General features: G+C 70.7%; 34 protein-coding genes, 1 pseudogene and 1 riboswitch. Of the genes and pseudogenes, 22 read left to right on the forward strand and 13 right to left on the reverse strand.

Translation table 11 applies throughout. From position 1 onward, the window contains the following. Positions 1–231: 231 nt before the first annotated feature. Positions 232–906: an AAA family ATPase gene (locus tag STSP_RS02080; RefSeq protein WP_067271177.1), complete on the reverse strand. Its 675-nt coding sequence runs from the start codon at positions 904–906 to the stop codon at positions 232–234. Between the two features lie 168 nt (positions 907–1,074). Continuing rightward, positions 1,075–1,228, forward strand: a riboswitch (glycine riboswitch). Positions 1,229–1,404: 176 nt separating this feature from the next. Between STSP_RS02080 and gcvT the strand changes: the two genes are divergently transcribed. The 4 genes from gcvT (at position 1,405) to STSP_RS02100 (ending at position 5,840) form a co-directional block, all read left to right on the forward strand. Beyond that, positions 1,405–2,529 carry a glycine cleavage system aminomethyltransferase GcvT gene (gene gcvT, locus STSP_RS02085; protein WP_067271178.1) on the forward strand — a complete coding sequence of 375 codons (1,125 nt, stop codon included), beginning with the start codon at positions 1,405–1,407 and terminating at the stop codon, positions 2,527–2,529. A gap of 100 nt (positions 2,530–2,629) precedes the next feature. Beyond that, positions 2,630–3,007: a glycine cleavage system protein GcvH gene (gene gcvH, locus STSP_RS02090; RefSeq protein ID WP_067271180.1), complete on the forward strand. Its 378-nt coding sequence runs from the start codon at positions 2,630–2,632 to the stop codon at positions 3,005–3,007. A 69-nt stretch (positions 3,008–3,076) separates the two neighbouring features. Next, the gene (glyA, locus tag STSP_RS02095; RefSeq protein WP_067271234.1) at positions 3,077–4,339 is read left to right on the forward strand and encodes a serine hydroxymethyltransferase; all 1,263 of its coding nucleotides are present in this window, start codon (positions 3,077–3,079) and stop codon (positions 4,337–4,339) included. Between the two features lie 133 nt (positions 4,340–4,472). Then, a complete protein-coding gene (locus STSP_RS02100) occupies positions 4,473–5,840 on the forward strand; it encodes an L-serine ammonia-lyase (protein WP_067271182.1) in 1,368 nt (455 codons plus the stop codon). A 207-nt stretch (positions 5,841–6,047) separates the two neighbouring features. On the opposite strand, the gene STSP_RS02105 is transcribed toward STSP_RS02100, so the two are convergent. From STSP_RS02105 to STSP_RS02140, 8 genes and pseudogenes are all read right to left on the reverse strand, one after another. Then, positions 6,048–6,266, reverse strand: coding sequence for an EF-hand domain-containing protein (locus STSP_RS02105; RefSeq protein WP_067271183.1), 219 nt, complete (start codon positions 6,264–6,266; stop codon positions 6,048–6,050). 65 nt (positions 6,267–6,331) lie between these two features. After that, positions 6,332–7,058: pseudogene (locus STSP_RS02110) on the reverse strand (MerR family transcriptional regulator). Between the two features lie 58 nt (positions 7,059–7,116). Then, positions 7,117–8,343: a YncE family protein gene (locus STSP_RS02115; RefSeq protein WP_078066821.1), complete on the reverse strand. Its 1,227-nt coding sequence runs from the start codon at positions 8,341–8,343 to the stop codon at positions 7,117–7,119. Next, positions 8,343–9,140: a polysaccharide deacetylase family protein gene (locus tag STSP_RS02120; RefSeq protein ID WP_067271185.1), complete on the reverse strand. Its 798-nt coding sequence runs from the start codon at positions 9,138–9,140 to the stop codon at positions 8,343–8,345. The genes STSP_RS02115 and STSP_RS02120 overlap by 1 nt, the downstream gene beginning before the upstream one ends. Positions 9,141–9,547: 407 nt before the next feature. Further along, positions 9,548–10,120, reverse strand: coding sequence for an ATP-binding protein (locus tag STSP_RS02125; protein ID WP_232789494.1), 573 nt, complete (start codon positions 10,118–10,120; stop codon positions 9,548–9,550). A 291-nt stretch (positions 10,121–10,411) separates the two neighbouring features. Continuing rightward, positions 10,412–11,179, reverse strand: coding sequence for an enoyl-CoA hydratase/isomerase family protein (locus STSP_RS02130; protein WP_067271239.1), 768 nt, complete (start codon positions 11,177–11,179; stop codon positions 10,412–10,414). A 78-nt stretch (positions 11,180–11,257) separates the two neighbouring features. Next, a complete protein-coding gene (locus tag STSP_RS02135; protein WP_078066822.1) occupies positions 11,258–12,574 on the reverse strand; it encodes a L,D-transpeptidase in 1,317 nt (438 codons plus the stop codon). A gap of 180 nt (positions 12,575–12,754) precedes the next feature. Beyond that, the gene (locus STSP_RS02140; protein WP_078066823.1) at positions 12,755–13,969 is read right to left on the reverse strand and encodes a L,D-transpeptidase; all 1,215 of its coding nucleotides are present in this window, start codon (positions 13,967–13,969) and stop codon (positions 12,755–12,757) included. A gap of 301 nt (positions 13,970–14,270) precedes the next feature. Between STSP_RS02140 and glgX the strand changes: the two genes are divergently transcribed. The 6 genes from glgX to STSP_RS02170 all read left to right on the forward strand — a co-directional run bounded on the left by glgX (position 14,271) and on the right by STSP_RS02170 (position 25,792). Continuing rightward, positions 14,271–16,547, forward strand: coding sequence for a glycogen debranching protein GlgX (gene glgX, locus STSP_RS02145; RefSeq protein WP_067271190.1), 2,277 nt, complete (start codon positions 14,271–14,273; stop codon positions 16,545–16,547). 108 nt (positions 16,548–16,655) lie between these two features. Then, positions 16,656–18,683, forward strand: coding sequence for an ABC transporter ATP-binding protein (locus tag STSP_RS02150; RefSeq protein ID WP_078066824.1), 2,028 nt, complete (start codon positions 16,656–16,658; stop codon positions 18,681–18,683). A gap of 59 nt (positions 18,684–18,742) precedes the next feature. After that, positions 18,743–20,545, forward strand: coding sequence for an ABC transporter ATP-binding protein (locus tag STSP_RS02155; protein WP_232789495.1), 1,803 nt, complete (start codon positions 18,743–18,745; stop codon positions 20,543–20,545). A 69-nt stretch (positions 20,546–20,614) separates the two neighbouring features. Beyond that, entirely contained in the window at positions 20,615–22,375 is a 1,761-nt protein-coding gene (locus STSP_RS02160; RefSeq protein ID WP_067271196.1) for an ABC transporter transmembrane domain-containing protein, read from the forward strand. After that, positions 22,372–24,312: an ABC transporter ATP-binding protein gene (locus STSP_RS02165; RefSeq protein WP_232789493.1), complete on the forward strand. Its 1,941-nt coding sequence runs from the start codon at positions 22,372–22,374 to the stop codon at positions 24,310–24,312. Before STSP_RS02160 ends, STSP_RS02165 begins: the two co-directional genes overlap by 4 nt. Before the next feature lie 154 nt (positions 24,313–24,466). After that, positions 24,467–25,792 (forward strand): endonuclease/exonuclease/phosphatase family protein, encoded by a 1,326-nt coding sequence (locus STSP_RS02170; protein ID WP_078066825.1) that lies wholly within the window; start codon positions 24,467–24,469, stop codon positions 25,790–25,792. Between the two features lie 110 nt (positions 25,793–25,902). Here the strand turns inward: STSP_RS02170 and STSP_RS02175 are convergent, their stop codons facing one another. Continuing rightward, on the reverse strand, positions 25,903–26,904 hold the full coding sequence (locus STSP_RS02175) for a GNAT family N-acetyltransferase (RefSeq protein WP_067271199.1): 1,002 nt from the start codon (positions 26,902–26,904) through the stop codon (positions 25,903–25,905). 174 nt (positions 26,905–27,078) lie between these two features. Here STSP_RS02175 and STSP_RS02180 point away from each other — a divergent pair, with 174 nt between their 5' ends. Both STSP_RS02180 and STSP_RS02185 read left to right on the forward strand, forming a co-directional pair. After that, on the forward strand, positions 27,079–28,158 hold the full coding sequence (locus tag STSP_RS02180) for a protein phosphatase 2C domain-containing protein (RefSeq protein ID WP_067271201.1): 1,080 nt from the start codon (positions 27,079–27,081) through the stop codon (positions 28,156–28,158). 89 nt (positions 28,159–28,247) lie between these two features. Further along, a complete protein-coding gene (locus STSP_RS02185; RefSeq protein WP_067271203.1) occupies positions 28,248–28,745 on the forward strand; it encodes a DUF1990 family protein in 498 nt (165 codons plus the stop codon). Between the two features lie 20 nt (positions 28,746–28,765). Here STSP_RS02185 and STSP_RS02190 read toward each other — a convergent pair whose 3' ends face one another. Together STSP_RS02190 and STSP_RS02195 are read right to left on the reverse strand one after the other, a co-directional pair. Further along, positions 28,766–33,238, reverse strand: a complete 4,473-nt coding sequence (locus tag STSP_RS02190) for a glycoside hydrolase family 38 N-terminal domain-containing protein (protein ID WP_067271206.1) — start codon at positions 33,236–33,238, stop codon at positions 28,766–28,768. A 145-nt stretch (positions 33,239–33,383) separates the two neighbouring features. Next, positions 33,384–34,295, reverse strand: coding sequence for a BadF/BadG/BcrA/BcrD ATPase family protein (locus STSP_RS02195; RefSeq protein WP_067271249.1), 912 nt, complete (start codon positions 34,293–34,295; stop codon positions 33,384–33,386). Between the two features lie 338 nt (positions 34,296–34,633). On the opposite strand from STSP_RS02195, the gene STSP_RS02200 reads away from it, so the two are divergent. From STSP_RS02200 to STSP_RS02225, 6 genes are all read left to right on the forward strand, one after another. Then, a complete protein-coding gene (locus STSP_RS02200) occupies positions 34,634–35,863 on the forward strand; it encodes an ROK family protein (protein WP_078066826.1) in 1,230 nt (409 codons plus the stop codon). A gap of 482 nt (positions 35,864–36,345) precedes the next feature. Beyond that, positions 36,346–37,665, forward strand: a complete 1,320-nt coding sequence (locus STSP_RS02205) for an ABC transporter substrate-binding protein (RefSeq protein WP_067271208.1) — start codon at positions 36,346–36,348, stop codon at positions 37,663–37,665. 122 nt (positions 37,666–37,787) lie between these two features. Further along, the gene (locus tag STSP_RS02210) at positions 37,788–38,699 is read left to right on the forward strand and encodes a carbohydrate ABC transporter permease (protein ID WP_067271210.1); all 912 of its coding nucleotides are present in this window, start codon (positions 37,788–37,790) and stop codon (positions 38,697–38,699) included. Then, positions 38,696–39,598 (forward strand): carbohydrate ABC transporter permease, encoded by a 903-nt coding sequence (locus STSP_RS02215; RefSeq protein WP_067271213.1) that lies wholly within the window; start codon positions 38,696–38,698, stop codon positions 39,596–39,598. Before STSP_RS02210 ends, STSP_RS02215 begins: the two co-directional genes overlap by 4 nt. A gap of 2 nt (positions 39,599–39,600) precedes the next feature. Further along, positions 39,601–41,319 (forward strand): hypothetical protein, encoded by a 1,719-nt coding sequence (locus STSP_RS02220; protein WP_067271214.1) that lies wholly within the window; start codon positions 39,601–39,603, stop codon positions 41,317–41,319. A gap of 49 nt (positions 41,320–41,368) precedes the next feature. Then, the gene (locus tag STSP_RS02225; protein ID WP_067271217.1) at positions 41,369–43,318 is read left to right on the forward strand and encodes a hypothetical protein; all 1,950 of its coding nucleotides are present in this window, start codon (positions 41,369–41,371) and stop codon (positions 43,316–43,318) included. A 177-nt stretch (positions 43,319–43,495) separates the two neighbouring features. On the opposite strand, the gene glgP is transcribed toward STSP_RS02225, so the two are convergent. Further along, positions 43,496–46,129: an alpha-glucan family phosphorylase gene (gene glgP / locus STSP_RS02230; protein ID WP_067271219.1), complete on the reverse strand. Its 2,634-nt coding sequence runs from the start codon at positions 46,127–46,129 to the stop codon at positions 43,496–43,498. A gap of 419 nt (positions 46,130–46,548) precedes the next feature. On the opposite strand from glgP, the gene STSP_RS02235 reads away from it, so the two are divergent. From STSP_RS02235 to STSP_RS02250, 4 genes are all read left to right on the forward strand, one after another. After that, the gene (locus STSP_RS02235) at positions 46,549–47,754 is read left to right on the forward strand and encodes a S8 family peptidase (RefSeq protein WP_067271222.1); all 1,206 of its coding nucleotides are present in this window, start codon (positions 46,549–46,551) and stop codon (positions 47,752–47,754) included. A 423-nt stretch (positions 47,755–48,177) separates the two neighbouring features. Next, entirely contained in the window at positions 48,178–50,172 is a 1,995-nt protein-coding gene (locus STSP_RS02240; protein WP_067271224.1) for an alpha-1,4-glucan--maltose-1-phosphate maltosyltransferase, read from the forward strand. After that, positions 50,169–51,872 (forward strand): maltose alpha-D-glucosyltransferase, encoded by a 1,704-nt coding sequence (gene treS, locus STSP_RS02245; protein WP_067271226.1) that lies wholly within the window; start codon positions 50,169–50,171, stop codon positions 51,870–51,872. Before STSP_RS02240 ends, treS begins: the two co-directional genes overlap by 4 nt. 213 nt (positions 51,873–52,085) lie before the next feature. Then, the coding region (locus STSP_RS02250; protein WP_067271232.1) for a maltokinase N-terminal cap-like domain-containing protein at positions 52,086–53,468 on the forward strand (1,383 nt) is incomplete at its 3' end.

A 53,468-nucleotide genomic window follows, 5' to 3' on the forward strand; every position in this document is an offset into this window, starting at 1 on the left:
GCCCGCGTGCCGAAGGGGACGTGGCGGGATGTGCGCCCGCAGCGGCTGGCGCAACCGTAGGGCTCCCTTCAACGACGTACGGCTCGGCGCCAGACCGAGGACGTACATCCCGGCGCGGCCCCGACCCAGCCACCGGCAGGTGGCGCACCAGCCGACGGCCCGCAGACGCGCACGTCCCGAAAACCATCCCCCGGCAGAGGGCGCACCGGCCACCCGCCCACCCGCCGGGGGCTAGCGGTCGAAGTCCACCGCCCGCAGTACATCCGCCCCCGCCCGGTCCAGCAGTACCGCAGACGAGCAGCCGGGCGGCAGTTCGCCCTGCTCGACGGAGCGGATCAGCCGCGTCACCGCCCTGCGGTGCCGCGCGAACGCGTACCGGGAGACCCCGCGGCCGCGCTCCCGCTGCCCCGCCAGTGCCGTGTCCGGCGTGACGTCGAGCAGCAGCAGGTGCAGGGTGGCGCCGCGTCGCCGGGCCTCGCGCCCCAGCCACCTGCGGACCCAGGACTGCGTGCCGCAATCGTGGACGACGACGCTGGCGCCGGAGCGGAGCGTGCGGTGCAGCCCGGCGTAGTGCGCGAGGCGGACGAGGGGGCGGTAGACCGCGTAGGGAAGAAGGGGGGACACCCGGCCGTCCCAGCGGTCCCGGGTGTCCTGCGAGTCGACCCGCGCACCGGCCACGGCCCGCCGCATCAGCGTGGACTTCCCGCTGCCCGGCAGTCCGGACACGACGACGATGTCGCCTGCGGCGAAGGAGAGGCGGCGCGGGCCGTGGCCCGCCCGGTCCCGGAGGTCGCGTACGACGGCCTCGGGGAGGCGGCCACGGTTCTTCGCGACCGTGGCGGCGGGCTGCTCCGGCAGCGCCACCCCGGTCGTGGTCGCGTATGCGCTCGTCCTGTGCACCGTGATCGTCCTCCCCGTCAGGTCACATCACTCTGCCCTGACGAGTGTAAAGAGAGAGTAATGCGAGACAAGCTCATTACCGGCTCGTTGCTCCCGGAACAATCCTGTTGCTCCCCTGGGACACTGCCCCGGGAGGCGTGCAATGATGGGCCCGCCAACTGCATACCGGCCGCTTGAATCCGCGCGGGAGAGCCCTCAGCCGTCCAGGTCCTGCCAGGCCCTGGTAGGACCTAGTAGGTCCTGGAAGATCCAGACAGGTCCTGGCTGGGGCGCCGAAGGAGCAAGTCCCTCCCTTGAATCTCTCAGGCCCCGATACCGCGCGGGCGAGGCACATCTGAAAAGCGAGTCGTCATAGCCGGGCAGTCCTGTTCCTGCCCAGCCGGAGGCGACTCCACCCACGGTGCAAGCCGCGGGCCCCGGGCTCGTGGCGAACCTCTCAGGTTCCGATGACAGATGGGGAGGATCGACTCGACCTCGCCCGTCATGCCCTGGGAGCACCCCCCTATGAGCAATGCCCTTCGCAAGACCGCCCTCGATGCGCTCCACCGCACGCTCGGCGCGACCATGACCGACTTCGCGGGCTGGGACATGCCCCTGCGGTACGGCAGCGAGCGTGACGAGCACAACGCCGTACGCACCAGGGCCGGCCTCTTCGACCTGTCGCACATGGGTGAGATCACCGTCACCGGACCGGACGCCGCGAACCTGCTGGACTACGCGCTGGTCGGCGACATCGGCGCCGTCGCGGTCGGCCGCGCCCGCTACACCATGATCTGCCGGGAGGACGGCGGCATCCTCGACGACCTGATCGTGTACCGGCTCGCCGAGCAGGAGTACATGATCGTCGCGAACGCCTCCAACGCGCAGGTGGTGCTGGACGCCGTCACCGAGCGCGCGGCCGGTTTCGACGCGGCCGTACGCGACGACCGTGACGCGTACGCACTGATCGCCGTCCAGGGCCCCGAGTCCCCCGGCATCCTGAAGTCGCTGACCGACGCCGACCTGGACGGCCTGAAGTACTACGCCGGTCTGCCCGGCACCGTCGCCGGTGTCCCCGCACTGATCGCCCGTACCGGCTACACCGGCGAGGACGGCTTCGAGCTCTTCGTGGCGCCCGAGCACGCCGAGAAGCTGTGGCAGGCGCTCACCGAGGCGGGCGCCCCGGCCGGTCTCGTCCCGTGCGGGCTGTCGTGCCGCGACACGCTCCGCCTGGAGGCGGGCATGCCGCTGTACGGGCATGAGCTGTCCACCTCACTGACCCCGTTCGACGCCGGCCTGGGACGAGTGGTCAAGTTTGACAAGACCTCCAACGACGGTGACTTCGTCGGGCGTGCCGCCCTGCTCGAAGCCGCCGAGCGGGCCGAGAAGAACCCGCCGCGCAAGCTCGTCGGGCTGATCGCCGAGGGCCGCCGCGTGCCGCGGGCCGGGTACGCGGTCGTCGCCGAGGGCACGGTGATCGGCGAGGTCACCTCGGGCGCCCCGTCGCCCACGCTCGGCAAGCCCATCGCGATCGCATACGTCGACCCGGCCCACGCCGCGCCGGGCACGCCGGGTGTCGGTGTCGACATCCGGGGCAGCCACGAGCCGTACGAGGTCGTGGCGCTGCCGTTCTACAAGCGCCAGAAGTGACACAGTGCCCGGCGGCCCTCAGGGGCTCGTCCGGGACCGCGTCGGATCGCAAACACCACCGGTTCACCACCACTCCCCCGCGTACAGGAGAATTCAGGTCATGAGCAACCCCCAGCAGCTGCGCTACAGCAAAGAGCACGAGTGGGTGTCGGCCGCCGAGGACGGCGTCGCGACGGTCGGCATCACCGAGTACGCGGCGAACGCGCTCGGCGACGTCGTCTACGCCCAGCTCCCGGAGGTCGGCGACACGGTGACCGCGGGCGAGACCTGCGGCGAGCTGGAGTCGACCAAGTCGGTCAGCGATCTGTACGCGCCCGTCTCCGGTGAGGTCACCGAGATCAACGAGGACGTCGTCAACGACCCGTCGCTGGTGAACTCCGCCCCCTTCGAGGGCGGCTGGCTGTTCAAGGTACGCGTCACGGAGGAGCCGGCCGAGCTGCTCTCCGCCGACGAGTACGCCGCCTTCTCCGGTAACTGAACCCGGCACTCCAACCGGTACCTCAACCCGGTGACCGACCGTATGACCGCCGCACCGAACGGGACCTCGATGTCGCTTCTCAACTCCTCCCTCCACGAGCTCGACCCGGACGTCGCCGCCGCCGTCGACGCCGAGCTCCACCGCCAGCAGTCCACGCTCGAGATGATCGCCTCGGAGAACTTCGCTCCGGTGGCCGTCATGGAGGCGCAGGGCTCGGTGCTGACCAACAAGTACGCCGAGGGCTACCCCGGCCGGCGCTACTACGGCGGCTGCGAGCACGTGGACGTCGTCGAGCAGATCGCCATCGACCGGATCAAGGCGCTGTTCGGTGCGGAGGCCGCGAACGTGCAGCCGCACTCGGGTGCACAGGCGAACGCGGCGGCGATGTTCGCGCTGCTCAAGCCGGGCGACACGATCATGGGTCTGAACCTGGCGCACGGCGGGCACCTGACCCACGGCATGAAGATCAACTTCTCCGGCAAGCTCTACAACGTGGTCGCCTACCACGTGGACGACACCGGCGTCGTGGACATGGCCGAGGTCGAGCGGCTGGCCAAGGAGTCGAAGCCGAAGCTGATCGTGGCGGGCTGGTCGGCGTACCCGCGGCAGCTGGACTTCGCCGCGTTCCGCCGGATCGCGGACGAGGTCGGCGCGTACCTGATGGTGGACATGGCGCACTTCGCCGGGCTGGTCGCGGCCGGGCTGCACCCCAACCCGGTGCCGCACGCCCACGTCGTGACCACGACCACCCACAAGACGCTGGGCGGCCCGCGCGGCGGTGTGATCCTGTCCACGCAGGAGCTCGCCAAGAAGATCAACTCGGCGGTCTTCCCCGGCCAGCAGGGGGGCCCGCTGGAGCACGTCATCGCGGCGAAGGCGGTTTCCTTCAAGGTGGCGGCGAGCGACGAGTTCAAGGAGCGCCAGCAGCGCACCCTCGAGGGCTCGAAGATCATCGCCGAGCGCCTGGTCCAGCCCGATGTCACCGAGGCCGGCGTCTCCGTCCTGTCCGGCGGTACGGACGTCCACCTGGTCCTGGTCGACCTGCGCCACTCCGAGCTGGACGGCCAGCAGGCCGAGGACCGTCTCCACGAGGTCGGCATCACGGTCAACCGGAACGCCGTTCCGAACGACCCGCGCCCGCCGATGGTGACCTCCGGCCTGCGGATCGGCACCCCGGCCCTGGCCACGCGCGGTTTCCAGGCCGAGGACTTCCGCGAGGTCGCGGACGTCATCGCGGAGGCGCTCAAGCCTTCGTACGACGCCGAAGCCCTCAAGGCCCGGGTCGCCGCCCTCACCGCCAAGTACCCGCTCTACCCCGCCCTCGGCAAGTAGCCACCTCGGCACACAGCCAGGGGCCCACGGGGCACCGCGCACACTGAAACAGACCGGAGTCCGGCAACGGACCGCACCAGCGCGCGGTGCCCCGCCCCATGTTCTCTCGCAGCAGTACCCCAAGGAGTTCCCCGTGGCCATCTCGGTCTTCGACCTGTTCTCGATCGGCATCGGCCCGTCGAGCTCCCACACCGTCGGGCCGATGCGGGCGGCCCGGATGTTCGCCCGCAGGCTGCGCAACGAGGGCCTGCTCACCCAGACGTCCTCCATACGCGCCGAGCTGTACGGCTCGCTGGGCGCGACCGGCCACGGCCACGGCACCCCGAAGGCCGTGCTTCTCGGGCTCGAGGGCGAGTCCCCGCGCACGGTCGACGTGGAGACCGCCGACGAGCGCGTCGAGAAGATCAAGTCGGCCGGGCGGATCAGTCTGCTCGGCGAGCACGAGATCCCCTTCGACTTCGACCAGGACCTGATCCTGCACCGCCGCAAGGCGCTCCCGTACCACGCCAACGGCATGACTCTCTGGGCGTACGACGCCGAGGGCGGGGCGCTGCTCGAGAAGACGTACTACTCGGTGGGCGGCGGCTTCGTCGTCGACGAGGACGCGGTGGGCGCCGACCGCATCAAACTCGACGACACCGTCCTGAAGTACCCCTTCCGCACGGGCGACGAGCTGCTGCGCCTGACCCGCGAGACGGGCCTGTCGATCTCCTCGCTGATGCTGGAGAACGAGAAGGCCTGGCGCACCGAGGACGAGATCCGCGAGGGCCTCCTGGAGATCTGGCGGGTCATGCAGTCGTGCGTGGCGCGCGGCATGTCCCGCGAGGGCATTCTGCCCGGCGGCCTCAAGGTCCGCCGCCGCGCCGCCACCTCCGCGCGCCAGCTGCGCGCCGAGGGCGACCCGCTCGCGCACGCGATGGAGTGGATCACTCTGTACGCGATGGCCGTGAACGAGGAGAACGCCGCGGGCGGCCGCGTCGTCACCGCGCCCACGAACGGCGCCGCGGGCATCATCCCGGCGGTCCTGCACTACTACATGAACTTCGTGCCCGGCGCCGACGAGGACGGCGTCGTCCGCTTCCTGCTGGCTGCGGGCGCGGTCGGCATGCTGTTCAAGGAGAACGCCTCCATCTCCGGCGCCGAGGTCGGCTGCCAGGGCGAGGTCGGCTCGGCCTGCTCGATGGCCGCCGGGGCACTGGCCGAGGTCCTGGGCGGCTCCCCCGAGCAGGTCGAGAACGCCGCCGAGATCGGCATGGAGCACAACCTCGGCCTCACTTGCGACCCGGTCGGCGGCCTCGTGCAGATCCCCTGCATCGAGCGCAACGGCATGGCGGCGGTCAAGGCCGTCACGGCCGCGAGGATGGCGATGCGCGGCGACGGCAGCCACAAGGTGTCCCTGGACAAGGTCATCAAGACCATGAAGGACACGGGCGCCGACATGTCCGTCAAGTACAAGGAGACGGCGCGGGGCGGTCTCGCGGTGAACATCATCGAGTGCTGACGGGCAGGGCCCCGACCTGGTCCTTCGAGGAAAGCTGCTCGGTGAGCTGGCCGAGCTGCTCGACAAGGAACCCCCGTCTGGCTCTTGATCGTCAAGCTTGGTGAACGGGTACGTGCCACGGCGGTGCCTGCACCGCCCACGCCGCGAAAGGGCCCGGCGCCCCCGCCTCCGGGCAGGTGCGCCGGGCCCTCGGCCGAGGCCGGATGCTCAGGCGTTCTTGTTGAGCGAAGTCCAGAACTCGTCGAACGACAGCAGCTTGTCCTTGTTGGTGTCCTTGGCGGCGATCACGGCCTCCGCCACGGGCTCGGTGACATGGAAGTCACCCAGCTGCGCCATGACGCTGCTGAACTCGGCGGCCGTTATGTAGCCGTCACCATCCACGTCGAACCGCTCGAATGCCCTGCGTGCTTCCTCGATGTCCGCCACCGGATCCGCCCCTTCCTGGTACCTACTGACGTCGGTCAGATTAGCGGCATAAGGAAAGGCGAGGGTCAACGGCCCAGTTCTGCCCGGAGTGCGGCGATCACCCAGGCGAACTCCTCGACGTGTCCGGGCCGGTACGCGCGGCCGTTCACGATCGCCGTCAGTTCGCGATAGCGCTCGACCTTGGCCTCCGCCGACGTCTCGAGGCGTTCCAGTACGGCGGCACGGTCGCCGTCGCCGAGCAGTTCCCGCAGCACCTCGGCCGCCTCCGGCGACTCCGGGGCGACGCCACGCGCGCGTGCGCCAGGGGGTCGGCGGAGTCCAGGCCGGCGAACGTCTCCTCCACGAAGTCGTCGATGATGCGCCTGCGTTCGGCGGCCGAGAGCCGCGCCAGCTCGGGGGTCTGGGGGTATCCCCCAGAAGACACAGCACGAGTGTCATCTCCTCTGCGGTGGAACCGCGTTGTGCCACGGTCGACAGCACGTCCCTGGTCACCTGCAGCGTCCGGATCTGCGCGTCGAGCGCCGCCACATGGGCGGCCGCGACCTCCGCGACGGTCCTCTCGCCCGCCACCACCCTGCGTACGTCGTCGAGGCCCAGGCCCAGCTCGCGCAGGGTGCGGATCAGTTCGAGGCAGGCGAGGGACTCGGCGTCGTAGAGCCGGTAGCCGCCCTCCGAGCGGGTCACGGGCGGCAGGACTCCCTCGTCCGACCAGTAGCGGATGGTGCGCACCGACAGGCCGGTGCGACGGGAGAGCTGCCCGATGGTGAACAGCCCGGTGCCGTCGTCGATCATGTCTCGGAGTCTGGGCCTTCCACTGGGTGGAGACTCAAGCCGGGGACCCGGCGTCCCGTCAGCGGAAGACGCCCGTGTGCCCCAGCGAGTACCGGCCCGGCTGCGGGTAGACGGCCAGGCCGTGCGGACCGCCGCCGACGCGGATGCGGGCGATCTGCTGGCCGGTGCGCGTGTCGATGGCGTACACCTCGGAGTTGTACCGCCCCGACAGCCACAGGACCTCGCCGTCCGCCGAGACGCCGCCCATGTCGGGGCTGCCTCCGCCCGGCAGCTTCCACTTCTTGGTCAGCTTGTTCTTGGCGAAGTCGAAGACGGAGATGGTGCCTTCGCCGCGGTTGGAGATGTACATCTCCTTCGAGTCGCGGCTGACGTACAGGCCGTGCGTGCCCTTCCCCGTGGGCAGCAGCTTCGGCTCGGTGAACTTGTCCCCGTCGAGCACCCACATGCCGTCGGCCATCATGTCGGCGATGTAGAAGGTCTTGCCGTCCGGGGACAGCTTCACGTCCTGCGGCATGGCGCCCGAGAAGGGCAGTTTCTGCTGGCCGATGACCTCCATCTTCGCCGTGTCCACCTTGAGCAGCTCGCCGGAGAACTCGCAGGAGACGATGAAGTACCGGCCGTCGAGCGAGAAGTCCGCGTGGTTGACGCCGTAGCAGCTGACCGGCACGGACTTGACGCGCTTCATGGTGTGCGGGTCGCGGAAGACCAGCTCGCGGTCGAGCGAGGCCATGACGACGGCGTACTTCCCGTCCGGCGTGAAGTAGAGGTTGTACGGGTCGTGCACCTCGACGGGATCGCCCGCCTTCCCGGTCTTCGGGTCGATGGGGGTGAGCGTGTGGCCGCGGTTGTTGTTGACCCACAGGGTCTTCAGGTCCCAGGAGGGGACGACGTGCTGGGGCTGGATGCCGACCGGGATCGTCTCGATCACCTTGTACGTCTCCGGGTCGATGACCGACACCGTGTTGGACTCGGTGTTGGGGACGTAGACGCGGGACGGGAAGTCCTTGACGACCGGCGAGAGCCTGCCGGGCCGGTCAGCCGCGTACACGTCCTTCGGGTCGAGCACGGGTGGCATCCCCGCCAGCCCCTTGATCGCCTTCGGCCTGGCGGGCACCTGGACGGGCGACTTGACGGCCGGACTGGTGGACGGAGTGGCCGCACCCCGCGTGCCGAGTTCCTGGTCCGCCCGGCCGGACGGTGGCGCGCCGCAGCCCGCGAGTGCGGCCAGCAGGGCACCGGCGAGCGTCACGCCGGCGCGCTTGGTGAGGGTCAGGTGCAGGGGCATCAGGTCAGCAGCTCCGTGGTGGTCACCGCGCGCAGTCCGCGGCGGTCGAGAAGGTCGAGGAGGGCGGGCAGCGCGGCGACCGTGTCCGCGTACCCGAAGTGCAGGCTCACCACCGACCCGGGACGCACCAGTCCGCCGACGGTGCGGACGACGGCCTCGGGCCCGGGCGAGGTGTAGTCGAGCGAGTCGACGTCGTACGACAGGACATGCGGGTAGCCCGCGCTGCGGGCGAGGCGTTCGACGAGCGGGGATGCCTCCTTCGCCTGGGACGGCCGGAAGAAACTGCCGATGGAGCCGGTCAGCCGGCGCAGCCGGTCCGCGCAGCCGTTGATCTCCGCGGCCGCCTCGGCCTCGGACATGGCGTTGACGGCGCGGTGGTTGAGGGTGTGGTTGCCGAGCTCGTGGCCGCCGTCGAGGATGCGGCGGGCGAGCTCCGGATGCTCGTCGAGCCATGTGCCGACGGCGAGCACGGTGACCCGGGCGTCCGCCCGCTCGGCCGTCTCGAGCAGCGCCAGGGCGGCGGCGGGCTCGCCCTGGCCGTGGAAGGTGAGCGCCACCTGCGGGCGTCCGCGGGGGCTGTGGGTGATCTGGGCGGGCAGACCGGGGAAACGGCGAGGGCCGGGCGCGGCGGAGTGTTCGGCAGGGGCCGCCGGACGTGCCGAGGGCTGCCCCGGACGGACTTCCGCGGAGCGCGCCGGGCCGCTCGTGGAACACCCGGCGGTCAGCGTGCCCGCGACGGCGAGCCCGGCACCCGTACGCAGGGCTGAGCGACGGTCGGCAGTGGTCACTCGACCCATTTAAGGGCGACTTGCCAGGCTGGCTGTAGATTGATCCGGTTCCGGGCGGTGCGGGCCACGCTGCGCGCCCCTCGGCGGCCGAAAAGATCTTGCAGAATGGCTGATTTCAGTCGCGTTCAGCCGATATTTACCAGGCAGGTGGCCGACATCACCGAGGATTCATCTTGGATTTCAGCCATATTGAGCACATATGCCCGAATGGGGACCTTGGATCAACGGCTGTTGTCTGACATAGTCGGATCCACGACCACCATTGACCCGGGCCAGGTCGTTCAACAGCTGCCGTGGAGCACACCCCACCGCGTCCACGGCACTCCACAGAAGCCCCCAACCGCCGCACAACGGCGAACGGGGGCTTCTGTGTGTCAGCACGCCACGTCGAGGACGCCGACCCGCGCCCATCGACTTCAGACCCGCATCTCGAACCAGGTGGTCTTGCCGCGCGGCAGCAGATCCACACCCCAGCGGTCGGAGAGCCTGTCGACCAGGAAGAGGCCGCGGCCGCTGATGTCGAGCTCGTGCACGGGCATCAGACAGGGCAGCCCGCGGGAGGGGTCGCGCACCTCGACCCGGATCCAGCCGCGACGGCGCTGCATGCCGAGACCGAAGATGCGGGCGCCCGTGTGGCGCACGGCGTTGCCGACGAGTTCCGAGACGAGAAGCACGACATCCTCGGTCACCCTCGGGGAGAGCCCCCAGTGACGAAGGGTCACGACCTGTGCGAGCCGGCGCGCGGTGGCCGCGGACTCGGGGCGTGACGGCAGCGAGACCTCTGCCTCTGCCGGATTGCCGTACAAGTCCAGCGCCCTGATCGCGTGTTCGTCCTCCACCGCCGGTGACCAGCGCGCCGCTGTCGCACCGCCCAGCCGTCGCGGCCGCTCGAAACCCTCCAGCCCCGCTGCCATGCCCCCATCATGGCCGCCCGGAGCGCTCCGCGGAGGGGTTCCGCAGGAATACGCGGCCTGGAGTTCTTCACTCAGGGCGACCGCGTGGGCATATGCCCACGGCGGAGAGGGCCTCGTAGAGCCCGCCTGACCTGCGGTGACTGCGCGTTCACGAATGATCGCGGAGTGCTGCGGCGACAGCCCGCAAAAGGCTCTGTCACAGCACGCTCACTCCGCTCCATCGAGCGACCCGCCCTGGGCCGGCGCACTGACGCCGGCCAACTCGGCCTGGGCCGACGCGCACTGACGCCGGCCCCATCCGATCGCACGGCCGCAACCGACGGCGGCTCAACTTCCTGATTCACAGGAGAGTTGGCTGCACCCAGGTCACAGGAACTTCGCCTTGCCCGGCCCTTCCTCCACGAAGCTGCGCATCCCGCGCTCGCGGTCCTCGGTGGCGAACAGGCCCGAGAACCAATTGCGTTCGATCGCGAGGCCCGTGTCGATGTCCGTCTCCAGGCCGGCGTCGACGGACTCCTTGGCGGCGCGCAGCGCGATGGCCGGTCCCTGAACGAGCCTGCTCGCCCAGGCGCGCGCCTGCTCGTACACCTCGGCGGCCGGTACGACGCGGTCCACCAGGCCGATCGAGAGGGCTTCATCGGCGGCCACCATGCGGCCGGTGAAGATGAGGTCCTTGGCCTTGGAGGGGCCGATCAGCCGGGGCAGCCGCTGGGTGCCTCCCGCGCCCGGGATCAGGCCGAGGAGGATCTCCGGCTGACCGAGCTTGGCGTTGTCCGCGGCGATCCGGTAGTCGGCGCACAGCGCCAGCTCGCAGCCGCCGCCGAGCGCATAGCCGGTGACGGCGGCGACGACGGGCTTGGGGATGCGGGCCACGGCCGTGAAGGAGTCCTGCAGGGCCCGGGAGCGTACGACCATCGCCGTATGGTCCATGGCCTGCATCTCCTTGATGTCCGCGCCGGCCGCGAACACCTTCTCGCCGCCGTAGAGGATCACGGCGCGTACGTCATCGCGGCGCGTGGCCTCCTCGGCCAGCTCGCGGAGCCGGTCCTGGACGGCGATGTCCAGCGCGTTCATCGGCGGGCGGTCGAGGCGAATGGTGCCGATGCCTTCGGCGACTTCGAGATGTACGGTCATGGGGAGCAGGTTAACGGCCACTAACGACAACGGGCCCGGTGCTCTCAGTCACACCGGGCCCGTCAGCGTCGAAGTCGCCTACGACGTCCACTTCTCCCACGACATGTTCCAGCCGTTGAGCCCGTTGCCCGGGTCGACGGTCCGGTCGTTGGAGTTCTTGACCACGACCACGTCGCCGATCAGCGAGTTGTTGAAGAACCACGCGGCGGGCACGTTCTTGTCGTAGCCGCCGCGCACGTCGCGCAGCCCTACGCAGCCGTGGCTGGCGTTGTAGTTGCCGAAGGCGTCGCCGCCCCAGTAGTTGCCGTGGATGAAGGTGCCCGAGGTGGTCAGGCGCATGGCGTGCGGGACGTCCTTGATGTCGTATTCGCCGGCGTAGCCGACCGTCTCGCCGTTCATGCGGGTCACCGTGTACTTCTCGCTGATGACCATCTGGCCGTTCCAGGTGTCGTAGCCGGGCTTGCCGGTGGTGACGGGGATGGTCTTGATGACCTTGCCGTCCTGCATGACCTGCATCTTCTTGGTCTTGACGTCGACGACGGAGACCTGGTTGCGGCCGATGGTGAAGGACACGGTCTTGGCCTGCTTGCCGTAGACGCCGGGCCGCCCCTCGACGCCGTCGAGGTTGAGCTTCACGGTGACCTTCGTGCCCTCCTTCCAGTACTTCTCCGGGCGGAAGTCCAGGCGGTCGTTGCCGAACCAGTGGCCCTCGACAGGCACGGACGGCTCGGCCTTGACCTGTATCGCCCTCTCGACGTCCTCGGGGTTGGTGATGCCGCGCGTGAAGCGGATCGAGAAGGGCATGCCGACGCCGACCTTCGAGCCGTCCTCGGGCGTGAAGTAGCCGATGAAGGTGTTCTCGGGTTCGAGGGTGGTGAAGGTGGCGTCCTTGGCCGACTGACGGCCCTCGGAGTCCTCCGCCACCGCGTGGACCTTGTACTTGGTCGCGGAGGCGAGGTGGTGCGCGGGCTTCCACGTGGCGCCGCCGTCCGTGATCTTCCCCTCGACCGGGTTGCCCTTGGAGTCCTCGACCTCGACCTCGGTGAGCTTGCCCTTGTCCGCGGTGACCTTGAGGGCGCCGGTCGTGGCGACGCCGTCGGCGCCGTCCTTCGGGGATATCTTCACGACGGCCTGCGAGGGCGCCGTCGCCTCTGCCGCCTTGTCCGAGCCCTTGCGGCCCTTGTCGTCACCGCTGCCGGACTTCGAGCCGCCGCCCCCGCCGCACGCCGTGACGAGTATCAGCAAGGCCCCGAGCAGCAGGGCGAGATGACTCGTGCCACCGGGCCGGCCCCTACGGCCCCGACGCCTCTTGACAGTCCCTCGCCCCGCACCGCCGCTTCGCGCCGGGCGCGGCCGCGCCCCCGTCGGCGCCCCCGATATCGGTCGCCCGTTCAAGATGTTTCTCCCCTCGCACGGCCTGGTCAGGCCCGCCCCCCGCGCGTCACGCGCGCACTGCGCAAATTAACCACACGGCTGACGGCCATGCCTCCCTGCGATTGTCACCGTTCAGTTCCAACTTCAATCGCAATGAGGCCTGGTGACGGTGGTGCGGGTCGGGGACCGGCTGAGGGGGCGTCAGTCCGCGGAGCCCGCCTTCCACTCGTCCCAGTCCATGTTCCAGCCGTTGAGGCCGTTGTCGGGAGCGACTTCCTTGTCGGCTGAGTTGACCACCTCGATGACGTCGCCGATGAGGCTCCGGTCGAAGAACCAGGCGGCCGGTGTGTCCTGGTTGCCGCCCCGTACATCGCGCAATCCGATGCACCCGTGGGTGACGTTCGCGACCCCGAAGGCGTTGTGGATCCAGTAGTTGCCGTGCAGAAACGTGCCGGAGGTGGTGAGCCGCATGGCGTGCGGGACGTCCGGCACGTCGTACTCACCGCCGAAACCGACCGTTCGGCTGTTCATCCGGGTCGTCTCGAGCATCTCGGTGACCACCATCTTCCCGTTGTACGTGGTGGTCTTGGGTGCGCCCGCGGTGATGGGCATGGTGGCGATGAGCTCGCCGTCGCGGCGCACCTGCATGGTGTGCGCGGCGACGTCCACCCGGCTGACCTGGCTGCGGCCGATGGTGAACGAGAAGGTCTTCTTCTGGAGTCCGTAGACTCCCGGCGCGGCCTCCACGTCGCGCAGCCGCAGATCGACGGTGACCTCGGTGCCGGGTCTCCAGTAGTTCTGCGGGCGGAAGTCCAGGCGGGTGTTGCCGAACCAGTGCGGGGCGATCTCGACGGCCGGTTCCGACCGGACGCGGATGGCGCGTTCGACGGCCGCGCGGTTCTCGATCTCGCGGTTGAACTCCAGCGAGACGATCATTCCGGTGCCCACGGTGGAACGGTTCTCCGGGGTGACGTAGCCGATGAACCGCTCGTCGGGGACGACCGTCGTGAACGTCGTGTGCCGGGCGGACCGGCGGCCCCTGCTGTCCAGTGCCACCGCGTCGACCGTGTACTTGGCGGCCAGCTCCAGCTTGTCGGCGTCCGGCCGCCAGCTCATGCCGTCCTGGGAGATACGGCCCGGCACCGGGTAGTCCTGGGCGTCCTGGGATCTGACGACCTTCACGGACTCGAGCCGTCCATCGGGCACCGACACCTTGATGGGCGCGTCGACACGCACGCCCTTGCTGCCGTCGGCCGGCGAGATACGGATCGTGTCCTCGAGGGACGACGGCTTGCCGGCCACCCCGTCCGAAGTGCATCCGGCCGCTCCCGCCAGCAGGCAGGCCCATGTCAGAACGGCAGCCAGTGCGGCGCCTGCGCGTCTGTTGCGCGCCACTTTGTGAACTTTCTCGATCATGCCCGGACCAACGATCGTCCCCCTGCCAGGGAAACCGGTTCTCCCCCTCCTGGGGAAACGTGAGTGCGAGCCGCGCGGTGGGCAGAACACTGGGGAGGACGACGCGTGGGGAGCTGCGCCCGTGAGCCGCAGGGGCGCGCCGACGTCGAGAGCTCGAGCGTGCTTCAGGCCCGGCGGGCCGAGCGCGGTCGGGCTCCCGGCACCGGCTGCAGCGCCCCGGAGGCGAACGAGCCGAGAAGAGGGGCGATGCCGCACGCCCTTCCGTCGCGCCTCGTCCAACCGAGCCGCGGGAGGCTGACAGGTGTCGAGTGCAGCCGAGCAGGAGGCAGTTCAGGAGGGCAGGCGCACGGGCAACGGGACGCCCGAGCGCCCCGCCGCCGCGCTGAACGGCCGCAGCAGGAAACCGGCGCTGCCGGCCGTCCCGGCGTGGCCGGGGGCGCCGACCCCGCTCGGAGCACGCTTCCGGGTCGGACCCGACGGGGTTGCGGGCACCAACTTCGCGCTCTGGGCGGGAGGGGCCGAGGCGGTCGAGCTGTGCCTCTTCGACGACGAGGGCCGCGAGACGCGCTGCCCGCTGACCGAACTGACGCACGAGATCTGGCACGGCTTCGTGCCGGGCGTGATGCCCGGGCAGCGGTACGGCTACCGGGTGCACGGTCGCTGGGACCCCTGGACCGGCGCCCGCTGGAACCCGGCGAAGCTACTCCTCGACCCGTACGCGCGCGCGGTGGACGGCGACTTCCGGCTACCGGCGGAGGTGTACGGCCATGTGCGGGACTGGCCGCAGCAGGAGGTGGCCGACACCGTGCGGGACGAGCGGGACTCCGCGCCGTTCGTCCCCAAGGGCGTCGTCGTTCACGACGACGACCCCGACGACGAGTGGGTCGACGACCGCCGCCCGAAGACGCCGTGGGCGGACTCGGTCATCTACGAACTGCACGTCCGCGGCTTCACCAAACTTCACCCGGACATACCCGAGGAGCTGCGCGGCACGTACGCGGGCCTCGCCCACCCGGCAGCGATCGACCATCTCGTACGCCTCGGAGTGACGGCGGTCGAACTCCTGCCCGTGCACCAGTTCGCGCACGAGGACCACCTCCTGAGCAAGGGCCTGCGCAACTACTGGGGCTACAACTCCATCGGCTACTTCGCCCCCCACGCGGCGTACGCGGCGAGCGGCACCACCGGGCAGCAGGTCGGCGAGTTCCGGCGGATGGTGCGAGCCCTGCACGCGGCCGGGATCGAGGTCATCCTCGACGTCGTCTACAACCACACGGCGGAGGCCGGCGAGCTGGGTCCGACGCTGTCCCTGAAGGGCATCGACAACCGCGGCTACTACCGCCTCCAGCCGGACGCACGGCGGTACGCCGACTACACGGGCTGCGGGAACACCCTGCACGTGGTCCAGCCGCAGGTCCTTCGGCTCATCACCGACTCCCTGCGCTACTGGGTGACCGAGATGGGCGTCGACGGCTTCCGCTTCGACCTCGCGGCGGCCCTCGCGCGCGCCATGCACGACGTCGACATGCTGTCGCCGTTCCTCGCGGTGATCGCGCAGGACCCGGTGCTGCGGCGCGTGAAACTCATCGCCGAGCCGTGGGACGTCGGCTCGGGCGGCTACCAAGTGGGTTCCTTCCCACCGCTGTGGACCGAGTGGAACGACCGCTACCGGGGCGCGGTGCGCGACTTCTGGCGGGGCGCGCTGCCGGACGTACGCGACCTGGGCTACCGCCTGTCGGGCTCGAGCGACCTGTACGCATGGGGAGGCCGGAGGCCGTACGCATCGGTCAACTTCGTGACGGCACATGACGGTTTCACGCTGCGGGACCTCGTGTCGTACGAGCGCAAGCACAACGAGGCCAACGGCGAGGGCAACCGGGACGGCACGAACGACAACCGGGCCTGGAACTGCGGCGCCGAGGGCGAGACGGACGACGAGCGCATCAACGCCCTGCGCCGCCGGCAGCTCCGCAACCTGCTGACCACGCTGCTGCTCTCCACGGGCGTACCGATGCTGGTCGCCGGCGACGAGATGGGCCGTACGCAGCGCGGCAACAACAACGCGTACTGCCAGGACAACGAGATCAGCTGGGTCGACTGGTCGCATCTGGATGACCCTGGCTGGCGCGCCTTGTTCGAGTTGACGTCCCGTCTGATCGCCCTGCGGCACGCGCATCCGGTGCTGCGGCGGCGGGCCTTCTTCTCCGGGCGCCCCCACTCCGTGGACGGGCTGCGGGACCTGGCGTGGTTCACGGCGCGCGGCACGGAGATGACCGAGCGGGACTGGTACGCGCCTGCGGCGACGCTGGGGATGTACCTGTCCGGGCGCGACATTCCCGGGCGCGACGAGCGGGGTGCGCCGGTCGTGGACGACAGCTTCCTCGCGGTGCTGCATGCCGGGGACCGGCCGGTGAGTTTCGTGCTGCCGGGGGCGCCTTGGGCTGAGCGGTACGAGGTGGTGGTGGACACGTCGCGGGAGGAGCAGGGGGAGCCCCCGCGGGTGGTTCACCCGGCGGGGGTGGGGGTGACGGTGCCGGCTCGGGCGGTTTTGTTGCTGCGGGTTGTGCCGGTGGGGTAGGGGGTGGGGCCCCCACCCACCCACATCCAGCCGTAGGACCAACGGACTACGCCAGTCCAGCCAAAACTCGGTGGGCACTGTCAGTGGCGAACCGTAGGCTCGCCAGCGATGTCCACTTCACCCGCACCCACCACGGATCCCACGGCCGCGGCGACACCCAGGACCCCACCCCCCTCCGCCGTGCGATCCCTCCTGCGCCTGTGGCCATACGTCCGCCCCGTACGAGCCCGCTGGTTCAGCGCGGCGGCAGTCGCCGTCGTGGCATCCTGCCTGTCGCTCGTCTTCCCCGTCGTACTGAAGTGGATCGTGGACGGACCGGTCGCCGACCGCGATCCGGGTGGGGTGTGGCTCGGCGCGGGCCTGCTGCTGGGGCTCGGTGTCGCCGAGGCCCTGCTGTTCGGGTTGCGGCGGTGGCTGGTGGCGCGGCCGCTGGCCGGCGTCGAGGCGGCGATGCGGGCCGATCTGTACCGGCATCTGCAGCGCCTCCCGGTGGCGTTCCACGACCGGTGGGCCTCGGGGCAGTTGCTGTCCCGCGGCACGACCGACCTCATGGTCGTACGGATGTTCCTGGCCTTTCCGTTGACCTTCCTGCTGGTCAACGGCGTGACCGTCCTGGCCGGTTTCGGCCTCCTCATTGCGCAGGACTGGACGCTGGGGCTCGTCCTGCTGCTGCCCGCCGTACCGCTCATGGCGCTCTGCTACCGCTTCGAGGGGAAGTACGCTGCCGCCGCGCGCACGGCGCAGGACCAGGTGGGCGACCTGACCACCGTCGTCGAGGAGTCGGTGCTCGGCATCCGGATCATCAAGGGGTTCGGGCGGCACCGCAGTCAGGCACGGGCCTTCCGTGAGCTCTCGCGCACGCTGCGGGGCACCGAGCTCACCAAGGCGCGGCTCCTCGCCGGGATCCTGTGCCTGATCACCGTCCTGCCGGAGACGGCTCTGGGCGCCGCGCTCGTCCTCGGCACCGTGCAGGTCGCCGACGGTGACCTGTCGGCGGGCGCGCTGGTGGCGTTCCTGTCCACCGCCCTCGCACTGCGCTGGCCCATCGAGTCGATCGGCTTCCTGCTGGCCATGAGCCAGGAGGCGGCCACCGCGACCCGGCGGTATTTCGACGTCATGGACGCGCTGGAGGAGGCGCCAGGTGCGGTCGGTGGTTCGGCCTTCGGTGGCGATGGTGCTGCGGCCGACACCGACACCGGGGAAGGCGACGGCGCTGGCGGCCGTAGCGGTGGCGACGGTGGACTGCGGTTCGACGGGGTCGAGTTCCGGTACCCGGACGCCCCGAGCGGATCTGCCCCCGTCCTCGAGCGGATCGATCTGCACATCCGGCCGGGCGAGACCATGGCCCTCGTCGGCGCCACCGGCAGTGGCAAGACGACCCTGACGGCGCTCGTGCCGCGCCTGCACGAGATCACCGGTGGGCGCATCACCCTGGACGGGCGTGACATCACCGCCATGGGGCGGGAGGAGCTGCGGACCCTGGTGTCCGTGGCCTTCGAGGAGCCGACGCTGTTCTCGGCGTCGGTGGCCGAGAACGTCCTCATGGGCGCGGACGGCCACATGGGCACGGACGGCACAGGCGCCGATGGGCGTGCCGAGCGCGAGCGCCTCGACCGGGCGCTCGGCATCGCCCAGGCGGGGTTCGTCCAGCGGCTCCCGGAGGGGGCCGCCACCCAGGTGGGCGAACAGGGCCTCAGCCTCTCCGGCGGTCAGCGGCAGCGGCTCGCGCTGGCCCGGGCCGTCGTGGGCGAGCCCCGTTTCCTCGTGCTCGACGATCCGCTGTCCGCTCTGGACGTGCACACGGAGGCGCTGGTGGAGGCGGCGCTACGGGAGGTGCTCGCCGAGAGCACCGCTCTCGTCGTGGCACACCGGCCGTCGACGGTGCTGCTCGCCGACCGCGTGGCGCTGCTGTCGGGCGGGCGGATCGCCGCGGTCGGTACACATCAGGAGCTGCTGCGGACGAACGCCGAGTACCGGCACCTCATGTCGGGCGAGGACGGGCACAGCACGGACGGGGACAGCACACACGGGCACACCAAGGACGGGCCCAGCAAGGACAGACACAGCAGGAACGTGCACGACGAGCCCCGTCACAGACAGCGGGAACAGGGCGAACAGGGGGACGACGCACCGTGACCACCACCGCCGCAGCCAAGACACCACAGACCGCCCCCGACCTCGTCGAGGAGCCGGACATCCCCACCGAGGGCGACCCGTTCGACCAGGACGACCTGCCGACCCCCAAGGGCGCGACCGGCGCCCTGCTGCGGTCCCTGCTCGCACCCCGCCGCCGCACCGTCTGGGCGGTCGCCCTCTGCCTGCTCCTGCAGCAGGCCGCCGTACAGGCGGGCCCGCTGCTCGTCGCGTACGCCATCGACCACGCCGTACCCGCGTTCCGGGCGCACGACTACGGGCCGCTGATCGCCGTCGCCGTCGGCTATCTGCTGGCGGCGGCCTCCTCCAGCGCGCTGCTCTACGCATTCGTACGGCTGTCTGCCCGCGTCAACCAGGACGTGCTCCTCGATCTGCGCGGCCGTATCTTCCGCCATGCGCAGGCCCTCAGCGTGGACTTCCACGACCGCTACACCTCCGGGCGGCTCATCTCCCGCGCGACGACGGATGTGGAGTCCCTGCGCGAGCTGCTCGCCGAGGGGCTGCAGGAGCTGATCAACGTCATCCTCGCCTCCGTCTACATCACCGCGATGCTGCTCTGGCTGGACCTCGGCATCGGCAGTGTGGCCGCGCTGTCGTTCGTGCCGCTGTACGTGCTGATCCAGCTGTACCGGCGGCGCGCAGCCCGCGTGTACGGGGAGCGGTCGACGGCGATCGCCGCCGTGATCGTGAAGTTCGCGGAGACGATGAACGGCATCCGGCCCGTCCGCGCCTTCCGTCGCGAGCGGGCGAACGACGAGCACTTCGCGGTCCTCAACCACCGCCACGAGCGCCGCAACGGAGACGCGCTGCTGGAGATGGCGCGCTATGTCGTCGGCTCCCGGCTGGTGGCGAACACGGCCGTGGCCGGCATGGTGCTGTGGGGCGCCTACCGTGTCGCGGCCGGGTCCCTGGAGCTGGGTGTGCTGGCCGCGGCGGTCCTGTTCATCCGGCGGCTCTACGATCCGATCGACCGGCTCGCGATGTTCCTCAACTCGTACGAGTCGGCGGCCGCTTCGCTACGCAAGATCGCCGGTCTGCTCCACCAGACGCCGTCCGTGCCGGAGGCCGAGTCGCCGCGCCCGCTGCCGCCTCTGGCCGGTGACCGCCCGGGCCGTGAGGTCGTCTTCGAGGGCGTCTCCTTCCGCTACCGCACGGGCGGCGAGGTGCTCCCCCGCTTCGATCTGACCATCCCCGCCGGGCAGACCGTGGCCGTCGTCGGCTCCACGGGCGCGGGCAAGTCGACGCTCGCCAAGCTGCTGGCCCGCTTCTACGACCCCTCGGCGGGCCGGGTCCTCCTCGACGGCGTCGACCTGCGCGACCTGGCCGTTCCCGAACTGCGGCGCGGTGTCGTGATGGTGACCCAGGAGGCGTTCCTGTTCTCCGGCACGGTCGCGGAGAACATTGCCATCGGCCGCCCCGACGCCACGCGCGAGGAGATCGAACAGGCGGCGAAGGCCATCGGCGCGCACGACTTCATCAGCGCCCTTCCCGACGGCTATGACACGGACGTACGCAAGAGGGGCGGCCGTATCTCGGCCGGTCAGCGCCAGTTGGTGTCCTTCGCGCGCGCCCTGCTCGCCGACCCCGCCGTGCTGATCCTGGACGAGGCGACCAGCTCCCTGGACATCCCCGGCGAGCGGGCCGTGCAGCGCGCGATGCACACGGTGCTCAGCGGCCGTACGGCGGTCGTGATCGCGCACCGTCTGTCGACGGTGGAGATCGCCGACCGGGTGCTCGTCATGGAGCACGGCCGCATCGTGGAGGACGGGACACCCGCCGAACTCATCGCGGGCGAGGGTCGGTTCGCGGATCTGCACCGGGCGTGGCGCAACAGTCTCGTGTAGGGGCGTAGGGGTAGGACCCGTACGCGGCGGGAGTGGACGAAGGGCCGGGTGGATGAAAGGCGGGGCCGGATGATCGATGCGTACGCGGATCCTGGAACTCCGGACTGTCGCAGCGGCGGCCGGTACCTGTGGTGGCTGGTCACCAGGCAGCTCGGCAGGGCCGCAGCAGGCGCGCTGCTCGGCTCCGTGTGGCTGGTACTCATGGCCCTCGCGCCGTACGTGCTGTCACGCGCGGTCGACGACGGTCTCGAGCCGGGGAACCTGGCCGCGCTGGCCGGCTGGACCGGGGTCCTCCTCGGCCTCGGGACGTTCAACGCCTGGGTGAGCATCATGCGGCACCGCACGATGACCCGGGTGCGGATGGACGCCAACTTCCGCACGGTCAAGGTCGTGATCGGGCAGGCGGTCCGGCTGGGTGCCGCGCTGCCGCGCCAGGTCAGGTCGGGCGAGGTGGTCACCATCGGCGTCAGCGACGTGCAGACGATCAGCCAGTGCCTGACCATCGTCGGCCCCGGCGTCGGCTCGGTCGCCGCCTACATCGTGGTGGCCGTGCTCCTGTCGTCGATCTCGCTGCCGCTCTCCGCGGTGGTGCTGCTCGGCGTACCGGTGATCGGCTTACTGGTGCGGCCGCTCATGGGGCGGCTGCAGGGCTCGGAGACGCGGTACCGCGAGCGGCAGGGCAGGCTCACGGCCCGTATCGGCGACCTCGCGGAGGGCCTGCGCGTCCTCAACGGCCTCGGCGGCAAGGGGCTGTACGCAGCGAGCTTCCGGCGCGACTCGCGGCACCTGCTCGTGGAGGGGTACCGGGTCGGGGCGGTGACCAGCTGGCTCCAGGCGCTGGGGGTCGGCCTGCCGATGCTGTTCCTCGCCGTCGTGACCTGGCTGGCGGCCCGGATGGCCGCGCAGGGCGCCATCACCGTGGGCGAGCTGGTGTCGGTCTACGGGTATGTCGCGGTCCTCGTGGTGCCGGCGGCGTTCTTCATCGAGTGTGCGTACCAGGTCAGCCGGGGGCTGGTGGCGGCCCGGCGGGTCGTACGTTTTCTGGCGCTGGAGCCTTCGGAGCGGCTGGAGGCTATGGAGCGGCCCGAGGCCCCGGAGCGCCCCGAGCCCCTGCTGGACGCGCCCGCGTCCCCGTCCGCACTGCGCGATCCGGAGTCCGGCGTCGAGGTCGCGCCGGGCGGGCTCACCGCGTTGGTCGGCGCGCGGCCGGCGGATTCCGCGGCCGTCGTCGACCGCCTCGGCCGGTACACCGAATCGGCGGCCACCTGGGGCGGAGTGCGCCTCGACCGGATCGCCCTGCCGCAGGTCCGCGAACGGATCCTGGTCGCGGACAACGAAGCGGACCTGTTCGCCGGCACGCTGCGCGACCTGGTCTGCGGCCGCTGGGCACCGGACGGCAGGGAGGAGGCGGCCATCGCCCGCGCCGTGCACGCGGCCGTCGCGGACGACATCGTCCGCGGCCTGCCGGACGGGCTCGACTCGCCCATCGACGCACAGGGCCGCAATCTCTCCGGCGGCCAACGGCAGCGCGTACGCCTGGTCCGGGCGCTGCTGGCCGATCCCGAAGTGGTGCTGGCGGTCGAGCCCACCTCGGCGCTCGACGCGCACACCGAGGCAGCCGTCGCGGCCCGGCTGCGCGCCGTGCGCTCCGGCCGCCAGACCCTGGTCACCACCACATCGCCGCTGCTGCTGGACCAGGCGGACACCGTGTATTACCTGGTCGACGGCAAGGTGGCCGCCGTCGGCAGCCACCGCGAACTCCTGGACGGCGAACCCGGATACCGCGCGCTCGTGGCCCGCGACGCGGACGCAGAGGAGGCCGTTCGATGACGGCGCGGAAGCAGGCGCAGAAATCGCCAGGGAAGCAGGCGCAGGAGTCGGCTCGGCAGCAGACGCAGGAATCGCCGCGGAAGCAGACGCAGGAATCGCCGCGGGAGTCGGCTCGGAAGGCGACGCGTACGACGGCACGACGTACGACGGCACCACGTACGACGGCACCACGTACGACGGCACAACTCCCCATCGCCGAACCGTCCGACGTACGCCGTGCGGCCGGCAGGCTGATCCGTGCGGACAGGCGCGCCTTCACCGCCGTGCTCGTCCTCAACGCGCTGGCCGCGGCCACCGGTCTCGTTGGTCCCTGGCTGCTCGGACGGATCATCGACGAGGTCCGGGCGGGTGGCGGCGTGAGCGCGGTGGACCGGCTGGCGCTCGCCCTCCTGGTGTGCACGCTGGTGCAGCTGCTGCTGGCGCGCTACGCCCGGTATGTGGGGCACCGGTTCGGAGAGCGGACCCTGGCACGCGTGCGTGAGGAGTTCGTCGACCGGGCGCTGGCGCTGTCCGCCTCGGCCGTCGAGCGGGCGGGCACCGGTGATCTGACGGCCCGTGGCACGGCCGACGTCAGTGCGGTGGGCAGCACCCTGCGCGATACGGCTCCCAGGATGCTCATCCACACGGTGCAGGCGCTGTTCCTGCTGGGCGCGGTCTTCGCCGTCGACCCGCTGCTCGGCGGCTGCGGCGTGCTGGGCTTGCTGGGCATCTGGTTCGCGCTGCGCTGGTATCTGCGGCGGGCGCGCGCCGCCTATCTCGCCGAGGGTGCCGCGACGTCCGAGGTCGCCGAGATCCTCTCGGCCACCGCCTCGGGAGCGCGCACGGTCGAGGCCTTCGGGCTGCAGCGGCGCCGCGTCACCGCGAGCCGGGACGCGCTCGAGACGTCGCGGCGCACGCGACTGCACACGCTGTACCTGCGCAGCGTGTTCTTCCCGGTCGTGGAGGTCTCGTACACGATCCCGGTGGCCGCGGTGCTGCTGGTGGGCGGTGTGCTGCACGCGCGCGACGTGTTGAGCCTGGGTGCCGTGGTGACCGCGGCGCTGTATCTGCGGCAGCTGCCCGAGCCGCTCGACGCGATCCTGATGGGCATCGAGCAGTTGCAGAGCAGTGGCGCCTCCTTCGCCCGCGTCGAGGGGCTGGCCCGGGCGCCGAAGACCTCATCGGCCGGTTCCACGGCCCCGGTGGCCCCGGTGGACGACCGGATCGACGTGACGGGTGTGCACTACGCCTACCCCGGCGGGGGCGAGGTGCTGCGCGGGGTCGACCTGACGGTGCGGCCAGGCGAGCGGCTGGCGATCGTCGGGCCCTCCGGCGCCGGCAAGACCACCCTGAGCAGGCTGCTCGCGGGCATCGACGCACCGGGCGCCGGCACGGTGACGGTGGGAGGCGTACCGATCGCGGACCTGGATCCCGAGCAGCTGCGCCGGCAGGTCGTCCTCGTCACGCAGGAGCACCACGTGTTCCTCGGCACGGTCCGCGACAACCTGCTGATCGCCGAGCCGTCAGCCACCGACGCCCAACTGTGGGCCGCTCTCGCCGCCGTCGGTGCCGACTGGACGGACGAGCTGCCGGACGGCCTGGACACGGAGCTGGGCCCCGATGGATTTCGGACCGACGGCTCGGCGGCCCAGCAACTGGCCCTCGCCCGCGTCGTGCTGGCCGATCCGCACACGCTGATCCTCGACGAGGCCACGGCTCTCCTGGACCCGGCGACCGCACGCCACACGGAGCGTGCGCTGGCCGCCGTCCTCGAGGGGCGGACCGTCATCGCGATCGCGCACCGTCTGCACACGGCGCACGACGCCGACCGGGTGGCCGTGATGGAGGACGGCCGTCTGACCGAACTCGGCACGCACGAGGGCCTCGTGTCGGCCGACGGGGCGTACGCGGCGCTGTGGCGCACGTGGCACGGGGAGCCGGCGGCTGCCCGCGACTGAGTCCGCCTCACCGCCACCGCCCGAACGAGCGGGCGCTGGCCAATCCGCGTCCCAATTCCCGCAGAATTCACTTGACTTCCCTTGCACACCACTCATCTACGCGCGCAGACTACGGCCAGCACCGCGATCCCGCCCCGCCTTCGCTGGAGTCCCGATGTCCGACCGGAGCTCGCACCGCCATCACCGGTTCACCCGTCGTACTGCCCTCACCGGCCTCGCCGGCCTGGCGCTCGCAGGCGCCGGTGCGACCACTGCCACCGCCGCGACCGCCGCCACGGCCGGGACCGACGCGTACGCAACGTCCCCGAGCCCCGAGGCGGACGCCAGAGGCCGAGGCCGCGCCATACGCTTCGCCACGTTCAACGCCTCGCTGAACCGGGGCACTCAGGGCGCACTCGTCAAGGACCTGTCGACGGGCGACAACGCGCAGGCACAGAACGTCGCGGAGATCATCCAGCGGGTGAACCCGGACGTCCTCCTCATCAACGAGTTCGACTACGACGAGACCGGCGAGGCGCTCCGCCTCTTCCTGCGCAACTACCTCTCCGTCGGACACAACGGCTCCACGCCTCGCCGCTTCCCGTACTCCTTCACCGCCCCGGTGAACACGGGCGTCGCCTCCGGCGTCGACCTGGACGGCAGGAACGGCGCGGTGACGGAGCCCGGCAGCGACGCGTACGGCCAGGACGCGTACGGGTACGGCTGGTTCCCCGGCCAGTACGGGATGGCGGTCCTCTCCAAGTACCCGCTGGACACCCGCGCGGCCCGTACCTTCCAGCACTTCCTGTGGAAGGACATGCCGGACAACGCGATGCCGGAGGGCTACTACAGCGACGAGGCGGTGGCCGTGCTGCGCCTGTCCTCGAAGAGCCACTGGGACCTGCCGGTCCGGCTGGGCCCCGGTTGGAAGGACACGGTCCACTTCCTGGTCTCCCACCCGACGCCGCCCACCTTCGACGGCCCCGAGGACCGCAACGGCCGCCGCAACCACGACGAGATCCGCTTCTGGGCCGACTACATCGGCGGCCGCGGGCGCGCCGCGTACATCTACGACGACAGGGGCGGCCGCGGCGGCCTGCGCCCCGACTCCCGCTTCGTCATCGCGGGCGACCTGAACGCCGACCCGCACGACGGCGACAGCTACGACCACGCTGTCCTGCAGCTCCTCGACCACGACGCGGTGCGCCTCGCCGCCACCCCACCGAGCAGCGCGGGCGGCGTCGAGGCGGCACAGCTCCAGGGCGGCGCGAACACCACGCACACCGGCAACCCGGCGTACGACACGGCCGACTTCGGCGACACCGCCCCCGGCAACCTCCGCGTCGACCACGTCATCCCGTCCAAGGGCCTCGTCCCGGGCGACAACGGCATCTTCTGGCCGCCGAGCACCAGCCCGCTCCACCGCCTGACGGGCGACGGCTCGACACCGGTGCCGAGCTCGGACCACCGGATGGTGTGGCAGGACGTGTATCTGGACTGAGGACGTGTACCTGGGCCAAGGACGTGCGTCCGGGCTGAGGATGTGCATCCGGGCTCAGGACGTGCGTCTCGGCTGGGCCGGAATCCGCGGCATGCAGTTCCGGGATGGGCTCAGCCGGCGATGAGCACGCCCAGCATCGCCGCCCAGCAGAGCGCCACCAGCGCCGGCAGGAGCATCATGATGAGCCCTGTCGGAGACCTCCTGAGCCAGTCGTGTCCGTCCTCGGCCACCTCACGGCCCACGATCCGCTGCCCGCCGTGCCACGCCATGTGCTCCTCGAGCTCCATGGCGGCCCGTTTGCGGGCGTCGAGATAACGGCGGCCGTAACGCAGCATCTGGGAAAAGGCGAGAGACGAGGCGAGCCCGATGATCGAGATGATCATGGCGAGGCTGCGTGCCATGGAGTCCATGGACCCTGATCTGGACGTGCCCTCGCTGAGCGAGAAACCGAGCGCGGCAGCCAGACCGGCGGTGATGTAGAAGAAGTTGTTCAGCTTGTGCCAGTTGGTCGTGTCCTCGTGCTTGTAGAGGTCGATGGCGACCGTGTACTGCGACTGGAGCATCGCCTCCCGCGGCTTGCGCCACACCCACACCATCCGCTGCTTGCCGTCGGGCGGTGTCAGCCGCGTCAGCTCCTCGAAGCCGAGCTTGCGGTGGAAGAGCGTCGATGCCGCGTTGTACGGCTCGGCCACGACCGCGGCGATCACCGGGGTGCCCTGCCACTGCTCGAGAACGTGGTGGTAGAGCCGGGAGGCGACTCCCGTGCGCGCACAGGAGCGCGAAACGCAGATCTGTTTGATGACGAGGAAGGCCCCCAGCGTGGTCTTGATCCGGTGGTTGAGCCATTCGCCCGGTTCGATGCGCTGGTCGCTGTAGGCCAGCAGAAAACCGAGCACCTCGGTGCCCTTCATCGCCACCCAGAAGTGTTCTGCGGTGGTGAGCCTGGCCCGGTAGTCCTCGAGCGTGTAGTCGGAGACGAGGAATCCCTCGCGCTCCGCACGCTCCGCGTCGCCGGCGTCCAGCCGCCGGGATTCCGCCAGCGCCAGGATGTCCGGTAAGTGAGCCTCGTCGGCTCGCACGATCTCGATCGTCTCGACCTGCTCCGCGCCCATGTGCTCCCCGTGGGTGTGTCGTACTGCTCTTGATGCACCCAAATTACCGTTGACGTAGGGGAGTTGACGCTTGTCATACCGTGGCGGTGTCACCGGGCCGGTTGACCTTCACCTTGGGGGAGGCCACAGCATCGGTGGGGCCGGGCGACCCGCTCGGCATGAGGAGGAGCGAGCATGGGGCTGCTGACCATCGGGGCGTTCGCGAAGGCGTCCCGGCTGTCGCCGAAGGCGCTGCGTCTGTACGACGAGCTCGGCCTGCTGACCCCCGCTCGCGTCGACCCGGTAACCGGTTACCGGCTCTATGCGCCGGAACAGCTGGACCAGGCCCGGCTGGTCGCCTGGCTCCGCCGCCTGGGCATGCCCTTGGCCCGCATCCAGCTCGTCTGCGCGCTGGAGGCAGCCGCGGCGGCGCAGGAGATCCGCGCGTTCTGGGCTCAGGTCGAGGCCGACACCGCCGCACGGCGGGACCTGGCCGCCTTCCTCATCGACCACCTGTCCCGGAAGGACCCCGCCATGTCCCCGACCGTCGAGCCTTTGGAAATCCGTTACGCCGCATTGTCCGACGCCGGCCTGGTGCGCGAGAGCAACCAAGACACCGCCTACGCCGGCTCCCGCCTGCTCGCCGTCGCCGACGGCTTCGGGCGAAGCGGTGCCCCCGCGAGCGCCGCCGCCGTCGACACGCTCAAGCGCCTCGAATCCGACGCCGTCCGTGCGGGCGATCTCCTCAATGCCCTCGAAGACGCCGTCGAGCAGGCCAAACAGTCCGTGTACGGCATCGCCGCGGGCGGCCCCTCACCGGACGACGCCGGCACCACGCTCACCGCAATGCTCTGGACCGGATCACAACTGGCGCTCGTGCACATCGGGGACTCCCGCGCCTACCTTCTGCGCGACGGAGAGTTCTTCCAGATCACCCACGACCACACCATGGTGCAGTCCATGCTCGACGAAGGACGCATCAGTCCGGAAGAAGCCGCCTCCCACCCCCAGCGGTCGCTGCTGATACGAGCCCTCGCGCAGGGAGCCGACTCCACAGCCGACATGCGCCTGCACGACGCACGCCCCGGGGACCGCTATCTGCTCTGCTCCGACGGCCTGTCCACCGTCGTGCCCGCCGAAGACATACAGCGACTGGTCACGGTGATCAGTGAGCCCGAACGGGCCGTCAGGAAACTCATCGAGCTGGCGAACCACCTGGGCGGTCCCGACAACGTCAGCTGCGTGGTCGCCGACGTGCTGGAGCTCCAGCGGTAGGGCGGTAGGAGCGCGTTGCCGGTCATACGGGCATACGGCACCGAGGCCGGGGACGGCGGGGGTGTCGGGCCCCGGCCTACGCTGAATCCATGGCCTTCACCTACGAGGACGTGGGAGCGACCCGCGAGGGCAGGTGTCCGGCCGGGTTCCACCCCGTGCGGGTACGGACGCGCGTCGGTGCGGGCGCGGATGTGTTCCGTACGGCAGCGCGGGCCGTCCTGTCCTGGGAGATGCACCGGGCCGTCGGCGTCAGCGTCGACGCGGCCGCGGAGGCGGCCAGGCCCGGCGTGGACGTGACGGTCGGCCTGGGATGGATCGAAGCGCCGTGCCGCGTGGTCTGGACGGTCGAGGAGGAGGACCGCGCGGGCTTCGCGTACGGCACGCTGCCCGGGCATCCCGAGCGCGGCGAAGAGTCGTTCGTCGTGGAGCGGACAGGCGACGGCACGGTCTGGCTGACCGTGACGGCGTTCAGCCGCCCGGCGAAGCCGTGGGTGCGCGCGGGAGGCCCGGTGGTCCGGGGCCTCCAGCGCGCCTACGCCCGGCGGTGTGGTGCGGTGCTGCGCCGCATCTGCGGGTCTTCTCGATGAGCGGCGCAGTGCCCTTGCCGTCAGGGAGATGCCGTCACGGGCACCGTGGCTGAGTACTGGACGGTGCCGAAGGCCGACACCTTGGCGAGCGCCCACCAGTCGCCGCCGCTTTCCCCGCTGCCGCTCGTGTCGCCGGGTCGGTGCGTGACGGCGTAGTGGAGTTCCGTCACGGCTCCCGGGGACACGGTGAATCCCTGGATCCGGGGCGTGATCGCGACGGCGTCGCCGGGGGCGCCCCACGTGCCGTACGGGCTGATGATGCGGGCCTCGCCGCGGACTTCGCTCAGCGCATGGCCGGTCAGGCGCAGGACGAGGCGATCAGGGGCGGGGTGGGAGAGGTCGATGCCGAAGGGAGCGACCGGTGAGCCTCCGCCGACGGTGACGGGCAGCGCGTCCTCCAGGATCTGGCCGATGCCGTCGGGGATGCGGGCCGCCAGGAAGTACGTGCCCGGGGCCGCACCCTTCTCCGGCCGCACGGCGATGTCGAACTCCGCGAACTCGCCCGGAGCCAGGTCGTACCGGAGTGGCGCGTGCCCTGCCACGGTGAGGCCCGCCGGGACGCACAGGGAGACCGTGCCCCTGGCCGGGAGGGCGGAGGTCGCGACGGTGATGCGTACGGTTTCGGTGACTCCCGCTGAACACGACTCGCTCTTCGTGCTGCCCGCGGGCTCGCCGGCCTCTCCGGCCTCACCGCCCTCACCACCCTCGCCGGGCCGTTGGGTGCGCTCCAGGCGGAGGCTGACCGGGAGATAACCGAGGGGGGCCGGGCCCGTGTTGTGCAGCCAGTAGCGGGTGAACACGGGCTGGACGGGTTCGCGGGCCGGGCCGCCGCCATCGGGTTCCGATGTGGGCCGGTCCGACCGGGACGGGGCCGGGTCGGAGGCGGACAGGCCCGGGCGGCCGGACAGGCCCGGGCGGGCCGCGATCGTCGCGACGTCCGCCGCCGCCAGGCCGACGCTCAGCGAACCGTCCTCCTCGGCGGTCAGCGGTCGTACCGTGCGCTGTTCCAGCAGGTCCGTGGCCTCACCGGCCGTGAACCCGCCGTGTCCGCCGTGCAGGCGGACCCGCGCAGTCACCGGCCGGCCCTCGGACTCGTACAGGCGCATGACCAGGCCGTCGGTGGCGGGGTCGGTGTCGCCGGGGAGGCCGGAGGCCATGGGGTTGCCGCGCGGTTTGAGTGCGGAGAGCACGACGTTCGCCGGTTCGACGGTCAGGAGGGAGGCGCGCGGCGGGAGTTCGCCGTCGGAGGGGGTGGTGGGCAGGGCGAGCAGGGGATGGTTCGCCTCGCGTCCGGCGCGTACGAAGCCTGCCTGGCGCCAGTCGCCCGGTCCGGCGACGAGGCTGTAGTGGAAGTCGTGCGTCCAGTGCTGGAGGGCGAAGCTGCTGCCGTCGGGGGCGGTGCGGCGCGGACCGTCGAGCCAGACGCCGCTGGGCCAGTCGGTGCAGGACCGCATGAGGGAGAGGTAGAGGGTGCCGTCGGTGGTGGCGACGGAACCGGGGGTGCCGTGGTTGACCAGGGCGGCGGAATAGTCGTCGGCGGGTTCGGCCGAGGTGGGCAGGCCGTCGGGCACGGGGACGTCGATCACCGCGTCGGAAAGGTCGGCGGTGAGGGCGTCGGTGTCGCTGACGATCAGGACCGGGAGGTCGCGCGGGCCGCGCAGGTCGGCGCCGGGGGCCCAGGCTTGGCGGCGGGTGCGGCCGGCGGCCACGAAGACGCGGCCGTGGGCGCCGAGGGCCGCCCGGTAGGCGGCTTCGTCCGCTCCGGTGGCGGCCAGGACGCGTTCGGCGAAGGCGTTGTCAGTGCCGGGTGCCACTCTGATGTCGGGGAGGTTGGAGTCCGCGTCGAGCGAGCCGTGGCGCGGGCCGTCCGGGCGTGTGCAGGTGGCGGTCACGCCCTGGGCGACGAGAGCGGCGAGGAGGGGGCGTACATCATGGTCTTCGGGGGCGATCACTTCGGCGACACCGATGGCGTGCGACAGCGTGCCGCGCCCGCTGCCGTCACTGGTAGCGGAGTCGGCGGAGTCGGCCGAGTCGGCTGGGTGCAGGGCTATGCGCGCGGTCGTGGAGAGCCCGGCCCAGGTGTGTGCGGGGTTGTCCAGCGTCCACAGGTGCTCGGCGGTGTCGGTCTCCGGGAAGCCGAAAGGCCGCCCGATCGCGGCGAATCCGACCTCGGAGACCGGCAGCGTACCGGGCAGCTCGAGGTCGAAGCGGACCCGCAGCAGCCGGTCCTCGCCGATGGAGCCGTCCACGCGGGTGCGGAAGTCGATGCGGGAGCTGCCGTGGAGGAGGGTGGCCGTCTGCGTGAACCGCAGGGTGTCCAGGCGCACTTCGGTGGTGATCCGCGCGCCGACGGCGGAGTGCTCGACGCGTACGGAGGTGGCGGGCCGGGTGCCGGTGCCCGTGCCGGGCCCCTTGGGGAGCAGGTGCCAGGGACCCTCGCCCCAGACGGGGTGGGTCGTGTACTCGTCCTGCACGGTCAGTTCGCCGCCGAGGCCGCCCGGGCGGAGGAGTTCGCGGCCGGTGCGCAGATCGGTGATGCGGCTCAGCGCACCGCCGCGGGCGGGGTCGGCCTCGATCCGGAAGATCTCGTTCTCGATGGTCGTGGCATCGGGGACGAGGGCCCAGCCGGCAGGGGTCCGGCCAGCGGTGTCCGGTTCGGCGAGCTGGTAGACGCGGTGGCCGAGCGAGGGTACGCCCCGGGCGAAAAAGGAGAGAGCGGTGCCCTCAGTGACCGAGGGCACGGGCCGCCCGGCCTCGTCCCGGACCTCGGCGCGTGCCGCACCGTCCACGATGACCAGGCCGTCCCGTTCCCAGGAGAGGGTGTTCGCGACCAGCAGGGGCCGCCCCGGCGTGTGTGCGCTGCCGCGGGTGTCGGTGCGGGCGGCGAGCTGCCCCAGTGCGTTCGTCCGCACCCGGTCGCCGAGTTCGTACGCCTCACGCCAGTTGTCGGCGAGATCGAGATAGACCTGGTCGGACTCGGTTCCCGTGACGGCGTCGTGGTGCGCACCATAGGCGAGGAGGCGCCACGCCTTGTCGAGTGCCTCGCTGGGGAAGCGCTCGCCGAAGAGGCTTGCGAGGGCGGCGAGCCGTTCCCCGTCGAGTACGGCCGTCTCGGCGGCCCGCTGCGCCTGCTTGGTGTCGATGTACGAGACGTCCTTGCCGGTGAAGACCGGGTTCATGTCCCGGGTCTGCGGCGTGATCACGCTCGTCGTATGCGAGCGGGACGGGGACTCCGCCTCACGCCGCACGGCCGCGAAGAAGTCCCGCGGCAGGCCCATCGTGAAGCGCGGCCAGACATAGCGCTTGGCCCACTCACGGTGGATCTCGGTGCACCAGCGCGACGGCACGTTGTGGTCGTGGCCCACCGGCAGCATCACATTGCGCGTGGCGGCGACCTTCTTCAACTGGGCGTACTGGTCATACGCGGCCACCATCGCGGCCTCGAGCGAGTCGGTCCGGTGGATGGCCCAGCCGGCGGTGTAGTGCGCGCCCATGTAGTGGGTGAGGACGCCGCGACCGCTGGGCGCGATCCACTCGAACTCGCTGGGGAACTGCATGCGCGCGATGTCCCCGGTGTGCCCGATGGGCCCGGAGTTGTGGAAGGGGCCGCGCGCCCAGGCGCTGGAGTCGAGCCCGGCGTCGGCCATGATCCCGGGGTGCGCCGGGTCGTGACCGAACACGTCGAGCAGCCACCCGGAACGCGGATCACCGCCGAGTACGTCCCGCTGGTAGCCGATGCCGTAGACGGTGTTGCGGATCGTCGATTCGGGGTGGGTGAGGTTGGTGTTGGGCTCGTTGTAGCTGCCGCCGACCAGTTCGATCCGGTCGTCGCGCAGGAAGCGGCGCAGGTCGGCCCTGTCGCGTGGGAAGGCGTCCCAGTGCGGCTTGAGATAGTCGATCTCCGCGAGCACGAAGCGGTAGTCGTCGTCGTGCCGGGCCGAGTCCAGGTGGGCCCGTACGAGGTCGAAGGCGCTGCGCACGTGGGGCGGGCGGAGCCGGTCCACCCAGGGAAAGTCGGGGAGTTCGTGGCGGACTTCGGTGAAGCCCGCCTGGGTGTTCCACCAGACCGGGTCGTAGTGGAAGTGGGAGACCATCCACATGGTCCAGCCGGTGTCCTCGACGGTGACGGTCGCCTCGGCGGTGCAGCGGCCGGCGAGCGGCCCTTCATTCGTGCCGGAGACGTCGCGTGCGCCGGAGTTCCCCGTGCCGAGGGAACCCGCAAGGGAACCCTCGGCCGGCTCCACGATCGCGGTGACCCGGTGCACGGAACCGGTGGCAGCCGGGGCCGAGAAGACGACCCCGACCTCGGCGACGGCCTCCCGCCCCGGACCGGGTGCGGTGATCAGCTCGGGCTGCGGTGTGCTGACGGTCGGCCCCTCGACCCGGACCCGTACGGGACCGGTCCCGCCCTGCAGAGTGACGCGTACGACCTGGCGGGGGGACTGCTGCGTACCGACGAAGAGATCGGTCGACCGGACGTCGCTGATCCGCATGCTGGCGTGGGCCTTTCGGTGGCTGTACGGGCTGATCAAGGGCGGCTGGTCACCGGTCGTACGTCACGGGCGGTGTGCCCTGCGGCTGGTGCGTCCGGTGGGGGTCCGTGGGGTGCCCACGGCGGGGGTGCGTCCGGGCGGCGGGCTACAGCAGAGCGCGGGCCAGTTCGACGGCACCCTCGACGGGCGGCACACGCAGCGGGTGCAGTCGGGTGCCGGGGAGCTCCCGGCCGAGCGCGTCATCGAGTGCACTGTAGAGGGCGGCCTGGTTCAGGATGACTCCGCCGGCCACGACGACGTCGTTCACTGCGGCCCCGCGGTCGGCGAGCCGTGTCACGAGCGCGGCCAGCGCCTGCCCTCCCGCGGCGATCACATCGTGGGCGAGGCCGGAGCCGGCTGCGGCGGCGCTGAAAACGGCGTCGGCGTGCCGGCCCCAGTCCGCCGACACGTCGGACGCGGACTCCAGCGCCGCGCCGATCGCCGGGACTTCGCCCACCCCGAAGGCCGCGAGCAGCTGGCGGGCGAGGGGATCGGGAGGATCGCCCCGGTCGTGCGCGGCGCAGACGGCACGTGCCGCCTCGCGCACGATCCCGGCGGAGCTGCCCTCGTCGCCGAGGACGGCGCCCCAGCCCCCGACCTGGACCAGCGTCCCGTCGGCGAGATGCCCTACGGCGACGGAGCCGGTGCCCGCCACCAGACCGACGCCCTGCTTGAGGCCGAGGGCGGGGACGAGGAGTTCGGCGTCGTTGACGATGCGCCGCGGCGCGTCGAGATGGGCGCCGAGCGCCTGTTCGAGGAGGGCGCCCTGACGCGGGGACTCGCAGCCGTGCGCGCCGACGGCGACGGATGCGGGTCTGGCGTCCCCGGGCAGGGCCTCCCGGAGGAGCCCGGCGAGCCACTCTGCGGCCTCACCGGGATCGTGCGGCCGCCAGCCGGTGCTCGGGCGTACGGTGTCGACGACGACGTCTGTGCCCGAGCAAGCGCGGAGATGGGTCTTCGTGCCACCCACGTCGATGCCGACGACGAGTGGGACAAGTGGCGCGGGGCCGCCCTGCATGGACCCGGTGGAGTCATGCACGGACCCCGTGGAGTCCTGCGCGGATGGTGTGGAGACCTGCACGGAGCCTCTTTCGCCTTGTTCGCATCGCAGCAGCCGCCTGGGACATGCTGCGCACGGCGGGCGAACCGTGACAGGGTCAACTGTTCTACGGACGGATGGTCGGTCGGGAGGCCCCGGGACGGACCTCGGTGAGCGTGGCGGGCGTACGCCACGGGTTCGTTAGGAAATTAACTAACGAAGTACGCTGCGTCAAGGGACTGCAGAAGAAGCCCGATAGGGCCTCATCGCCGGCCGGCCCGGACAGCGTCGTCGACAACCAGCCACAGGGACCACACATGATCTTCAGCGCCAGAGGCGACAGCAGGCGCGGTGCGGGCGCACGCCGCGACAACGGCTTCCCGGCTGCCCGCACCCCGTCACTGACCGACAGCGCCAGAGCCGTCTTCGCCGTGCTGGCCGAGTCCGGCGAGGCCACCCGCCCCCGGCTCGCCGAACTCGCCCGCCTGTCCAAGCCCACCGTCTCGGCCGCCATGGCCGAACTGGAGGCCGCCGGTCTCGCGGCCCGTTCGGGCACCGCGCACGGCAACACCGGCCGTTCCGCGGCCGTCTATGGCCTCGGCCCCGCCGCGGGGACGGTGCTCGCCATCGACCTGGGCTCCACCCATACCGAGGTACGGGGCTGCGCGCTGGCCGGCACCGTCCTCGCCGTCCGGACCACCGACGACGGCATTGGACCGGCCGACGCCGTACGGTCCGTCCTCGAGCAGTTGAGCGGCCCGGGCGTCGGTACGGGCCCGCTCCGCGCCGCCGTCGTCGCAGTCCCCGACGTCGCTGCCGCTCCCGCCAACGGCAGCAAGGGCACGAGGTCCAGCCCCGCCCCCGGCCCCCGGCCCGCAACCGCCCGTATCGCCTCCGCCCTCGACGCCCTCGGGCTGCCCGAGGACGTACCGGTCCACGTGGAGAACAACGTCAACTGCGCCGCGCTCGCCGAGCTGCACGAAGGTGCCGCGCGCGGCCGCGACAGCTTCGGCTATCTGCAGGTCGGCTACGGCATCGGCCTGGGCATCGTGATCGGCGGCCAGGTGCTGCGCGGCGCGAACGGTGCCGCAGGCGAGGTGGCCCGGCTGCCCTACCCGTGGGCCGACGGACAGCGTGCGAACCCCGAGGCCCTGGAGGAGTACGTCGGCGCCCGCTCGCTGCTGTGCCGGGCCGAGGCGTCCTGGCAGGCGGACGACGGACATCGCCCTGAGTCGGCCGAGCAACTCTTCGCGCTCGCCGCGGCCGGCCACCCCACCGCGCGCCGTATGGTCGACGGCCACGCCGCGGAAGTCGGCCGGCTGGCCGCGGCCGTGACCGCCGTACTCGATCCGGGCCTGATCGTGCTCGGTGGCGGAATCGGCGCGAACCCGCAGATCCTGCCTGGTGTGCGGGCGGAGCTGGACCGCCTCAGCTGGCCCACCGAGGTGGTGTCCAGCGTGCTCGGCAGCAGCGGCACGGTGGTGGGCGCCACCCGCCTCGCCGTGGCCCGCGGCGTCCGGGCGGTGACCGACGGCGCCCCGGCCTGACCTCGGCCCGGCCCGGTCCGCGACCCGTGGCACCCCGCCGTGATCCCCAGCCCCACCACGCCCGCCCCCGAGCACCACGCCCCACGGCCACGGCGCTGCACGCCCCCAGCCCGCGCCTCGGCCGGCGCCGTAGCCCGTGCCTCCCCGACGCCCTGGCCCTGTGCGGAAGCCGCGAGTCCGAACCGTGACCCTCGGCACTATGACAGGACATTGACGCCGCCCCGCCCCATCTGTCAGGGTCCCGGGCAAGCGCTTACCGCAACCGGCGGGACTCCGGTTCGGGTGAGGTGTCCCGTACGAGGGCGTGCTCGTACCACCGCTGCGAGGCAGCGAGTGAATCGGGACCTCAACCCACTCAAGCGGTGCGGCCGGGCGAGGCCGCGGCCCGCGGAAGCGCTCCATCGCAGGGGTAGGCAACGGGGACCTGCTACTTCCAGCGGCCGGCGCCGTGCTCGGTCCGCTCCGACGAAAAGGGATCGAAGATGATCAGTGTGGGTGTGCGGCGCTCCCGCCGACTCGGCCGCGGCATACGCCGCATGGTTCCCCTCGCTGCCGTGGCCACGGCAGGTGCCCTGCTGCTCTCCGCTTGCGGGTCGGGCTCCGACTCGGGCGGGAACGCCAAGTCGCTGACGTTCTGGATCTCCACGGTTCCGGGGCAGGACGCGGGCTGGAAGAAGATGGTGGCGCAGTACAAGAAGGAAGCCGGCGTCAGCATCAAGCTCGTCAACATCCCCTACGACGGCTACACGGCGAAGCTGCACAACGCCGCGCAGGCGAACTCGCTGCCCGACGTGGCGGCCGTGCCGGCGCTGGACCCGATCTGGTCGAACAAGCTGATCGACCTCAGCTCCATCGCCAACAACAAGAGCAACAAGATCAACGCCAACTTCGTCGCCAAGGACTCGTCCGGGAAGGTGCTGTCCATCCCCTCGGACATCACCGCGTCCGGCCTGTTCATCAACGAGACGCTGTTCAAGAAGGCCGGCGTCTCCTTCCCGACCTCGCCCCAGAAGACCTGGACCTGGACCGAGTTCATCAAGGCGGCGAACAAGGTCCGGGAGAAGACCAACGCCAAGTACTCCCTTACGTTCGACCAGTCGCCGTCGCGCCTTCGCGCCATGGTGTACGAGATGGGCGGGAAGTACGTCCACGCGGACTCCTCCGGCAAGTTCTCGGTGGACGCGGCGACCAAGAAGGCCGTGAACTACTTCGTCGGACTGAACGACGACAAGACCATGCCGAAGTCGGTGTGGACCAGCGGCGCCGACCCGTCCGCCATGTTCCAGAGCGGTGACGTGGTCGCCTACTGGTCCGGCGTGTGGCAGGTTCCCGCCTTCGCGGAGAGCATCAAGAAGTTCGACTGGGCGAGCGTCCCGACCCCCGCCCAGCCGGTGCAGGCCAGCGACGTCAACAGCGGCGGCCTGGTGGTGGGGTTCAACAACAACGGCGCCGCAGCCACCGCCACAGAGAAGTTCCTCTCCTGGCTGTACGAGCCGGACCACTACCGCGAGCTGTGTGAGGCGTCCGGGTTCCTGCCCGTCGAGAGCGGTCTGAACCCGAAGTACCCCTTCAAGTCCGAGGCTGCGCAGGCGGCGTTCAAGCTGTACAACGAGTCGATCCCGCTCTACGACCCGATCTCCGGCTACTTCAACAGCGCGCAGACCAACTGGGTGCTGAAGGGCAAGAGCCTCACCGAGGACCCGACCAAGACGGAGCTCGGCAAGGCGATCAACGGCCAGCAGTCTGCCGACAAGGCCCTGGAGAACATCGTGGCCAGCTACAACCAGCAGGTCGGCGGCTGAGCGTAGGCCAGAGCGCCGGGCGGCGGAGTCCAGACGCCGCCGCCCGGCCTGGGCGCCCGGCCGATGCCGGGCTCATTGCGTGAGCCCACAGGAACCCAATCCACCAGCACGGAGTCAGGAAGATGACAAAACGCGCCTCGGACGTGTCCGCGAGCCCGCCCAGGAGACGCAGCAAGTACACCCTTGCGCCGCTCGTGCTCATCGCGGCCAATGTCGTGCTCTTCTCGCTGTTCTTCGTCTGGCCGGCGGTGATCGGGCTCGTCTACTCGTTCACGAACTACACGGGTGTGGGGGCGTTCCAGTTCATCGGACTGGACAACTACGACAACCTGCTCGGGGACTCCACGTTCTACCACGCGCTGACCCGGACGCTGATGTACACCGTCCTCTTCGTCCCGCTGAACTTCGCGCTCTCGCTGCTCGCCGCCAACCTGGTGGTGAACAAGCACGCCAAGGGCTCGTCGGTCGCCCGCGTCATCTTCTTCATTCCGTGGCTGCTGTCGCCCATCGTCGTGGGCGTCCTGTGGCGGTGGCTGTTCGGTGAGAACTTCGGACTGGTCAACTACGTCATCGAGAAGCTCGGCGGAGGCGAGGTTCCGTGGCAGTCGAACGCGGACCTGTCGCTGCTGGTGGTGGTGATGGCGGCATCCTGGATGTGGACGGGTTTCACGATGCTGCTGTTCATCGCGGCGATCAAGAACGTACCGGTGTCCTACTACGAGGCGGCCTCGCTCGACGGCGCCGGTCCGTGGCGCCAGTTCATCAGCATCACGCTGCCGAGCATCGCGCCCACCTCGTTCATCGTCATCCTGCTCAACACGATCAACGCGATGAAGGAATACCCGGTGTTCGTCGCCCTCAACAACGGCGGACCCGGATCGTCGAACAACCTGCTTGTCCAGTACATCTACGAGACCGGCTTCAAACGGGGCCAGATCGGCTACGCGAGCGCCGCGTCATTCGTGCTCATGCTCATCCTGATGGCCGTCGCGATCATCCAGCTGATCGTCAACCGGCGGGTGGAGAACCGATGACAACCACAGACATGCCACGCCCGGTCGACGCCGATCCAGGACGGGCCGTCTCCAAGAAGCCGCCCCGCAGCGCGGGCGGCGGCGGGCTCCGGCGGGCGGTGCCCGCGACGACACTGCTGTGGATCCTGGCGTGCCTGTACGGACTGCCTGTGCTGTGGTTCATCCTCAGCTCCCTCAAGCCGGCCAGCGACCTGTTCTCCTATCCGCTGACGCTGGTCCCGCGCAACCCCACCCTGTCGGGTTTCAGGGCAGCGTGGGACAGCGCCAACTTCTCCCAGTACTTCATCAACACGACCATCGTGTGCGTGATCACGACGATCCTCACGGTGGGAGTCAGCTGCTGCACCGGGTACGCACTGGCCAAGTACGACAACAGGTGGCTCAAGGCCTTCTTCCTCTGCATCCTGGCCACCACGATGCTGCCGGGCGAGGTCATGCTCGCCCCGTCGTTCCTGGTGGTCCGCGACCTCGGCCTCTACAACTCGTTCGCCGGCATCATCCTCCCGGCCGTGCTCACCGCGACCGGGTGCTTCATGTTCCGCCAGTTCTTCCTGACGGTTCCCGACGAACTCGTGGAAGCCGCACGCATCGACGGCGCCCGTGAGCTGTCGATCTTCCTGCGGATCATGGTGCCGATCTCCCGGCCCATCATGCTCACCCTCGCCATCCTGTCCTTCCAGTGGCGGTGGAACGACTACATCTGGCCGCTGCTGATGCTCAACGACCCCAACAAGTTCACCGTGCAGATCGGCATCCAGAGCATCGTCGGCGCGCAGAACATCAACTGGTCGGTCCTGCTCGGTGCGTCGGTCATCTCCATGATCCCGCTGATCGCCGTCTTCCTGGTCTTCCAGCGCTACGTCATGAACGCCGACATCAACGCCGGACTGAAGGACTGACCTTGCCCACCCCGCTCGACCACGAGTTCGTCCGCGCGGTGGCCCGCGCCGCCGACCGGCTGGCCGCCCCGCTGGCGGCCGGCCCCGACGAGGAACCCGCCGGAGCGCCCCACCGCGCTCTGGCACGCCGGGTGAAGACTCTGGTCGCGGCGTACCGGTCCCCGGACTCGGCACTGCACGGCAGCAGTCAGGCCATCGCAGCCGCGATGACCCACCTCCGCGCCCTCCGGGCCTCGCAGACAACCACCGGCCTCTTCGCCGGCGGCGACAACGTGCAGTCACCGCCGGACTCCGCGTTCACCGTCAACGACGTGTGCGACGCGCACGTCCTCGCCGCCGGTGCGGGGCCCGAACTGCGCGACGTCACGGCCGCGCTCGCCGAGATCGCCGACGCCGCCTCCGGCAGTCTCCTCACCGGTGGGGTGCACACCCCGAACCACCGCTGGGAGCTGTGCGCGGCGCTGGCCCGGCTGCACCGGTCGTTCCCCGACGACCGGCTGCTCGACCGCGTCGAGGAGTGGCTCTCCGAGGGCGTCGACATCGACGCGGAGGGCCTGTACTCGGAACGGAGCGCCAACTACGCGGCCCACGTGTCCAACCCTTCACTGCTGCTGCTGGCCGGCGTCCTCGGCCGCGTCGACCTGCTGCACGCCGTCGAACGCAATCTCGCCACCACCCTGGACCTCATCAGGCCGGACGGCACGGTGGAGACCGTCCACTCGCGACGGCAGGACCAGAACCACCCGTTCCCGCTGGCGCCCTATCTGCCGCACTACCGGCTGCTCGCGATCCGCACCGGCCGTGGCGACTTCAGCCGGGCGGCGCAGCTGGCGGCCACCGGCGGCATCGACGACCCCGACCTGCTCGCCGAGACCCTCCTCACCCCGGACCTGTGCCGGGCCCTGCCGACACCGGCTGCGGAGACACTTCCGCGCGACCGGTACATCACCACCGCGCGCCTCGCCGCACGCGCCTCGGCCGGCGCGCACACGGTGGTGTACGGCGGCTCTGACGTGCCCGAGCACCGGCGCATCCGCTCGGGCCTCGCCTGCAATCCCACCTTCCTGCGCCTGTTCGCCGGAGACGCCGTCCTCGACGCGGTCCGCCTCTCGCGGGGGTTCTTCGACCTGGGCCCGTTCCGCGCAGCCGACATGCAACAGCTCGCCGACAACCGGTACCGGCTCACCGAAACCCTCACGGCCGCCTACTACCAGCCGCTCCCGCCGGACCGGCGACGGGACGACGGCGCCTACCGTATGGCGGACGAGGGACGCTTCTCGGCCGCGATGGCCTTCCCGGACCGGCCTCGGGACGAGGTCTCACACACGACCCGCGTCGAGGTGGACCTGAGGGAGGACGGTGCCGACCTGCGGATCGACATCAGCGGACCACGGGTGCCCTGGGCCCTCGAACTGACCTTCCGGCCGGGCGGCGTGCCAGAGGGCGCCGTACCGATCGGCGACGGACGCTGGTGCCTGACGACCGGGCCGATGACCTACCGGGTCGGCGACGACGAGATCCGTGTCGAGGCCGGCGTCGAGGCAGGCGAACCGCTTGCCGGGCCGGACCGGAGCGACGTACTGCGCTACGACCCGGGTCAGGACTACACCGTGGTGGGCGGCACCGATGCCACGACCGGGAACCGCGTCTACATTGGTGGACATGGCCCGCACACACTGACCGTCGCACTGCGCGCCCGCCGCCCCGCACCTGTCGTGTGACCCCGACGACCGACACCATGGCCACCTCAGGCATGAAGGGCTGATCCCCGTGCTGCTCCCGCACCAGCGCACCTCCCTGCACGACCTGCCCGACAGCCCCGAGGCGTACGACGCCGTGCTGGCACGCGTCGCCGCCGAGGCCCTGGACCGGATCACCCCCGACGGCAACCTCGAACGCCCCGGCTGCACGGACGACATCGGCGACACCTCGCTCGGCATCTCCTCGCTGCTGGCGCTGGCGTGGCGGCGTACCGGCGATGACCGGCTCCCCGAGGCCGTGTCCCGCAGCGTGGACTTCCACCTGCGGGAACGGGTGTTCCGTGCGGACAACCCCGGCTACCCGAACCTGCGCCTGCGCAACTCCGGTGCGCCGTACGCCCGTTACGTACTCGGCGATGGCGAACACCCCATCGGCGACTGGCCGAGCACGGTGTGGGCGCTGCTCCAGGCCGTGAATCTGCTGGACATCGGCCAGGACCTGCTGTCCGGCGAGCAGTTGGGCGCGCTGACCGAACTGGCCTGCGGCTACTGGCGCTGGCTCACCGAGGTCACCTTCTTCAATCCGCAGGACGCCACCAACCAGGCCATCGGCTGTGTGGTCGGCGGTCTCATGCTCGCCCGGCACCTCCCCCGCGCGGAGGCGGAGGGCGTCCGCGAGACGGCCATGCGCCTGTACACCGAGGAGATCCGCTCCCGCCGGCTGCCCGACCGGGGCGCGCTGCTGCCCGCCGAGCACGGCGGCGCGTACGACAACAACTACGGCCCCATCTCGCTGTCGTTCCTCGCCCAGGCCTACCGGGTCAGCGGCGAGCAGGTGTTCGTCGAGGACGGCGACGACATCGCCCGCTATATCGATGCGCGGCTGTCGTCCTGCGGCTATGACGTCGGCGGGCCGCGCTACAGCGAGCAGCACTGCGGTTTCGAGGCGGTCCTGGGACTGCGGCTCTTCAGCCGCCGTATCCGCGCCGACCTCGGCCGCTACCGCGGTGACACCCGGTGGGGCTACCACGCCGCCGGTCCGGACGGCGCCGTGGACGGCCACTTCGCCTTCATGCTGGTGTGGCAGGCGCAGGACACGACACGCTGGTACCGGACGCCGCGTACCTCTCCCGTCCGCCATCAGCTGCGCAGCGCCCGCGTCTCCGTCTCCTTCGACAACGTGCTGACGCCGTCGCTGATCGAGGCCGCCGGGACGCTGCTGCTGCCCGCGGCCGCCGACCGCCAGCACGGCATCGGACCGGCCGTACGGCTGGCCGGCGGGCGCACCTTCCTGCTGACCCGTCCGATGGGCCAGGTTCGGACGCGCGACGCCTCCGCCCCCGGTCTCATGGCGAAGCTGGTCACCAAGCCGGTGGTCAGCGCCGCGCAGGTCCTCGTCCACACCCAGTCGTTGTACGTGACCGACGGGACGTCCCTGTGGCTGACGGTCGCCCTGGACCTGGACCGGTCGGAGGGCAAGCCGTTCCTGCTGGCCGGTCTGCCGTACGCGACGGAGACCGACGGGCGGCTGGCGAAGCTGCTCGAGGTGGCGGGTCTCGATCTGGCCGAGCGGGCGGTGCGGGTCGCCACAGACGGCACGCTCCACGCGGGCGGACTGGCCGTCACCGGCGCCGCCGGGATCGCGGTCACCACGCCCGACTGGCCGGGCACGGACTCCTCCGCCTACTTCAACTCACCCGACACCATCGGGCTGACCCAGGAGCAGGCGGCCTTCCGGCTGGCCGCCGACCCGCGCGGCTACGGCAACCCGGATGCCGGCTGGCGCCACACGGTCGCGACCACCGCCTTCGAGGCCGAGCCGGTGCCGACCCCCCCGGACGGGCTGACCGTCTTCGCGGTCCGCTACGGTCCCGCCCACACCGACGAGCCGTTCGCACCGGTCTTCGAGCACACCGACGCCGGCCTGCTCGTCACGACCGAGACGTTCTCCGCGCTGATCGGCCCGCCCGAGGGGGATGCCACGGGCGAGCCGATTCTGGAGCTGCGGCAGACGGGCTGACGGCTACGCGCCCCCGCCGCTGTGGGCAGTCGTTCCTCCCCCAGCTAACGCTGGGAGGTGCCCCCCAGGGCGGAACGGGTGGGCACAGCGGACCCCCACGCCGGGGCGAGGCGACCACGTCCCCGGAGAAGTGCCGCACCCGAGCGCGTACGCCCGGTGCGGCACGCTCCGGAGCCGTCACCTCATCAGAACCCCCGCCTCCTCACCCGTCGCCTCCGACGGCACCGCCACCAGCCCGAGCTCGGCGGGCGACCCCAGCAACCGGTGCGACGGCAGGATCCGCACCGTGTATCCGTAGGGCCCGGTGCGGTCCAGAGAGAGCGGCCCCTCGTAGACCCAGCGGCCCTCGAGGTCAGGGCCGCCCGCAGGCTTCAGCGGGACCACGGACGCGTCCGCGATGCGGTCCTCGGAGTCGACGCGGCCCGCGACGACCTGCACCTCGACGTCGTCCGGCTGCAGGTCGCCGAGGCGGACCCGGACCCGTACACCGAGCGTGGACCCGAGCTCGGCGGTCGCGGAGGCGGCCGAGACCTCGACGTGGTCCACGGCCACCTGACCCCAGGCACCCCGCATCCGGGACTTCCACACGGCGAGCTCACGCGCCGACTCCGGGTCCATCGCACGATGGGCGCGCGCGGCCGGTGCGTAGAGCCGCTCCACGTACTCCCGGACCATGCGCCCGGCCAGCACCTTGGGCCCGAGCTGGGTCAGCGTCTGGCGGACCATGTCGATCCAGCGGTCCGGCAGGCCCTCCGGGCCGCGCTCGTAGAACCGGGGTGTGACCCGCTGCTCCAGCAGGTCGTAGAGCGCCTGCGCCTCCAGGTCGTCGCGCCGGTCGGTGTCCATCCCCGAGCCGTCCGCGGTCGGGATGGCCCAGCCGAAGTCGGGCTTGAACCATTCGTCCCACCAGCCGTCGAGGACGGACAGGTTCAGACAGCCGTTCAGCGCCGCCTTCATGCCGGAGGTGCCGCAGGCCTCCAGCGGCCGCAGCGGGTTGTTGAGCCAGACGTCGCAGCCGGGATAGAGCTTCGTCGCCATCGCCATGCCGTAGTCGGGCAGGAAGACGATGCGATGGCGCACGCGCGGATCGTCGGTGAAGCGCACGAGCTCCTGGATGAGCCGCTTGCCGCCGTCGTCCGCGGGGTGCGCCTTGCCCGCGACCACGATCTGGATCGGCCGCTCCGGGTGCAGCAGGAGCTCCATCAGCCGGTCGCGGTCGCGCAGCATCAGCGTCAGGCGCTTGTACGAGGGGACGCGGCGCGCGAAGCCGATCGTCAGTACGTCCGGGTCGAGGACGCTGTCGATCCAGCCCAGCTCGGCCGTGCCGGCGCCGCGCTGCCGCCAAGACGTGTACAGCCGCTTGCGCACCTCGGTGACCAGCTGTTCGCGCAGGACGCGGCGCAGGTCCCAGATGTCCTGGTCGGGGATGCCGGCGATGGTGTCCCAGCGCTCGGCGCCGCCGACCGCGAGCGCCTCCTCGGCGCGCCGGCCGCCGGTCTGCCGGGCGCCGAGCCGGAAGACCTCCGGGGCGACCCAGGTCGGGGCGTGGACGCCGTTGGTGACGGAGGTGATGGGCACCTCTTCGGGGTCGAAGCCCGGCCACAGCCCGGCGAACATCTCGCGGCTCACGCGGCCGTGCAGCAGCGACACGCCGTTCGCGCGCTGGCCGAGGCGCAGCCCCATGACCGCCATGTTGAAGAGGTTCGGCTCGCCTCCGGGGTAGGTCTCCATGCCGAGCCGCAGGATCCGCTCGACGTCGATGCCGGGCAGCTCGGCGTGCGGCCCGAAGTGGCGGGCGACGAGCTCGCGGTCGAACCGGTCGATGCCCGCGGGGACGGGCGTGTGCGTGGTGAAGACGGTGCCGGCGCGCACGGCCTCCAGGGCGGAGTCGAAGTCCAGGCCGGGGCCGTTCAGCCCCTGACCTGCCAGCTCGTGGATGCGTTCGAGGCCGAGGAATCCGGCGTGCCCCTCGTTGGTGTGGAACACCTCGGGTTCCGGGTGCCCGGTCAGCCGGCAGTACGTCCGGACGGCCCGCACACCTCCTATGCCGAGGAGCATCTCCTGCAGCAGCCGGTGCTCGCTGCCGCCGCCGTACAGCCGGTCGGTCACGTCCCGCTCGCCGAGGTCGTTCTCCTCGACGTCGGAGTCGAGCATCAGCAGCGGTACGCGGCCGACCTGGGCCAGCCAGATGTGCGCGCGCAGCGACTTCCCGCCGGGCAGGGCGATCTCGACCTGGCTCGGTGTGCCGTCCTCCTCGCGCAGCAGGCTGACCGGCAGCTCGTTCGGGTCGAGGACGGGGTAGTGCTCCTGCTGCCAGCCGTCGCGCGACAGCGTCTGCCGGAAGTAGCCGTGCCGGTAGAGGAGACCGACCCCGATCAGCGGTACGCCGAGGTCGCTGGCCGCTTTCAGATGGTCGCCCGCGAGGATGCCGAGCCCTCCCGAGTACTGCGGCAGCGCGGCGGTGATGCCGAACTCGGGTGAGAAGTAGGCGATGGCGGCGGGCAGTTCGGCGGACTGCTGCTGGTACCAGCGGTCGCCGGTCACATAGTCCTGCAGGTCGGCGGCGACGGCGCCGAGCCGCTGCAGGAACTGCTGGTCCCGGGCGAGCTCGCTCAGGCGGTCGGACGGCACGCTGCCCAGCAGCCGCACCGGGTCGCCCTGCGAGTCGGCCCACCTCCCCGGATCCACGGACTCGAAGAGTTCACGTGTCTCCGCATGCCACGACCAGCGCAGATTCCGCGCGAGATCGCTCAGCGGACGGAGGGGTTCGGGGAGAACGGGACGTACGGTAAATCGACGGATGGCCTTCACGTGGCTCCTCTTTGGCGCCGGGAGCGGCGCCGCTCTTGCGGAGGTGGTTGATCACCGTCGGGTGCCTCAGTGATTACGGTACGGGGCCCTCAAGGGATGTCACGTGACTTCGACAGTAGCGGCGCGGCAGCCCCGTAACCACGGCGCACAGTGTGTCCGCCGGTGCACGGGGTGTGTCCGGAGCTCTCCCCAGAGCACGGCAGCCCGGCCCGCACACGCGTCCGGAAATCGCCGCAACCCCTGCAGCCTTCACGAGCCCGCCACGGACGATATGGCCGATTCCGCCCCCTCGGGCGGTCTTGTAGCGCTTCACACCGCACGAGAGGCTGCCAAGTGGCGTCGGCGGGGGGATCGACAGGTCAGCACCAGCGGCTGAACTCTGCCCGACGCATGTCGAGTTGAGGAGGGGAACTCACGACATGGCACTGACGCGTACACAGCGTCTGCGCTGGGCAGGGGCTCTCACCGCGGTCACCACGGCCGCGGTGCTGTCTGCCGTCACCCTGCCGGCGCAGGCGGCCCCCGCGGAGGGGCGCGTTCTGGGGGCCGGGGCACCCGGTTCCGTCAGCGGCAGCTACATCGTGACACTCAAGGGGGGAACGAAGGCCCCGTCGGACGCCGGCCAGGCCCTCGCGTCGAAGTACGGGGCGAAAATCAGCCATACCTACGGCACGGCGCTCAACGGGTACGCGGTGCGGGCGGACGCCACGGAGGCCCGGCGTCTGGCGGCCGACCCGAAGGTCGCCTCGGTCGTCCAGGACGCCAGGGTGACCGTGGACCACACCCAGCCGAACCCCCCGTCCTGGGGCCTCGACCGCATCGACCAGGACGACCTGCCGCTCGACAAGTCCTACACGTGGCCGGAGTCCGCGGGCCAGGGCGTGACGGTGTACGTGATCGACACCGGCATCCGGACCACGCACAAGGACTTCGGCGGCCGGGCGAGCAGCGGCTGGGACTTCGTCGACGACGACGCCGTCGCCCAGGACGGCAACGGCCACGGGACCCATGTGGCGGCCACCGCCGTCGGCACGAAGTACGGCGTGGCGAAGAAGGCGAACGTCGTCGCCGTGCGCGTCCTCGACGACGCGGGCGGCGGCACGCTGGCGCAGGTCATCGCGGGCATCGACTGGGTGACGAAGCACGCGCAGAAGCCGGCGGTCGCCAACATGAGCCTGGGCGGGCCCGTCAGCCCGCAGCTCGATGCGGCGGTGCGCAACTCCATCGCGTCCGGTGTGACGTACACCGTCGCCGCCGGGAACGAAGGCCTCCCGGCCTCTCTCGGCTCGCCCGCCCGGGTCCAGGAGGCCATCACGGTCGGTGCGACCGACCAGGAGGACGCGCGGGCGAGCTTCTCGAACTGGGGAGCGCGACTGGACCTGTTCGCCCCCGGTGTGGACATCACGTCGGCGTCGTACGCTGACGACACGGGCAAGGCGACCTTCTCCGGTACGTCCATGGCGTCGCCGCACGCCGCGGGCGCTGCCGCGCTCTATCTGGCCGACCACGCCTGGGCGTCTCCGGCCGACGTGAGCAAGGCTCTCGTCGACCGGGCCGTGTCGGGCAGGGTCACCGGCGCACTGCCGGGCTCGCCCAACAAGCTTCTGCAGGTCAACAACCCGTAGCAGCCCGGCTTGCCTCCCAGGCCCGCAAGGCAACCCGGTAGGAGAAGCCCTCGAGAAAGGCGTGTTCATGGCACCGGCCCCGTCTCCGCGACGGGGCCGGTGGTGTGTGCGCACCTACGCGCGAGTAGTTAACACTCCACCGGATTGCCCACCCGAGGACCGGGGGAAGGCTCATCCGGTACACACAGAAACCTCTCGGACACCTCGCCGTCCGTTCCCCGTGCTAGACCGTCTTCACACCCCCGTATCGGCCCACCCCCCTCCTGACACCAGAACAGTCGGAGCGCCATCGGCGCCCCTCCGAATGAGTGAACGCGGACAGGAGCGGCCATGCCCGCAACGCGCCAGCCGTCGACAGCACAGATACAAAGGGCAAAGGGCATATCGCCCGAAACCCTCCATACAAACCCCCCAGGTGATCCCATGATCGGCCGCATCCCCGTCCTGGATGTCCGCCCCCTCGTCGACTGCGGTCGCAGGCCCGCGAAGGCGGTGACGGGCGAGGCGTTCCAGATCACCGCGACCGTCTTCCGCGAGGGCCATGACGCGGTGGCGGCCAATGTCGTCCTGCGCGATCCGGAAGGCCGGAGCGGGCCGTGGACTCCGATGCGCGAGCTGGCCCCGGGCACTGACCGCTGGGGCGCCACGGTCAGGCCGGACACCGAGGGCCGCTGGACGTACGCGGTGGAGGCCTGGAGCGACCCGATCAGCACCTGGCGCCACCACGCACGGATCAAGATCCCCGCGGGCCAGGACACGGAGCTCGTCCTCGAGGAGGGCGCGCAGCTGTACGAGCGCGCGGCCAAGGGCGTACCCAAGGCCGAAGGCGGCCGCGAGGCCGTGCTGGCCGCGGTGGACGCCCTGCGCGACACCGGGCGCCCGGCCGCGTCCCGGCTGGCCGCGGCCCTGACGCCCGAGCTGGACGAGGTGTTCGCCCGGCACCCGCTGCGCGAGCTCGTGACGTCCTCGAAGCCGCTGCCGCTGCAGGTGGAGCGGAAGAGGGCGCTGTTCGGCTCCTGGTACGAGTTCTTCCCGCGCTCGGAGGGCGCGGTCGTCGAGGAGGGCAAGCCCCCGGTCAGCGGCACCTTCCGGACCGCGGCGGAGCGACTGCCCGCGATCGCGGCGATGGGCTTCGACGTGGTCTACCTGCCGCCGGTTCACCCGATCGGCACAACGTTCCGCAAGGGACCCAACAACACCCTGTCGGCGGGTCCCGACGACGTCGGCGTGCCCTGGGCGATCGGCTCCCCCGACGGCGGGCACGACGCGATCCACCCGGACCTCGGCACCATCGAGGACTTCGACGCCTTCGTGCGCACGGCATCGGAGCTGCGCCTGGAGATCGCCCTCGACTTCGCGCTGCAGTGCTCCCCCGACCACCCGTGGGTCCAGAAGCACCCGGAGTGGTTCCACCACCGGCCCGACGGCACCATCGCGTACGCCGAGAACCCGCCGAAGAAGTACCAGGACATCTACCCGATCGCCTTCGACCGGGACATGAAGGGGCTGGTCGCGGAGACCCTGCGGGTGCTGCGGCACTGGATGGACCACGGGGTGCGGATCTTCCGCGTGGACAACCCGCACACCAAGCCCGTGGTGTTCTGGGAGAAGGTCATCGCGGAGATCAATCGCACCGACCCGGATGTGATCTTCCTGGCCGAGGCGTTCACCCGCCCGGCGATGATGCACACGCTCGCGGCCATCGGCTTCCAGCAGTCGTACACGTACTTCACCTGGCGCAACACCAAGGAGGAGCTGTCCGACTACCTCACCGAGCTGTCCGGCGACGCCGCCTCCTACATGCGGCCCAACTTCTTCGTGAACACCCCCGACATCCTGCACGCCTACCTGCAGAAGGGCGGGCGGCCCGCCTTCGAGGTGCGGGCCGTGCTGGCCGCGACGCTCTCGCCGACCTGGGGCGTCTACAGCGGCTACGAGCTGTGCGAGAACGTCCCCGTGCGCGAGGGCAGCGAGGAGTACCTGAACTCCGAGAAGTACGAGCTGCGCCCGCGCGACTGGCGGACCGCGGAGCGCACGGGGAACACCATTGCGCCCCTCATCACCACGCTGAACCGCATCCGGCGCCTCAATCCGGCGCTGCAGCAGCTGCGTGACCTGCACTTCCACCACGCGGACAAGGACGCGATCATCGCGTACTCCAAGCGCAGCGGTTCGAACACGATTCTGGTGGTCGCCAACCTGGACCCACACCACACCCAGGAGGCGACGGTCTCGTTGGACATGCCGCACCTAGGACTGGACTGGCACGACACCGTTCCGGTACGCGACGAGCTCACCGGAACGACCTACCACTGGGGCAGGACGAACTACGTGCGCCTGGAGCCGGGTCGAGCGCCCGCGCACGTCTTCAACGTCCTGCGACCGTCCTCACCGATCGGAGGGTCACCCACAACATGATCGTCAACGAACCCGTCGCGGACACCTTCGAAGACACTCCGGCCAAGGACAGGGACCCGGATTGGTTCAAGCGAGCCGTCTTCTACGAGGTACTGGTCCGCTCCTTCCAGGACAGCAACGGCGACGGCGTCGGAGATCTGAAGGGCATCACCGCAAAGCTCGACTATCTGCAGTGGCTCGGTGTGGACTGCCTCTGGCTGCCGCCCTTCTTCAAGTCGCCGCTGCGTGACGGCGGCTACGACGTCTCCGACTACACCGCCGTCCTGCCCGAGTTCGGCGACCTCGCCGACTTCGTGGAGTTCGTGGACGCCGCACACCAGCGCGGCATGCGGGTGATCATCGACTTCGTCATGAACCACACCAGCGACCAGCACCCGTGGTTCCAGGAGTCCCGCGCCCACCCCGACGGCCCCTACGGCGACTACTACGTCTGGGCCGACGACGACAAGCAGTACCAGGACGCGCGGATCATCTTCGTCGACACGGAGGTGTCCAACTGGACCTTCGACCCGGTCCGCAAGCAGTACTTCTTCCACCGCTTCTTCTCCCACCAGCCGGACCTCAACTACGAGAACCCGGCCGTCCAGGAGGAGATCCTCGCCGCGCTGCGCTTCTGGCTCGACCTGGGCATCGACGGCTTCCGGCTGGACGCGGTGCCGTATCTGTACGCGGAGGAGGGCACCAACTGCGAGAACCTGCCGGCGACCCATGAGTTCCTGAAGCGGGTGCGCAAGGAGATCGACGCCCACTACCCGGACACGGTCCTGCTGGCCGAGGCCAACCAGTGGCCGGAGGACGTCGTCGACTACTTCGGCGACTACGCGACCGGCGGCGACGAGTGCCACATGGCGTTCCACTTCCCGGTGATGCCGCGCATCTTCATGGCGGTGCGCAGGGAGTCGCGCTACCCCGTCTCCGAGATCCTGGCCAAGACGCCGGAGATCCCCTCGAAGTGCCAGTGGGGCATCTTCCTGCGCAACCACGACGAGCTCACGCTCGAGATGGTCACGGACGAAGAGCGCGACTACATGTACGCGGAGTACGCCAAGGACCCGCGCATGCGCGCCAACATCGGCATCCGCCGCCGACTGGCGCCCCTCCTGGACAACGACCGCAACCAGATCGAGCTGTTCACGGCCCTGCTGCTGTCGCTGCCCGGCTCGCCGATCCTCTACTACGGCGACGAGATCGGCATGGGCGACAACATCTGGCTCGGCGACCGCGACGCGGTGCGCACGCCGATGCAGTGGACGCCCGACCGCAACGCAGGCTTCTCGTCCTGCGACCCGGGCCGGCTCTTCCTGCCGACGATCATGGACCCGGTCTACGGCTACCAGGTCACGAACGTCGAGGCGTCGATGTCGTCCCCGTCGTCGCTGCTGCACTGGACGCGCCGGATGATCGAGATCCGCAAGCAGAACATGGCGTTCGGGCTCGGCTCGTTCACCGAGCTGCCGTCGTCGAACCCGGCCGTGCTGGCCTTCCTGCGGGAGTACAAGGACGACCTCGTCCTGTGCGTGAACAACTTCTCGCGCTTCGCGCAGCCGACGGAGCTCGATCTGCAGGCCTTCGACGGACGGCATCCGGTGGAGTTGATCGGCGGGGTGCGGTTCCCGGCCATCGGTGAGCTGCCGTATCTGCTCACGCTCGCCGGGCACGGCTTCTACTGGTTCAGGTTGAGGAAGGACGGCGCTGCGTAGTTCCGGGCGGCGGGACGGTTTCCGCCGTCCCGCCCTGGGAACTGTGACCATCACCGAGTCCGTACGGCATCGCACCGGTCGCCCCTGTTGCGCCGATCGAGTCCGTACGGACCATCCTCACCCGACACGTCCCGTACAGCCGCACAGCATTTGCCGCATTCCGGGACACTTGACGCGCATTTTTGTGGGTGCCCGGGGAAAGGACGCGACGCCATGTCGGAAGCCGCCACCCGCAGGGGTACGACGTCCATCGCGCCTCCCGACCTGCTCGCGTCCCTCGATCCTCTGTTGCGTGAGTGGCTGCCGCGGCAGCGGTGGTTCGCCGGCAAGGGAAGGCCCGTCACCGGCTTCACGCTGATCTCCGCGACCGAACTGCTGGAGCCGCCTCTGGCGTCCCCGGGCGTCATCCACCTTCTCGTGCAGGCGGAGCAGCACCATCAGCCCATACAGATCGCCGGCACGCCGGGCCACAGCAGCGCGCCGCACACCGACTGCTACCAGCTGCTGATCGGCGTCCGGAAGGCGCTGCCCCCGCATCTCGCGCCCGCGCTGATCGGGCACGTGACGCACGGACCGCTGGCCGGGCAGACGGTGTACGAAGGGCTGCACGATCCGCACATCGCCGAGCTGCTGCTCGAGCGGCTGCGGCTGCCGGGGCGGCTCGGGGAGCTGCGGTTCGGGCGCGACACCCGCGCGGACATCCCGTCCGGCCTGGTTCCGCGCGCTCTGGGCGCGGAGCAGTCCAACACGTCGCTCGTGTACGGAGATACGTTCATCCTGAAACTGTTCCGCCGTGTGGTGCCGGGGGTGAACCCGGACCTGGAGCTGCCGCGGGCGCTGGCCCGGCAGGGCTGCGGGCGGGTGCCCGCGCCGGTCGCCTGGTTCGAGTCGCACGAGCCGGGTCCGGCGGCCGAGCCGCTCGTACTCGGCGTGCTGCAGCCCTATCTCAAGGGGTCCACGGACGGCTGGGAGCTGGCGCTGCGCATGCTCGCCAAGGGCGACGACTTCAGCGGGGAGGCGCGGGCTCTCGGCCGTGCGACCGCCGAGGTGCACCTCGCGCTCGGCCGGGCCCTGCCCACCGCGACGCTGGGCCGCACCCAGGTCGAACTGATCGCCGGTGGGATGGCGGAGCGCCTCGAAGCGGCCGCCCAGGCGGTGCCCGCGCTGCGCCCGTACGTTCCCGGGCTGCGCTCCGCCTTCGACGCGCTGGCCCAGCTGGGCGCCGAGGGCCGCACCTGGACCGCCCAGCGGGTCCATGGCGATCTGCACCTGGGGCAGTGCCTGCGCTCACCGGCCGGTGAGTGGTCGCTCATCGACTTCGAGGGCGAGCCGGCGCGTCCGCTCGCCGAGCGCCGGATGCCGCAGCCCACAGTGCGGGACGTCGCCGGGATGCTCCGCTCCTTCGACTACGCCGCGCGCTCCCACCAGCCGTGGGCGCCCGAGTGGGCCGACACCTGCCGGGCCGCGTACTGCAGGGGGTACGCGGAGGTGTCGGGCAGCGACCCGCGCACCGAGCCCGTGATACTGCGCGCCTACGAGACGGACAAGGCGGTGTACGAGGTCCTCTACGAGGCCCGGCACCGCCCCGACTGGCTG

The sequence above is a fragment of the Streptomyces jeddahensis genome (assembly GCF_001642995.1).
Classification (GTDB): Bacteria; Actinomycetota; Actinomycetes; order Streptomycetales; family Streptomycetaceae; genus Streptomyces; species Streptomyces jeddahensis.

Bases quoted from the DNA above. Each gene is read 5' to 3' on its own strand.
- STSP_RS02175 (WP_067271199.1), bottom strand. From the start codon at position 26,904: ATGGGCGCGGAGCAGGTCGAGACGATCGAGATCGTGCGAGCCGACGAG.
- STSP_RS02205 (WP_067271208.1), top strand. From the start codon at position 36,346: ATGATCAGTGTGGGTGTGCGGCGCTCCCGCCGACTCGGCCGCGGCATA.
- STSP_RS02235 (WP_067271222.1), top strand. From the start codon at position 46,549: ATGGCACTGACGCGTACACAGCGTCTGCGCTGGGCAGGGGCTCTCACC.
- STSP_RS02120 (WP_067271185.1), bottom strand. From the start codon at position 9,140: ATGGGTCGAGTGACCACTGCCGACCGTCGCTCAGCCCTGCGTACGGGT.
- STSP_RS02210 (WP_067271210.1), top strand. From the start codon at position 37,788: ATGACAAAACGCGCCTCGGACGTGTCCGCGAGCCCGCCCAGGAGACGC.
- STSP_RS02240 (WP_067271224.1), top strand. From the start codon at position 48,178: ATGATCGGCCGCATCCCCGTCCTGGATGTCCGCCCCCTCGTCGACTGC.
- gcvH (WP_067271180.1), top strand. From the start codon at position 2,630: ATGAGCAACCCCCAGCAGCTGCGCTACAGCAAAGAGCACGAGTGGGTG.
- STSP_RS02150 (WP_078066824.1), top strand. From the start codon at position 16,656: ATGTCCACTTCACCCGCACCCACCACGGATCCCACGGCCGCGGCGACA.
- STSP_RS02180 (WP_067271201.1), top strand. From the start codon at position 27,079: ATGGGGCTGCTGACCATCGGGGCGTTCGCGAAGGCGTCCCGGCTGTCG.
- STSP_RS02165 (WP_232789493.1), top strand. From the start codon at position 22,372: ATGACGGCGCGGAAGCAGGCGCAGAAATCGCCAGGGAAGCAGGCGCAG.
- STSP_RS02115 (WP_078066821.1), bottom strand. From the start codon at position 8,343: ATGCCCCTGCACCTGACCCTCACCAAGCGCGCCGGCGTGACGCTCGCC.
- treS (WP_067271226.1), top strand. From the start codon at position 50,169: ATGATCGTCAACGAACCCGTCGCGGACACCTTCGAAGACACTCCGGCC.
- STSP_RS02185 (WP_067271203.1), top strand. From the start codon at position 28,248: ATGGCCTTCACCTACGAGGACGTGGGAGCGACCCGCGAGGGCAGGTGT.
- STSP_RS02160 (WP_067271196.1), top strand. From the start codon at position 20,615: ATGATCGATGCGTACGCGGATCCTGGAACTCCGGACTGTCGCAGCGGC.
- glyA (WP_067271234.1), top strand. From the start codon at position 3,077: ATGTCGCTTCTCAACTCCTCCCTCCACGAGCTCGACCCGGACGTCGCC.
- STSP_RS02195 (WP_067271249.1), bottom strand. From the start codon at position 34,295: ATGCAGGGCGGCCCCGCGCCACTTGTCCCACTCGTCGTCGGCATCGAC.
- STSP_RS02215 (WP_067271213.1), top strand. From the start codon at position 38,696: ATGACAACCACAGACATGCCACGCCCGGTCGACGCCGATCCAGGACGG.
- STSP_RS02170 (WP_078066825.1), top strand. From the start codon at position 24,467: ATGTCCGACCGGAGCTCGCACCGCCATCACCGGTTCACCCGTCGTACT.
- STSP_RS02190 (WP_067271206.1), bottom strand. From the start codon at position 33,238: ATGCGGATCAGCGACGTCCGGTCGACCGATCTCTTCGTCGGTACGCAG.
- STSP_RS02200 (WP_078066826.1), top strand. From the start codon at position 34,634: ATGATCTTCAGCGCCAGAGGCGACAGCAGGCGCGGTGCGGGCGCACGC.
- STSP_RS02140 (WP_078066823.1), bottom strand. From the start codon at position 13,969: ATGATCGAGAAAGTTCACAAAGTGGCGCGCAACAGACGCGCAGGCGCC.
- STSP_RS02130 (WP_067271239.1), bottom strand. From the start codon at position 11,179: ATGACCGTACATCTCGAAGTCGCCGAAGGCATCGGCACCATTCGCCTC.
- gcvT (WP_067271178.1), top strand. From the start codon at position 1,405: ATGAGCAATGCCCTTCGCAAGACCGCCCTCGATGCGCTCCACCGCACG.